The organism is Achromobacter sp. ACRQX, from assembly GCF_022346505.1.
In the GTDB taxonomy this organism is placed as follows: domain Bacteria; phylum Pseudomonadota; class Gammaproteobacteria; order Burkholderiales; family Burkholderiaceae_B; genus Achromobacter; species Achromobacter animicus.
This window is the reverse complement of record NZ_JAKRML010000012.1, coordinates 1-57,671: the sequence shown is the minus strand read 5'-3', so window position 1 is coordinate 57,671 and position 57,671 is coordinate 1. Positions and strand designations below refer to the sequence as shown.

General features: G+C 66.1%; 47 protein-coding genes. 19 read left to right on the top strand and 28 right to left on the bottom strand.

Annotated features, from left to right (window positions below; translation table 11 throughout):
- Positions 1-4 precede the first annotated feature (4 nt).
- Positions 5-556, top strand: coding sequence for a hypothetical protein (locus MHZ91_RS13225; RefSeq protein WP_239214014.1), 552 nt, complete (start codon positions 5-7; stop codon positions 554-556).
- A gap of 91 nt (positions 557-647) precedes the next feature.
- Positions 648-1,298, top strand: coding sequence for a dUTPase (locus tag MHZ91_RS13220; RefSeq protein WP_239214071.1), 651 nt, complete (start codon positions 648-650; stop codon positions 1,296-1,298).
- A gap of 117 nt (positions 1,299-1,415) precedes the next feature.
- Here the strand turns inward: MHZ91_RS13220 and MHZ91_RS13215 are convergent, their stop codons facing one another.
- From MHZ91_RS13215 to MHZ91_RS13190, 6 genes are all read right to left on the bottom strand, one after another.
- Positions 1,416-2,528, bottom strand: a complete 1,113-nt coding sequence (locus tag MHZ91_RS13215) for an NADH:flavin oxidoreductase/NADH oxidase (RefSeq protein WP_239214013.1) — start codon at positions 2,526-2,528, stop codon at positions 1,416-1,418.
- A 97-nt stretch (positions 2,529-2,625) separates the two neighbouring features.
- Positions 2,626-3,396: an ectoine/hydroxyectoine ABC transporter ATP-binding protein EhuA gene (ehuA, locus tag MHZ91_RS13210; RefSeq protein ID WP_105239461.1), complete on the bottom strand. Its 771-nt coding sequence runs from the start codon at positions 3,394-3,396 to the stop codon at positions 2,626-2,628.
- Positions 3,393-4,064 carry an ectoine/hydroxyectoine ABC transporter permease subunit EhuD gene (ehuD, locus tag MHZ91_RS13205; protein WP_175123452.1) on the bottom strand — a complete coding sequence of 224 codons (672 nt, stop codon included), beginning with the start codon at positions 4,062-4,064 and terminating at the stop codon, positions 3,393-3,395. Before ehuD ends, ehuA begins: the two co-directional genes overlap by 4 nt.
- On the bottom strand, positions 4,061-4,714 hold the full coding sequence (gene ehuC / locus MHZ91_RS13200) for an ectoine/hydroxyectoine ABC transporter permease subunit EhuC (RefSeq protein ID WP_105239463.1): 654 nt from the start codon (positions 4,712-4,714) through the stop codon (positions 4,061-4,063). The genes ehuD and ehuC overlap by 4 nt, the downstream gene beginning before the upstream one ends.
- Before the next feature lie 9 nt (positions 4,715-4,723).
- Positions 4,724-5,635: an ectoine/hydroxyectoine ABC transporter substrate-binding protein EhuB gene (ehuB, locus tag MHZ91_RS13195; protein WP_175123454.1), complete on the bottom strand. Its 912-nt coding sequence runs from the start codon at positions 5,633-5,635 to the stop codon at positions 4,724-4,726.
- Positions 5,636-5,813: 178 nt separating this feature from the next.
- The gene (locus MHZ91_RS13190) at positions 5,814-6,968 is read right to left on the bottom strand and encodes an ABC transporter substrate-binding protein (RefSeq protein WP_239214012.1); all 1,155 of its coding nucleotides are present in this window, start codon (positions 6,966-6,968) and stop codon (positions 5,814-5,816) included.
- Between the two features lie 295 nt (positions 6,969-7,263).
- Between MHZ91_RS13190 and MHZ91_RS13185 the strand changes: the two genes are divergently transcribed.
- Complete coding sequence (locus tag MHZ91_RS13185; RefSeq protein ID WP_056562575.1) at positions 7,264-7,689, top strand: OsmC family protein; 426 nt, start codon at positions 7,264-7,266, stop codon at positions 7,687-7,689.
- A 129-nt stretch (positions 7,690-7,818) separates the two neighbouring features.
- Complete coding sequence (locus MHZ91_RS13180) at positions 7,819-9,108, top strand: Nramp family divalent metal transporter (RefSeq protein WP_175123456.1); 1,290 nt, start codon at positions 7,819-7,821, stop codon at positions 9,106-9,108.
- 78 nt (positions 9,109-9,186) lie between these two features.
- On the opposite strand, the gene MHZ91_RS13175 is transcribed toward MHZ91_RS13180, so the two are convergent.
- On the bottom strand, positions 9,187-9,408 hold the full coding sequence (locus MHZ91_RS13175; RefSeq protein WP_105239468.1) for an XRE family transcriptional regulator: 222 nt from the start codon (positions 9,406-9,408) through the stop codon (positions 9,187-9,189).
- A gap of 171 nt (positions 9,409-9,579) precedes the next feature.
- On the bottom strand, positions 9,580-10,212 hold the full coding sequence (locus MHZ91_RS13170) for a TetR/AcrR family transcriptional regulator (RefSeq protein ID WP_239214011.1): 633 nt from the start codon (positions 10,210-10,212) through the stop codon (positions 9,580-9,582).
- 127 nt (positions 10,213-10,339) lie between these two features.
- Here MHZ91_RS13170 and MHZ91_RS13165 point away from each other — a divergent pair, with 127 nt between their 5' ends.
- Complete coding sequence (locus MHZ91_RS13165; protein WP_218344738.1) at positions 10,340-11,623, top strand: MFS transporter; 1,284 nt, start codon at positions 10,340-10,342, stop codon at positions 11,621-11,623.
- Between the two features lie 35 nt (positions 11,624-11,658).
- On the opposite strand, the gene MHZ91_RS13160 is transcribed toward MHZ91_RS13165, so the two are convergent.
- Positions 11,659-12,363 carry a GntR family transcriptional regulator gene (locus MHZ91_RS13160; RefSeq protein WP_239214008.1) on the bottom strand — a complete coding sequence of 235 codons (705 nt, stop codon included), beginning with the start codon at positions 12,361-12,363 and terminating at the stop codon, positions 11,659-11,661.
- 127 nt (positions 12,364-12,490) lie between these two features.
- Here MHZ91_RS13160 and MHZ91_RS13155 point away from each other — a divergent pair, with 127 nt between their 5' ends.
- The 3 genes from MHZ91_RS13155 to MHZ91_RS13145 all read left to right on the top strand — a co-directional run bounded on the left by MHZ91_RS13155 (position 12,491) and on the right by MHZ91_RS13145 (position 15,629).
- Complete coding sequence (locus MHZ91_RS13155) at positions 12,491-13,486, top strand: tripartite tricarboxylate transporter substrate binding protein (protein WP_239214006.1); 996 nt, start codon at positions 12,491-12,493, stop codon at positions 13,484-13,486.
- A 61-nt stretch (positions 13,487-13,547) separates the two neighbouring features.
- The gene (locus tag MHZ91_RS13150) at positions 13,548-14,336 is read left to right on the top strand and encodes an enoyl-CoA hydratase/isomerase family protein (protein WP_218344735.1); all 789 of its coding nucleotides are present in this window, start codon (positions 13,548-13,550) and stop codon (positions 14,334-14,336) included.
- 21 nt (positions 14,337-14,357) lie between these two features.
- On the top strand, positions 14,358-15,629 hold the full coding sequence (locus MHZ91_RS13145; protein WP_239214005.1) for a CaiB/BaiF CoA-transferase family protein: 1,272 nt from the start codon (positions 14,358-14,360) through the stop codon (positions 15,627-15,629).
- A 45-nt stretch (positions 15,630-15,674) separates the two neighbouring features.
- On the opposite strand, the gene MHZ91_RS13140 is transcribed toward MHZ91_RS13145, so the two are convergent.
- The 13 genes from MHZ91_RS13140 to clpS form a co-directional block, all read right to left on the bottom strand.
- Positions 15,675-16,403 carry an ABC transporter ATP-binding protein gene (locus MHZ91_RS13140; protein WP_218344733.1) on the bottom strand — a complete coding sequence of 243 codons (729 nt, stop codon included), beginning with the start codon at positions 16,401-16,403 and terminating at the stop codon, positions 15,675-15,677.
- Positions 16,400-17,203, bottom strand: coding sequence for an ABC transporter ATP-binding protein (locus MHZ91_RS13135; protein ID WP_239214004.1), 804 nt, complete (start codon positions 17,201-17,203; stop codon positions 16,400-16,402). Before MHZ91_RS13135 ends, MHZ91_RS13140 begins: the two co-directional genes overlap by 4 nt.
- Positions 17,200-18,288 carry an ABC transporter ATP-binding protein gene (locus MHZ91_RS13130; RefSeq protein ID WP_175123463.1) on the bottom strand — a complete coding sequence of 363 codons (1,089 nt, stop codon included), beginning with the start codon at positions 18,286-18,288 and terminating at the stop codon, positions 17,200-17,202. The genes MHZ91_RS13135 and MHZ91_RS13130 overlap by 4 nt, the downstream gene beginning before the upstream one ends.
- Positions 18,285-19,136, bottom strand: a complete 852-nt coding sequence (locus MHZ91_RS13125) for a branched-chain amino acid ABC transporter permease (protein WP_370633066.1) — start codon at positions 19,134-19,136, stop codon at positions 18,285-18,287. Before MHZ91_RS13125 ends, MHZ91_RS13130 begins: the two co-directional genes overlap by 4 nt.
- A 259-nt stretch (positions 19,137-19,395) precedes the next feature.
- A complete protein-coding gene (locus tag MHZ91_RS13120; protein ID WP_239214003.1) occupies positions 19,396-20,541 on the bottom strand; it encodes a branched-chain amino acid ABC transporter substrate-binding protein in 1,146 nt (381 codons plus the stop codon).
- 239 nt (positions 20,542-20,780) lie between these two features.
- On the bottom strand, positions 20,781-24,602 hold the full coding sequence (gene putA / locus MHZ91_RS13115; protein WP_218344732.1) for a trifunctional transcriptional regulator/proline dehydrogenase/L-glutamate gamma-semialdehyde dehydrogenase: 3,822 nt from the start codon (positions 24,600-24,602) through the stop codon (positions 20,781-20,783).
- A gap of 173 nt (positions 24,603-24,775) precedes the next feature.
- Complete coding sequence (locus tag MHZ91_RS13110) at positions 24,776-25,459, bottom strand: membrane integrity-associated transporter subunit PqiC (RefSeq protein ID WP_239214002.1); 684 nt, start codon at positions 25,457-25,459, stop codon at positions 24,776-24,778.
- A gap of 6 nt (positions 25,460-25,465) precedes the next feature.
- A complete protein-coding gene (locus tag MHZ91_RS13105) occupies positions 25,466-27,130 on the bottom strand; it encodes an intermembrane transport protein PqiB (RefSeq protein ID WP_191575612.1) in 1,665 nt (554 codons plus the stop codon).
- A gap of 46 nt (positions 27,131-27,176) precedes the next feature.
- The gene (locus MHZ91_RS13100) at positions 27,177-28,493 is read right to left on the bottom strand and encodes a paraquat-inducible protein A (RefSeq protein WP_175123469.1); all 1,317 of its coding nucleotides are present in this window, start codon (positions 28,491-28,493) and stop codon (positions 27,177-27,179) included.
- Complete coding sequence (clpA, locus tag MHZ91_RS13095; protein ID WP_175138389.1) at positions 28,493-30,805, bottom strand: ATP-dependent Clp protease ATP-binding subunit ClpA; 2,313 nt, start codon at positions 30,803-30,805, stop codon at positions 28,493-28,495. Before clpA ends, MHZ91_RS13100 begins: the two co-directional genes overlap by 1 nt.
- Before the next feature lie 55 nt (positions 30,806-30,860).
- Positions 30,861-33,071 (bottom strand): penicillin-binding protein 1C, encoded by a 2,211-nt coding sequence (pbpC, locus tag MHZ91_RS13090; protein WP_239214001.1) that lies wholly within the window; start codon positions 33,069-33,071, stop codon positions 30,861-30,863.
- The gene (locus MHZ91_RS13085) at positions 33,068-38,290 is read right to left on the bottom strand and encodes an alpha-2-macroglobulin (RefSeq protein WP_370647807.1); all 5,223 of its coding nucleotides are present in this window, start codon (positions 38,288-38,290) and stop codon (positions 33,068-33,070) included. The genes pbpC and MHZ91_RS13085 overlap by 4 nt, the downstream gene beginning before the upstream one ends.
- Before the next feature lie 170 nt (positions 38,291-38,460).
- Positions 38,461-38,775 carry an ATP-dependent Clp protease adapter ClpS gene (clpS, locus tag MHZ91_RS13080; RefSeq protein ID WP_056562630.1) on the bottom strand — a complete coding sequence of 105 codons (315 nt, stop codon included), beginning with the start codon at positions 38,773-38,775 and terminating at the stop codon, positions 38,461-38,463.
- A 226-nt stretch (positions 38,776-39,001) separates the two neighbouring features.
- On the opposite strand from clpS, the gene MHZ91_RS13075 reads away from it, so the two are divergent.
- Both MHZ91_RS13075 and MHZ91_RS13070 read left to right on the top strand, forming a co-directional pair.
- On the top strand, positions 39,002-39,247 hold the full coding sequence (locus MHZ91_RS13075) for a cold-shock protein (protein ID WP_006220277.1): 246 nt from the start codon (positions 39,002-39,004) through the stop codon (positions 39,245-39,247).
- Between the two features lie 94 nt (positions 39,248-39,341).
- Positions 39,342-39,884 (top strand): DUF192 domain-containing protein, encoded by a 543-nt coding sequence (locus MHZ91_RS13070; protein WP_239214000.1) that lies wholly within the window; start codon positions 39,342-39,344, stop codon positions 39,882-39,884.
- Between the two features lie 105 nt (positions 39,885-39,989).
- On the opposite strand, the gene pcaF is transcribed toward MHZ91_RS13070, so the two are convergent.
- The 6 genes from pcaF to xseA form a co-directional block, all read right to left on the bottom strand.
- Entirely contained in the window at positions 39,990-41,195 is a 1,206-nt protein-coding gene (gene pcaF / locus MHZ91_RS13065; RefSeq protein WP_175123475.1) for a 3-oxoadipyl-CoA thiolase, read from the bottom strand.
- Between the two features lie 167 nt (positions 41,196-41,362).
- Positions 41,363-42,757, bottom strand: coding sequence for a chloride channel protein (locus MHZ91_RS13060; RefSeq protein ID WP_175138394.1), 1,395 nt, complete (start codon positions 42,755-42,757; stop codon positions 41,363-41,365).
- A 142-nt stretch (positions 42,758-42,899) separates the two neighbouring features.
- On the bottom strand, positions 42,900-44,606 hold the full coding sequence (locus MHZ91_RS13055) for a methyl-accepting chemotaxis protein (RefSeq protein WP_239213999.1): 1,707 nt from the start codon (positions 44,604-44,606) through the stop codon (positions 42,900-42,902).
- 279 nt (positions 44,607-44,885) lie between these two features.
- Positions 44,886-45,464: a superoxide dismutase [Fe] gene (gene sodB / locus MHZ91_RS13050; protein WP_056324270.1), complete on the bottom strand. Its 579-nt coding sequence runs from the start codon at positions 45,462-45,464 to the stop codon at positions 44,886-44,888.
- Between the two features lie 192 nt (positions 45,465-45,656).
- Complete coding sequence (locus tag MHZ91_RS13045; RefSeq protein ID WP_239213997.1) at positions 45,657-48,917, bottom strand: ankyrin repeat domain-containing protein; 3,261 nt, start codon at positions 48,915-48,917, stop codon at positions 45,657-45,659.
- Positions 48,918-48,996: 79 nt separating this feature from the next.
- Positions 48,997-50,364 carry an exodeoxyribonuclease VII large subunit gene (gene xseA, locus MHZ91_RS13040; RefSeq protein ID WP_239213995.1) on the bottom strand — a complete coding sequence of 456 codons (1,368 nt, stop codon included), beginning with the start codon at positions 50,362-50,364 and terminating at the stop codon, positions 48,997-48,999.
- Positions 50,365-50,716: 352 nt separating this feature from the next.
- Here xseA and MHZ91_RS13035 point away from each other — a divergent pair, with 352 nt between their 5' ends.
- The 9 genes from MHZ91_RS13035 to MHZ91_RS12995 form a co-directional block, all read left to right on the top strand.
- Positions 50,717-51,340, top strand: a complete 624-nt coding sequence (locus MHZ91_RS13035) for a MotA/TolQ/ExbB proton channel family protein (RefSeq protein ID WP_239213992.1) — start codon at positions 50,717-50,719, stop codon at positions 51,338-51,340.
- On the top strand, positions 51,337-51,750 hold the full coding sequence (locus MHZ91_RS13030) for a biopolymer transporter ExbD (RefSeq protein WP_175123481.1): 414 nt from the start codon (positions 51,337-51,339) through the stop codon (positions 51,748-51,750). Before MHZ91_RS13035 ends, MHZ91_RS13030 begins: the two co-directional genes overlap by 4 nt.
- Positions 51,747-52,895 carry a tetraacyldisaccharide 4'-kinase gene (gene lpxK / locus MHZ91_RS13025; protein WP_239213989.1) on the top strand — a complete coding sequence of 383 codons (1,149 nt, stop codon included), beginning with the start codon at positions 51,747-51,749 and terminating at the stop codon, positions 52,893-52,895. The genes MHZ91_RS13030 and lpxK overlap by 4 nt, the downstream gene beginning before the upstream one ends.
- A gap of 69 nt (positions 52,896-52,964) precedes the next feature.
- Positions 52,965-53,147 carry a Trm112 family protein gene (locus MHZ91_RS13020; RefSeq protein WP_175123483.1) on the top strand — a complete coding sequence of 61 codons (183 nt, stop codon included), beginning with the start codon at positions 52,965-52,967 and terminating at the stop codon, positions 53,145-53,147.
- A 10-nt stretch (positions 53,148-53,157) separates the two neighbouring features.
- Complete coding sequence (kdsB, locus tag MHZ91_RS13015) at positions 53,158-53,922, top strand: 3-deoxy-manno-octulosonate cytidylyltransferase (protein WP_239213986.1); 765 nt, start codon at positions 53,158-53,160, stop codon at positions 53,920-53,922.
- 91 nt (positions 53,923-54,013) lie between these two features.
- A complete protein-coding gene (gene adk / locus MHZ91_RS13010) occupies positions 54,014-54,670 on the top strand; it encodes an adenylate kinase (protein WP_175123485.1) in 657 nt (218 codons plus the stop codon).
- 134 nt (positions 54,671-54,804) lie between these two features.
- Positions 54,805-55,563 (top strand): 3-hydroxyacyl-CoA dehydrogenase, encoded by a 759-nt coding sequence (locus MHZ91_RS13005; protein WP_175123486.1) that lies wholly within the window; start codon positions 54,805-54,807, stop codon positions 55,561-55,563.
- A gap of 132 nt (positions 55,564-55,695) precedes the next feature.
- On the top strand, positions 55,696-57,255 hold the full coding sequence (gene murJ, locus MHZ91_RS13000) for a murein biosynthesis integral membrane protein MurJ (RefSeq protein WP_239213984.1): 1,560 nt from the start codon (positions 55,696-55,698) through the stop codon (positions 57,253-57,255).
- Positions 57,256-57,451: 196 nt separating this feature from the next.
- Positions 57,452-57,671, top strand: a 220-nt coding sequence (locus tag MHZ91_RS12995) for a FecR/PupR family sigma factor regulator (protein WP_239213982.1), incomplete at its 3' end; no start/stop codon positions are given.

Here is a 57,671-nt window from a genome sequence, read left to right as displayed (position 1 = left end):
CGTCATGGCCATTGATGCCGAGCCCAAGAACGGCGATTTCGCGCGCTATATCGAAGAGTTGACCAACGCGAAGGGCGCCTCGCCGGGCCGCATCGCCAGCCGGCGCGAAACGCGCAGGCAGACGGCGCCGGTTGCCGTGCCGATGCCCGTGGCCGTCCCGCCCTCCCCGACGCCCGGTTCGCTGTCCGACGCGCCTTGGGGCAATACCGCGTCGCCAACCCCGCGTGCGCGTTCGGCATCCGAAGCGCCCCTGGCGACGTTCCCGGGCCAGCCCGACGAGGCCAACATCACGCTCGCCCGGCAGGCGCGGTCACGCAAGATCGGCGCCGTGCTGACGGTGGCCGGCATCATGGCAGGCTGGGCCGCGGCCAACATCGCTTTCCGCGCGTTTCACAGCGCCCGGTTTGAACTGGACGAACTGATGCCCGCCGTGTTCTTGGCCTTCTTTGCCTTCATGCTGTTCAAGGCGGCCAGCAGCGCACGCAACCCGCGCAAGTCGCCGCTGAACAAGCTGCCGCCCCTGACGCCGTCGTCATACCGCAAAGACGGCGCCTGACACGCTGCGGCTTGGCTGCTTGGCGTTGGTGCTAACATTTCCGGCCATTGAACCAGCCCCTCCCGGAGTGAAAGTGAACAACGTAGTCGGATTGAACCAGGCCCAGGCGGCCACGATGCTGAAGCTGCAAGGCCATCTGAACAGCATGATCAATCCGGACTGGGTCAACGGCGGCGCCCGCTTCCTGCGCGCCGCGTTCGTCGAATCGGCCGAAGCCCTGGAGCACTACGGCTGGAAGTGGTGGAAGAAGCAGACCATCGACCTGCCGCAGGTCCAGATGGAACTGGTCGACATCCTGCATTTCTATCTGTCGCACACGATCGTCCAGTCGGCTGGCGACGTCGAAGCCGCCGCCCGCGCGCTTGTGGCCGATCTGGCCACGCCGGCCTCCGTCATCCTGGACGGCAAGACCTACGCGCTGGACTCACTGAACGTGCCGGAACTGCTCGAATTGATCGGCGGACTGGCCGTGTGCGGACGCGCCAGCTTCAAGGTCCTGGAGCAGACGATGACCGCCTGCGAGATGACCTGGAACGACGCCTACACGCAATACGTGTCCAAGAACGTGTTGAACATCTTCCGCCAGCAGCACGGCTACAAGGAAGGCACCTACATCAAGATCTGGAACGGCGAGGAAGACAACGTCGTGCTGGCGCGCCTGCTGTCGCAGCAGGATCCCGCCAGCCCGGACTTTGCCGACGTGCTGCATCGCGAGCTGGAAGCCGCTTACGCCAAGCTGTAGACGGCGTGGCCGATGACGGCCGGCGCTGCTCGCAAACCGTCGACGCGAAAAGCTGCCCGCAGAATTCTGACGAAAAAAACGCCGCAATCGCGGCGTTTCTTCATTGAGCTTGCCAGCCTATCGCTGGCCGAAGCGCGTCTCGCCAAACAACGCCTTCAGCTCGCGCGGCTGCGACCGCCAGTATTGCTTCGGCGCGCTGACCTGGCCGTCCAGTTCGGCCGCCGCATGCCACGGCCAGCGCGGGTCGTAGAGCATGCCGCGCGCCAGCGCGACCATGTCTGCCTTGCCCTGCGCCAGGATGTCCTCGGCCTGTTGGGCCCCGGTGATCAATCCCACCGTGATGGTCGGCATGCCGATCCGGCGCTTGATCTCTTCGGCGAACGGGACCTGGTAATTCGGCCCCACCGGAATCTTCTGCTGCGGCGACACGCCGCCGCTGGACACGTCGATGAATTCACAGCCGCGCGCTTTCAGCGCCTCGGCGAACACCAGGGTCTGCTCAAGGTCCCAGCCGCCCTCCACCCAGTCCGTCGCCGATACGCGCACGCCCAGCGCCACGGAAGGCGGCGTGATGTCGCGCAGGGCCTGGAAGATTTCCAGCGGAAAGCGCATGCGGTTTTCCAGCGATCCCCCGTACGCGTCGTCGCGCCGATTCGACAGGGGCGACAGGAACTGATGCAGCAGATAACCGTGTGCGGCATGCACCTCGATCGCATCGAAACCCAGGCGCAGCGCGCGGCGGGCACTGTCGACAAACGCATTGCGGACGCGCTCAAGACCCGCTTCGTCCAGCGCTTGCGGCGCGGGCTCGTGCACGTTGTGCGGTACAGCCGACGGCGCCCAGCCCAGCCAGCCGCCGTCGCTTTCGGGCACCAGTTGCCCGCCGTTCCAGGGCGCATCGCTGGATGCCTTGCGGCCGGCGTGTCCCAATTGGATGCCCAGTTTGATCGGCGAATAGCGGCGCACGGCGGCGACCACCTTGCCCAGTGCGGCTTCGGTCTCGACGGACCATAGACCCAGGTCTCCCGGCGAGATGCGGCCATCGGCCTCGACCGCGGTGGCTTCGGTAAACAGGAGCGCCGCGCCCGATAGCGCCAGATGTCCCAGGTGAATCATGTGCCAGTCGGTGGCGCGCCCCTCTTCCGCCGAGTATTCGCACATGGGCGCGATGACGATGCGGTTGGGCAGTTCGACGTTGCCGATTGACGTGGGGCTGAACAGATGGCTCATGCTAGGGGGCTCCGGGAGCGTTGGACGACACAGCATAGCGCCCGGACATGCAAACGCCCCCAAATCCCAACGCCCCCGGCAGGGTTTAAGCGCGCGCCTACTGCCCTTCGATCACCGAATCCAGGAACTGGCGCGTGCGCGCCTCCTTGGGCTGGCTGAACAGCACCGACGATTCGGCGTCTTCGACGATGTTGCCCTGGTCAAAGAACAGCGTGCGGTCCGAGCTGCGTTCGGCGAACTTCATCTGGTGCGTGACGATGATCATCGTCATGCTGCGGCGGGCGGACAGGTCGCGCAGGATCTGCAGGATGCCGCCGACCAGCTCCGGATCCAGCGCGGATGTGACCTCATCGAAAAGCATGACCTGCGGACACATCGCCAGCGCGCGCGCGATGCCGACGCGCTGCTTCTGCCCGCCCGACAGTTGCGCCGGATAGACGTCCAGCTTGTCGCCCAGCCCCACCATCTCCAGATACTCGACGGCGCGATCGCGCGCCTGGTCGCGCGGCATGCCCAGCACGTGCAGCGGCGCCTCCATGGCGTTGCCCAGCGCCGTCATGTGCGGGAACAGGTTGAAATGCTGGAACACCATGCCGATCTTGCCGCGCACGTTGCGCAGGTGTTCGGAGTTGACGCCCGCGGGGCGGCCCTGCGCATCGGTCCACATGGGTTCGCCGTCGATCTCGATCTCGCCGCTCGTGGGCGGGTCCAGCGTCATCAGCACGCGCAGCAACGTGGATTTGCCCGAGCCCGACGGCCCGATGACGGCCACCGTCTGCCCCGCCGGAATCTCGAGATTGATGCCGCGCAGGACTTCCACGTCTCCAAAACGCTTGTGCAGATTCTTGATGCTTACGCTGGCGCTCATCGCTTTCCTCCAAATCGTTGCAGGCGGGCCTCCAGGCCGCGCACGCCCCAGGCCGCGACCAGGCTCAGCGCCAGGAACAGCAGGCCCACCAGGGTCAGGGGTTCGGTGTACCGGAACGTCGCCGATCCGATCATCTTGCTTTGCTGCAGCAGTTCGACCACCGTGATGGCCGACAGCAGCGGGGTGTCCTTGAACATGGCCACCAGGTAGTTGCCCAGCGCGGGCACCACGGGCGGAATCGCCTGCGGCAGCACCACGCCCACCGTCGTGCGCCAGCGCGACATGTTCAATGCCGTGGCGGCTTCCCATTGGCCGCGCGGCACGGCCTCGATGCCGGCGCGGTAGACCTCGGCGCAATAGGTGGCATAGTGCAACCCCAGCGCCACGATCCCCGTCATCAGCGGCGACATCTGCGCCCCCGTCAGCGGCAGGACATAGAACAGGAAGTACATCTGCACCAGCAGCGGCGTGCTGCGCACGAACTCGATGAAGAACGCCGTAGGCAGCGACACGATGCGCAGCTTCGATCGGCGAAGCATCGCAAGCACCAGGCCCAACGTGACCGCCACCAGCATGCCGAGCACGGTGGCCTGGATGGTGATGACGAGCGCCGAACCCAGCGTGGGCAGGATTTCCAGTGCGAAAGACCAGTCGAATATCGGTGTCATCGGACTCGGACCCTCCGCTCGAGCAGGCGCACGCCCGCAGTGATCAGCAGCGCCACGCCGAAGTACATCAGCAGCATCAGCGTGAAGATCTCGGTCGTGCGCAGCGTTTCGCTGCGCAGCAACTGGCCGCGGAAGGTCAGGTCCGTGATGGTGATCAGCGACACCAGCGCGGTGTTCTTCAACAGCTCGATGAGCAGGTTGCCCGCCGGCGGCAACATGGCGGGCACCGCTTGCGGCAGCACGATGCGCTGCATGATCTGGCGGCGCGTCAGGTTAAGCGCCACGCCCGCTTCACGCTGCCCGGGCGGAACGGCCCGGATGGCGCCGCGCACCACTTCCGCGCCGTACGCGCCCGCGTTCAGCGCCAGCACCACGATGCCGACCAGCATGGCCGGCAGTTGCACGCCAAACAGCGGCAGCACGAAGTAGAACCAGAAGAGCTGCACCAAGGCGGACGTGCCGCGAAAGACCTCGACGTACACCGACGCCGTCCACCGCACCGGCCGCAGGGAAGAGAGCCGCCCGATCCCGGACAGCAGTGCAAGCGGCACCGCCAGGACGACCGCGCCCGCCATGATCTGGAGCGTGACGGCCAACCCCTCGAGCAGGGGCGGCACCAGCTCCGCGATATGTTCAGACATCAGCTGCATCGGCGCCCCTTACTGTCCGCTGCAGAGCTTGTCCGCGGTCACCCCTTGGGGCAGTTCGTCGGCGGTAAAGCCGAAAGGCGCCACAAGCTGCTTGTGCTCGTCGGTGCCAATGAATTTGGCCAGTTCGGCGTTGAAGGCATCCGCGAAGGCCTTGTCGTCCGTGCGGAAGGCATAGGCGCCGTAGCCGCGCACGCCCTTGCCGTCAATGACCGGATCGGTGAACGGATCGGCCTTCTCCAGCCCGCTGCCCTCCTGCGTCTTGCCCATCAGGTCGTTGACGGTGAGCGCGGTGGCGGCATAGGCATCGGCGCGGCCCGCCTGCACGCCGGACAGCGCGCTGACGGCATCCGGGAACACGACCACCTGGCCGGCCGGAATCTTGACCTTTTCGGCGTACTCGCCCTCGATCGCGCCGACCACGACGCCCAGCTTGGCGTCCGGATTCTTGAGCACGTCTTCGTAGCTGTGGAGGTTCTTGGGATTGCCCTGCTTGACCAGGAACGCTTCGCCAACGCCATACGTCGGGTTGGAAAACGCGACCTGCTGGCAGCGGCTGGGCGTGACGTACATGCCGGCCGCGATGATGTCGAAGCGCTTGGCGGCCAGGCCGGGGATCAGCGATCCGAACTCGGTCAGGACGCCTTCGACTTCGTTGATGCCCATGCGCTTGAGCACCACGCGGGCAATCTCCACGGATTCCCCGGTGACCTTGGCCTCTTTGCTATCCATGTACGCGAACGGCGCCTCGTTGGCATAACCGATGCGGATCTTGCCCGCCGCCTTGGCCGCTTCCAGGGTGCTGGCGTTACTGGCGGTCTCGCCGCCGCCGGCCGCGGACTTGTCGCCACCCGAGTCCGAACATGCGGCAAGCACGCCCAGGCTCAGGGCCAGCAACAGTCGTCTGGATTGGATGAGGGTCATGAATTATTTCTCCCGAATTTATTTCTAGGTGCATGGCTTCACTAAAAATAATACGCTAAGAAATGATTCGGACACGAATGATATAGGCATGAAAAAGCAGGCCTAAGCCTGCTTTTGTCGTCCGTTGCCCTATGGAGCGTTAGAACACGTTACGAACGGTACAGAGATATGGCACCAATTATTGTGCGTACGAAAAACGCCCGCTTTTGACCGTGCCCATCACGCGGGCGCGCTCGTCGAAGCCCTGGTGATTGTCCTTGGTGATGTTCAGTACGCCATTGGGCACGACCAGATCGCGGGTGTTTTCCAGCGCGTCGCGCAGGGCCAGGCGGAATTCCGGCGTGCCGGGCTTTGCACCGGTTTTCAAGGCGCGCGACACGGCCGAGTCCAGCAGCATCCAGGCGCCGTAGGCATCACCGGCGAACTGCGTCAGCGTGTTCGGGCCATATTGCTGTTCATACTTGTCGGCAAATTCCACGGCCACCTTCTTGACCGGATTGGAATCGGGCAGCTCGCGCGCCACGACGCCCGGGCCCGTAGGGAACAACGTCCCTTCCACGTCCTTGCCGCCCACCTGCAGGAACTCGAGTGTGCCGATGCCGTGCGTCTGGTAGACAGCGCCGGTGAAACCGCGCTCCAGCAGCGTCTTTTGCGGCAGCGCCGCGGGCGTGCCGGAGCCGGCGATCAGCACCGCGTCGGGCTTGGCGGCAATGACCTTGAGCACCTGCCCGACGACCGAGGCGTCGGTGCGCTGGAAACGTTCCTGCGCCACGATCTTCAGGTCCGAGCCGGCGGCGGCCGAAAACTCTTTCCACCAGCTATCGCCGTAGGAATCCGCAAAGCCGATGAAGGCCACGTTCTTCAGGCCCTTTTTCTTCATGTCCTCGACCAGCACGGTCGCCATGAGCGAGTCGTTCTGCGGCATCTTGAAGGCCCAGGTGCGCTTGGGATCCGACTGCGGCTCGACGATGACGCTGGACGCCGCCAACGCAATCATCGGCGTCTTGGTCTCGGCCAGCACGTCCAGTCCGGCCAATGCAGACGCCGTAATGTTGGGGCCGACGATGGCGTCTACCTTGTCTTCGGACGTCAGCTTGCGCATGTTCTTGACCGCGCGGCTCACGTCCGTGCCGTCGTCCAGCACCACGTAACGAGCAGGCTCGCCGCCCAGCGTGTTGGGCCACAGCCGGATCGCGTTGTTGGTCTGGATGCCGATGGCGGCGGCGGGGCCCGTGGTGGACACGTCCACGCCGATCACGATTTCGGCTTGAGCGGACAGGACGGGAACAGCCAGCGCGACAGCGCAGGCGTAGCGGGCAAGGATGCGAGGCATGACTACGGCTCTTGGGTAGGAGTGAAGGAGATGCCGCTATTTTGCCTGATGCGCTCACGCGGCCTCTTGATGTGGCCGGCCCATCTCAATCGGCCGAGGCGCGCGACCGGCACCCGTGGCCGACCTGCCGTTACATCGGCTTGCCGTTGCGTACCGGCGTTTTCCGCGCCGGGCGGGGTGACGGGCCGTATCATCGACGGTGCCGCCTGAGGCAAGGCGCGCCGTCCGCGAGACGGCGCCTCTCACCCACCCCGGACGCGCCGCGCACGGCCGCGTTCCCACACAGGAGTCCTGTATGAAGAAAACCGCATCCGCCGCCTGGTCGGGCGATCTGAAGACTGGCAAAGGCACGATTTCCACGCAGAGCGGCGCGCTCAAGAGCCAACCCTACGGTTTCAATACCCGCTTCGGCGACACGCCGGGCACCAACCCCGAAGAACTGCTGGGCGCGGCGCACGCCGGCTGCTTCACCATGGCGCTGTCCAACATTCTTTCCGAAGCCGGCCTGGTCGCGGACAGCCTGGACACCAAGGCCGAAGTCACGCTGGACAAGCTCGACGATGGGTTTGCCATCACCGCCGTCCATCTGACCGTCGAGGCGGTCATTCCGGGCGCCTCCGCCGAGGCCTTCGAGGACGCCGCGCGCAAGGCCGAAAAGGGCTGCCCGGTTTCCAAGGTGCTGAACGCCAAGATCTCGATGGACGCCAAGCTCAAGTCCTGATCAACGCGGGCGATCCGGCCTCTGAACCGGGGCCGGATCATTGCCGCGCCCTATTCCGGGCGTGGTCAAAATCAATTGGACGATGCAAAGTCGCTTCCGGACAATGAGAACCATTCTCAGGAGCGACGCATGACCGGATTCATCTACGCGATTTCAGGCGGCAATGCCGCCCTGGCGCAGGACGCGCGGACTTCGGCCAACCTGCGCCGCATGGTCGGGTCCGGCATCCTCGTGGCCGTCGGCTACATCGACCCGGGCAACTGGGCCACCGACATCGCTGGCGGCAGCGGCTTCGGCTACGGGCTGTTGATGGTCGTCATCACATCGGCCTTTCTGGCCCTGGGCTTTCAAGTGCTGGTGTCGCGTCTGGCGCTGGCAACCGGCCAGGATCTGGCCACCCTCACCGCCCGCCATCTGTCGCCCCGTCTGGCCAAAGCCGCCTGGCTGGCCGGCGAGGCCGCCATCCTGGCCACCGCGCTGGCCGAACTGATTGGCGGCGCGATTGCACTGCGGCTGCTGTTCAATCTGCCGCTCATCGCAGGGGTTGCCGTCACGGGCATCGGCACCTTCGCCGTGCTGGCCATGACGCGTGGCAATGCCGATCGGCACGAACGCGTGATCGCCCTGCTCTTGTCCGTTGTGGCGCTGTCGTTCATATTTTTGCTGTTCAAGGCCAACCCGGCCTGGACGGAAGTGGCCCAAGGCGTGACCGAGACCGGCAAGGCACTGCGCGATCCGCAAGGTTTCCTGATTGCGCTGGGGATTCTTGGCGCGACCCTTATGCCGCACAACCTTTACCTGCATTCCGGCACGCTGGCGCAACGGGCGCAAGGCTTGCCCCAGCAGGCGCGCGGCATGGCGATGCGCGTGGCGCGCAACGACACCATCGTGTCCTTGGGTGTGGCGATGTTGATCAACGCGGCGATCATGATCGTCGCTGCGGCGTCGCTGTCCGGTTCCGGGATGGTGGTGTCCAGCCTGGACGACGCCCACGCGGTGATCGGCCACACGTTAGGGATCGGCGCAGCGGTGGTGTTCGCCGTGGCCTTGTATGCGGCCGGACAAAGCTCCACCATCACGGGTGTGCTGGCTGGCCGCATCCTGTCGCAGGGCTTCCAGGTGGGCAGCAACTGGTCGGACCGGCGCCGTGCGTTGATGACGCGCGTGGTGGCAGGCGCCGCCGCCGTGGGCCTGCTTGCGTTCACGGGTGGCAAGGATCCGGACGGATTGCTGGTGCTCAGCCAGGTCATCCTGAGCCTGGCGTTGCCCTTCGCCCTGGGACCGCTGGTGGTGCTGGCATGCCGCAAACGCCTGATGGGCGCCTATGTGCTGCGGGGCGCCTGGGCCTGGGCCGCGATCGGCGCAACAGTGGGCATCATCGTGCTGGACGGCTACCTGCTGCTTGATCTCGTCGCCTGAAAGGGCCAAACCGCCCTCTGCGGCGGACACAAAAAAAACGCCAGCGATCAAAGCTGGCGTTTTTTCTGGCGGGGTACTTCAGTGGTAGGCGGAGACTACCGGGTGCTGACGACGGCCGGCGTCCATATTGTGCAGGACCTCGCCGACGGCACCGCCCAGTGCGGCCATGCGCAGCTTCAGGCGCAACCAGCGCGAGCCTGCGTGGGGACCGGACAGGGTTTCCGCCTTGATGGCCTCGCGGATCAGGGACCGCTCCAGCGCATCCGACATACGGGCATTTTTCAACGCGGTATCGCTCATGATTCTCTCCTTGAGAAAAGCGATGTGGAACAACGTGAAGCCATCTTAGATCCACGTATGCTGCGTTGCAATAAAAATAACAAACATTTTTTTCGGCGTTGCGCAATGGGGACAAACACCACCAAAACGGTGCGCACCGCACAGGGTTACGCACCGCTTTTGTGCGATGACCTAGCCCGTCCGGCGGGGCAGATGCGCCTGGATCAGCTTGTCGGCCATCGCCGCCACCCTGCCCGCCGGTCCGCCTTCACCAAAAAGCTGGCTTGAGACGAACGCGCCCTCGATCAGCAGCAGCAATCCGTCTGCCAAGGCTTCCGGGTCCTCCGCCCCCATCCCGGCAGCCATGGCGTTCAGCCGGCGGCGCAGTTCGCGCTTGTGTTCCACGGCGACGGCGCGGGCGGGATGCTCCGATTCCGGGTACTCGACGGCCGCGTTCGTCAGCCCGCAACCCCGATAGCCGTTCTGCACCGCGCGGCCGGCCATGCCGGTCAGATAGTCGAGCAACTGGGCGCGCGGGTCGCCCGGATGCGCAGCGCAGGCGGCGTCAAAGCGTGCCCAGAATTCGGCGTCGTAGTCGCGCAGGTACGCAGCGGCCAGTTCGTCCTTCGAGGAAAAGCTGCGGTACAGGCTGGGCTTGGTCACGCCCGCCTGCGAGACGATGGCGTCCACACCCACCGCGCGGATGCCGTCGCGGTAGAACATCTCGCGAGCGGTCTTGCGGATGCGGTCGGCCGCCAGAAGCGGCTTGGACGCGGATTTGCCGGCCTTGCCGGTGGCGGCGGCGGAAGGGGTCTTGCTGGCCATACAGGGGCTCCTTTTTTGCGGAACGACACGCACGGCCGCTCCGGAAACAGGGTCGCCAAAAAACGCTTGACGATGTTACTGACCGGTACGTACTATGCGCGAACCCTAATACGTACCGGTCAGTAACATGAGTATAGCCCAGCCTCCCTTTCCCTTCCGCCGCGCCGGCCAAAAGTATGCGTTCGTGGTCGTCGGCGTGATCTTTCTTTCACTGCTGGTCGCGGCCGGCTTGCGGTCTTCGCCCAGTGTGCTGCTGGTGCCGCTGGAGGAGACGTTCGGATGGAGCCGAAGCTCCATTTCGTTTGCCGCGGCGCTGGGCATTTTTCTGTACGGATTGGTGGGCCCGTTCGCGGCCGCCGCGATGGAACGCTTTGGGCTGCGGCGCGTGCTGATCACCGCGCTGATCCTGATGTCGGCGTCCAGCGCCGTCAGTGCCTATATGACCGAGCCCTGGCATCTGATCATGACCTGGGGCGTGTTTTCGGGCCTGAGTTCGGGCGCCGTGGCGATCGTCATGGGCGCCACCGTGGTCAACCGCTGGTTCGTCAAGCACCGCGGACTGATGATGGGTCTGCTGACCGCCAGCGCCGCCACCGGCACGCTCGTATTTCTGCCAGTCCTGGCCGCGCTGGCCTCGTCCGGCGATTGGACGCGCGTGGTCTGGACGGTGGCGGGCGCCGCAGCCGCGCTGGTGCCATTGGCCTGGTGGCTGGTGCCCGACCGTCCGTCCAGCGTGGGCCTCGTGCCGTTCGGCAGCGATCCGCACGCACCGCCCGCGCCCGCCGCGCCGCGCACCGGCATGGTGGCCGCCACGTTCGGCACGCTGGCCCGGGCGGCCAAGACCCGCACGTTCTGGTATCTGTTCGCCACGTTTTTCGTGTGCGGCTTCACGACGAACGGCTTGGTCGGCACGCACCTGATCGCGCTTTGCGGCGACCACGGCATGCCCGAGGTGCAGGCGGCCGGACTGCTGGCCATGATGGGCATCTTTGACCTGCTCGGCACCACGGCATCCGGGTGGCTGACCGACCGCTACGACCCGCGCAAGCTGCTGTTCGTTTACTACGCCTTGCGCGGCCTGTCGCTGATGTACCTGCCCTACTCCGATTTCTCGTTCTACAGCCTGTCGATCTTCGCGATCTTCTTCGGCCTTGACTGGATCGCCACGGTGCCGCCGACGCTGCGCCTGACGACGGAAGCGTTCGGCGAACGCGACGCGTCGATCGTCTTCGGGTGGATAGTGGCGGGACACCAGATGGGCGCGGCCAGCGCCGCCTGGATGGCGGGCGCGCTGCGCGAGGCACAGGGCAACTACCTGATGGCTTTCGTGGTGTCAGGCGCTACGGGCATCATCGCCGCCGTGCTTGCCTTGATGATCGGCAGAAAGCGCGTGGTCGCGCAGCCCGCCTGATTCCCAACCGCATGGCGGCGCAGGCCGCCATGCCATCAGGCCACGCCGTTCCCGGAACGGCCGCGCAGGTTGTAGGCTTTCTTGCCGCCGACGTGCTTGCGAATCAGCGCTTCGGCGCGTTCGCCATCACGTGCCAACAGCGCCCGCACGAAGGCCTCGTGGTCGGCCACCGCCGTCGTCCATTCATCCAGGTCGAAATTGGACTTGTAGCGCAGCGCCTGCACCTGCAGGTTCAACCGGTCGTAGGAATGCGACAACGCCGGATTGTGCGCGGCGCGGTTGATTGCGATGTGCGTGCCCATGCTGGCCGCGAAGTACGCGCGGATATCGCGTTTCTCATAGTTTTCAAGCATCTGCGCATGCAGACGCGCGATCTGGGCGAGCTCCGCCTCGGACGCGCGCTCGGCGGCGCTACGCACCGCCAGCCCCTCCAGCACCGACAACACGTCGAAGATGTTTTCGATGTCTTCGGCTGACAGCTCGATCACCATCGCCCCGCGCTTGGGCTGCAAGGTCACCAGGCCATCCGAGGCCAGCATCCGGTACGCCTCGCGTAGCGGCGTACGGGAAATCTTCAGTTGATCGCACAGATCCCGTTCGTTCAGCCAGGTGCCCGGCTTCAGGGTGCCATCGATGATCAATTGCCGTAGCCGTTCCGCCACGACCGCCGGCAAGGTGGGATGGTGGATGGCCAAATCGGGGACGGACACGTCGGCAATCAGGGGTTCAGGGTTAGCCATGGGTTGTTCATGCTCGCGACTTCGACTATTTTTGTATCTGGTATACCAAACACCAACGGCATACCAACCTGACCCAAATCATAGAGCAAGCAGCCCTGGGCAGGATTCATCCACCAAAGGAGACCCTATGAAAAAGCATGCTCGCGCCTGGATCGGCGTATTGACGCTGTCCGCCGGACTGTCGGCCGCCAGCCCCGCCCTGGCGCAGGACTACTCGAAATGGCCGGAGCGCCCCATTCGTCTGGTCGTCGGTTTCGTTCCGGGCGGCGGCACCGACGTGTCGGCCCGGATTCTGTCGGCACGGCTCTCCACCCTGCTCGGCCAGCAGGTCGTGGTCGAGAACAAGCCGGGCGCCTCCGGCCTGATCGCGGCCGATTACGTGGTCAAGGCCGACCCGGACGGTTACACGCTGCTCCTGGCCAACATGCAATCCACTGTCGCCGCCCCGTATGTCGTGCAGTCCAACATCGACCCCAACAAGGATTTCACGGCGGTGCGGTACATCGGATCCGTGCCCAACGTGCTGGTCGTAAACCCCACCAAGCATGCCTACACCACCGTGCAGAATCTGGTGGACGACGCCCGGGCCAAGCCCAAGCAACTGCTGTACGCCTCATCCGGCATGGGAAGTCCGCAGCACCTGAGCGCCGCACGGTTCTCGCAGATTGCCGGCGTGTCCATGGAGCACGTGCCCTACAAAGGCAGCGGTCAGGCCATGACCGACCTGCTCGGCGGCAACGTCGACCTGAACTTCGACACGCTGCCCGGCGCAATCAACCAGATCCAGGCGGGCAAGCTGCGTCCCCTGGCCGTGACCAGCCCCGAACGCAGCAAGCGGCTGCCCGACGTGCCGACGCTGGCCGAATCCGGCATCAAGGGTCTGGACGTCGTGCAGTGGTACGCCGTCCTCGCGCCTGCCCAACTGCCCCGTCCGATCATGGACAAGCTGGATCGGGCACTCGCCCAGACGCTCGCGGACCCCGAGATCGCCGCCAAGTTGGCCGACCAGGGCATGGACCTGGGCGGCGGCCCGCAAACCCCCGCGGCCTTCGCGTCCTACGTGCGGGATGAATGGAGCAAGTACGGCAAGCTCACCGCGAGCCTGGGCCTGAAGAAGCAATAAGCCTCGACGCTGAACCCGATCCATCCGGCGGGGACCGCCCCGCGCAAGCAAAAGGAACCTCATGACTGCTACCGCTACCCCCATCCTGCTCGAGCGCAACGGCGACATCGCGACCGTGGTGCTGAACCGGCCCGAAAAGCTCAACGCCTTCACGATCGACAGTTGGCGGCTGCTGGGCGACACGTTTCTCGAACTGGACCGCGACGACGGCGTGCGCTGCGTGCTGCTGCGCGGCGCGGGCGAGAAGGCGTTTTCGCCCGGCAACGACATCGGCGAATTCGAGACCGCGCGCAGCAACAAGCGCCAGGCGGTGGAATACGGCGCCGTCATGCGCCGCACGATCGAGGCGATCGGCGGCTGCCGTCACCCCGTGGTCGCGCAGATCCACGGCATCTGCGTGGGCGGCGGGCTGGAGATCGCCAGCCTGGCCGACCTGCGCATCTGCGGCGAAAGCTCGCGGTTCGGCGTGCCCATCAAGAATCTGGGTCTCGTGATGTCGTACTCGGAGCTGGCCCCGCTGGTTCGGCTGGTCGGTCCGACCGTCGCGCTGCAGGTCTTGCTGGAAGGCAACATCTTCGACGCCGCCGAAGCCTTGCGCCTGGGCGTCGTCTCGCGCGTGGTCGCGGACGACAAGGTGGCCGACGAGGCGCAGGCGGCCGCACGCCGGATCGCCGATGGCGCGCCGCTGGTGGCCCGCTGGCACAAGAAGTTCGTGCGCAATCTGGTGCAGGGCAAGACGCTGACGGACGCCGACCGCGACGAGGCGTTCGACTGCTTCGACACCGAAGACTTCCGCGCGGGCTATCGCGCCTTCCTGGCCAAGGCCAAGCCGCAATTCACCGGCCGCTGAACGAGAGATCGAGGAATACGCATGCACAACGACACCCGCGGCTCCGGCCGCCCGCCCTTCCCTGGTTCTGATGCCCCCGCCGGCGCGCTGGCCGGCATGCGCGTCATCGAGCTGTCCCAGATCATGGCTGGCCCCACCTGCGGCATGATGCTGGCCGACCTGGGCGCCGACGTCATCAAGGTCGAAAAGATCGACGGCGGCGACGATTCGCGCCAGTATCGCGACCCGCAGATCAACGGCATCTCGGCGCCATACCTGATGCTCAACCGCAACAAGCGCGCCATCGCGCTGGACCTCAAGCATCCGGAAGGCAAGAAGGTCCTGTTGCGCATGATCCGCGACGCCGACGTGGTGACCGAGAACTTCCGCAAGGGCACGATGGAGAAGCTGGGCCTGGGCTACGAGACCCTGCGCAAGGAGAACCCGGGCCTGATCTATTGCGCCGTGTCCGGCTACGGCACGACCGGCCCCTTTGCGGATAAAGGCGGCTTCGATCTCGTGGCGCAGGGGTTTTCAGGCTTGATGGCCATCACCGGTGAGCCTGGCGGCCCGCCGCTGCGCACCGGCAATTCGGTGGCCGACATCAACGCGGGCCTGCTGGCGGCCTTCGGCGTGCTGGCCGCGTACCAGCACAAGCAACGCACCGGCGAAGGCCAGATCGTGGAAACTTCGTTGCTGGAAGCCAGCCTGCAGCAGCTCTACTGGCACGCCGCCATCTATTTCGGCAGCGGCGTCTCGCCCGGTCCCACGGGATCGGCGCATGTGCTGAGCGCGCCGTACCAGGCGTTTCCCACGCGCACGGACTGGATCATCATCGGCGGCGCCAACGAAAAAAACTGGCAGCGCATCGCGCAGGCGCTGGGGCGGCCCGAGTGGGCGGAAGATCCGCGCTTTGCCCGCAATCGCGACCGCATGCAGAACCGCGATGAATTGGTGGAGGAAATCTCCGCCATCCTGAAGACCCGTGATGCGCAGGAATGGCTGAACATCTTCGACGACGCGGGTGTTCCGGCGGGCCCCGTCCACTCGATCGCGCAGGCGTTATCGCACCCGCAGACGCTGGCGCGTGAAATGGTGGTGGAACAGGATCATCCCGTGGCCGGCAAGGTGCGCACCGTGGGCATGCCCGTGAAACTGTCGGCCACGCCCGCCCGCTACCATCGCGCCGCACCGCGGCTGGGCGAGGACTCCATCGCGATCCTGGGGGAATTCGGCTACGGCAAGGAAGAGATCGACGCGCTGATCGGCGCCGGGGTGGTCGCGGCCGTGGACCGCGAGCCGGTGCGGGCCTGAAGCAGCAAGAACGCAAGGCGGCAAGACCGCCTTGCGTCCGCCCGATTACTCCACTTCGCCCAGATACGCCGCGCGCACCTTGGGATCGTGCAGCATGTCGCGCGCGGGACCGGACAAGGTGATCTCGCCCGACTCCATCACGTAGCCGCGATGGCTGTTTTCCAGGGCCAGGCGCGCGTTCTGCTCGATGAGCAGAATGGTGACGCCTTCGCTGGCGATGGTGCGAACCACTTCGAACACCTTTTCCACCATCAAGGGCGCCAAGCCCATCGACGGTTCGTCCAGCAGCAGCAGCTTGGGACGCGCGATCATCGCGCGTCCCATCGCCACCATCTGCTGCTCGCCGCCCGACAGCGTGCCGGCTGCCTGCTTGCGGCGTTCGGCCAGACGCGGGAACAAGGTGAAGACGCGATCCGTGTCCTGGCGGATCTGGGCCGCGTCGCGGCGGATGTAGCCGCCCATCGCCAGGTTCTCTTCGATGGTCAGTTGCCCAAAGATGCCGCGGCCTTCGGGCACCATGACGAGACCCTTGCGGACCAGCTCATGCGACTTCTGGCCGCCGATGGATTGCCCGGCGTAGACGACTTCGCCGCCGGCCAGCGGCACCAGTCCGCAAATGGCGCGCAGCGTCGTGCTCTTGCCCGCGCCGTTGGCGCCGATCAGGCAGACCAGTTCGCCTTCGTCCACGCGCAGGTCGATGCCGCGCACTGCACGGATGCCGCCGTAGGACACTTGCAGGCCCCGCAGCTCGAGCAGGGGTTGGGATGCCGTCATGTTGCCTGGCCCTCGTTGTGGATGAGCGGATCCTGCGCGGCGCCCGCGCCCAGATACGCTTCAATGACCTTGGGATCGCGCTGCACCTGGGCGGGTTTGCCCATCGCCAGCACTTTCCCGTACTCCAGCACCAGCACGCGATCGCACAGGCCCATGACGAGCTTCATGTCGTGTTCGATCAGCAGCACGGTGACACCGTCCGCGCGGATCTTTTCGACCAGCTTGCGCAGCACTACCGTTTCCGAGGCATTCATGCCCGCGGCCGGTTCGTCCAGCGCCAGCAACTTGGGATCCGTCGCCAGCGCACGCGCGATCTCCAGGCGCCGCTGGTCGCCATACGGCAGCGACCGCGCGACGTCGTTGGCGCGATGGCCGATGCCGACGTAGTCCAGCAGTTCCTGAGCGCGCGCCTCGATGGCGGCCTCTTCGGCACGCGTTGCGCGCGTGCGCAGCACCGCGCCCAGCACGCCGGCGCGGGTGCGCATGTGGCGGCCGATCATCACGTTTTCGATCGCGCTCAGGTTGGCGAACAGGCGGATGTTCTGGAAGGTGCGCGCCAGGCCCGCGTAGGCGACCTCGTGCGGCTTCTTGCCCGCCATGGATTCGCCGTTGAACGTGCAGGTGCCTTCCTCTGGGATGTAGAGGCCGGTCAGCACGTTGAACAGCGTGGTTTTGCCCGCGCCGTTCGGGCCGATCAGGCCGTAGATCTCGCCCTGTTCGATATCGAAACTGACGCCCGACAAGGCCTGCAGGCCGCCAAAGCGCTTGCCCAGTCCCTGGGCTTGCAGCAGTTTGCTCATGCCGCGCCTCCTTGCGTCTTGGTCGCCAGTTCGCGCTTGCGCACCGCCGACGGCCAAAGGCCCGCCGGACGGAACAGCATCACGCACACCATGGCCAGGCCGAACAGCAGCATGCGGATGCCTTCCGGATCCAGCACCACGGCGCCGAACAGCATGTGCTGCACGGGCTCCACGACGGCGCGCAGAAACTCCGGCAACGCAGCCAGGATCAGCGCGCCCAGGATGACGCCCGGAATGTGGCCCATGCCGCCCAGCACCACCATGCACAGGATCGAAATGGACTCCATGAGTGAGAAGCTTTCGGGGCTGACGAAACCTTGCATCGACGCGAACAGCGCGCCGGCCACGCCACCGAACGATGCGCCCATCGCGAAGGCCAGCAGCTTGATGTTGCGGGTGTTGATGCCCATCGCCTTGGCGGCGATTTCATCTTCGCGAATGGCTTCCCACGCACGGCCGATGCGGGAATTCTGCAGGCGCACGCAGACCACGATGATGATGAGCGTCAGCGCGAGCAGCAGGTAGTAGTACTTTTCCGGCCCGGTGAAGCGGATGCCCAGCAGGTTCTGGGTACGCCCAAACGCAAACTCGCCAACCTTGAACGTGTCGATGCGGTTGATGCCCTGTGGCCCGTTGGTGATGTTGATGGGCGCGTTCAGGTTGTTCAGGAAGATGCGGATGATCTCGCCGAACCCTAACGTGACGATGGCCAGGTAGTCGCCTCGCAACTTCAATGTCGGCGCCCCCAACAGCACGCCGAACAGGCATGCCACCGCCAGCGCGATCGGCAGGATCGCCCAGAACGGCAGGTGCAGCCCGAAATGCGGCGACGCAAGCAATGCCCAGGTGTAGGCGCCCACCGCGTAGAACGCGATGTAGCCCAGGTCCAGCAGACCCGCAAAGCCCACCACGATGTTCAGGCCCAACGCCAGCATCACGTACAGCAGCGCAAAGTTCAGGATGCGAACCCAGCTTTGGCCGGCCATGCCGATCACGAACGGCAGTACCGCGAGCACGACGCCGATCAGCGCGATGCCGATCAGCGTGCGGGTGGAGAACCCGCTTTTCTTCAGATGCGTGCTCATGCGCGATCCCCCACCCGTTCACCCAGCAGACCCGAGGGACGGAAGATCAACACCAGCACCAGCACGAAGAACGCGAACACGTCCTGGTAATGGCTGCCCAGGAAGCCGCCCGTCAGGTCGCCGATGTAGCCCGCGCCCAGCGACTCGATGATGCCCAGCAGCAGACCGCCGGCCATCGCGCCCACCAGATTGCCGATGCCGCCCAGCACCGCGGCGGTGAAGGCCTTAAGGCCCAGCATGAAGCCCATCGTGTATTGCGACACGCCGTAATACGTGGCGACCATCATGCCGGCCACGGCTGCGAGCGCCGAGCCGATCAGGAAGGCGGCCGAGATCACGGTATTGATGTTCACGCCCATCAGGCCTGCAACCTCGCGGTTCTGCGCGGTGGCGCGCATCGCGGTGCCGAGGCGGGTCTTGTGCACGACCGCCAGCAGTCCGCCCATGATCAGCGCCGCAATCACCACGATGGCGATCTGCAGCGAACTCATGCGCGCGCCGCCAAACTCGAACACTTGCGGCGACAGCACCTGCGGGAAGTTCAAGTAGTTGCGGCCCCAGGCCATCATCGCGACGTTCTGCAGGATGATGGACACGCCGATCGCGGTGATCAGCGCTGCCAGACGCGGCGCGCGGCGCAACGGCCGGTAGGCCACGCGTTCGGCCGTCCAGCCCACCGCCATGCACAGCGGGACGGAGACCAGCAGGCCGACGCCCAGCACCACGAAGGCCGAGGCGCCGGGATCGCCGCCCACCAGCGTGATGGCGACCGTGGTGGCCGCCATTGCGCCAATCATGACGACGTCGCCATGCGCGAAGTTGATCAGCCCGATGATGCCGTACACCATGGTGTAGCCAAGGGCGACCAGGGCATACACGCTGCCTAGCGTGACGCCGTTAATCAGTTGTTGAATGAAGATATCCATAGGGGCCGCTGAATAAGCCTGGAAGAATCGCGCGGGGCGGCCAGGGCGCAAAGGCCTGGCCGCGCGTCGCGCGCCGCTGCGCCGGACGGCGCGTGCGGAAAAGAGCGGGCGGAACGTGGCGCGCGGCTACCGGCGCGCGGCTAGCGGCACGCGGCCAGCTCCGCCCTGGTTTCAAGCCGGCTTAGTTAGCCTGGCTGACCATCGTTTCAACCATCTCCCACTTGCCGTTCTTGACTTCGTAGATGGTGACCGAGATTTCCTTCAGATCGCCCTTGTCGTCGTAGGAAATGTGCTCGCTCGTCGCGCCCTTGCGGTTCAGCTTGGCCAGCTTGGGCAGGTACTTTTCGGGGTCGGCGGAACCGGCCTCTTCGATGGCCGTGATCATGTTCCAGGCGCCGTCGTAGGCGTAAGGCGCGTACACGCCGGGGGCCTTCTTGAAGCGGGCCTGGTATTTCTGATCGAAGTCCTTGCCCGCGGCCATCTTGTCCAGCGGCACGCCGGCCAGCGAGGCATAGGTGCCGTCGGCGGCGTCGCCCGCCAGCTTGATGAAGGTGTCGCTACGCGTCATTTCGCCGGACACCAGCGGGGCCTTCAGGCCCAGCGTGGCGAGCTGGCGCTTCATCGGGCCGGACTGGGCGTCCAGGCCGCCGTAGAAGATGGCGTCAGGCGCGGAACCCTTGATGTTGGTCAGGATGGCCGTGAAGTCGTTGGCCTTGTCGGTGGTGTATTCGCGGCGCACGACCTGGCCGCCGGCGGCCTTGACGGCCTTCTCGACTTCGTCCGCCAGACCCTGGCCGTAGGCGGTGCGGTCATCGATGATCGCGACCTTCTTGGCCTTCAGGTTCTGCACGATGAACTTGCCGACCGCGGCGCCCTGCTGGGTGTCGCTGGTCATCATGCGGAACGTGGTTTCGTAGCCCTGCTTGGTGTATTCGGGTGAGGTCGCCATGGCGATCTGCGGCAGGCCGGCTTCGTGGTAGACGCGCGACGCGGGAATCGTGGTGCCCGAGTTGAAGTGCCCCAGGATGCCCACAACGTCCTGGTCGACGAGTTGCTGGGCGACCTGCACGCCCACGCGCGGATCAGCCTGGTCGTCGCGCGAAACCAGCATGAACTTGGCCGTCTCGCCGTCGATCTTGATGCCCTTCTTGTTCGCTTCTTCGAGGGCCAGGTTCAGGCCATTCTGCATGTCCTCGCCGTAGTGCGATTGCGGACCGGTCAGCGGGGCTGCGAAGCCGAACTTGACGTCGGCGGCCTGCGCGGCGGCCGTCATGCCGGCGGCGGCGATGCTTGCAGCGAGAAGCTTCAAAGTGGTGCGGAACTTCATGGGGAATCCTCCGAAATATCGGACTAAGGCCTTGTTATACCTGAGCTTTTAGCCAGGCTTTTGGTTTTTTACTACCGCGGGCCCAGTGATATCCGGGTCCCGCGCATGCATTTTCTGCAGAGCCTGAATGCCGGATTGCGGCAGCCAGACCAGAGGTGCGACCGGATTTTCGTTCCAGTGCAACCTAGCCCGATATTGGAGATAACCCTCAGTTTCCTGAGGGTTACCCCTGGTCACGCTTAACCGATGGTCATGAGGCTGGCGTTGCCGCCCGCGGCCGCCGTGTTGACGCTGACGGAACGCTCGGTCAGGAGGCGTTCAGGCACGTAGCTGGCGCCCGCCGCCAAGGCGTCGGAGGTCAGGCCGTGCACCGCCAGGATGGGACCCGGACGCCGCGCGATGCGCTGGTTCAGCGCCTTGAGCGCGTCGCCGTCGCCTTCGAACAGCACGGCCTGGTAGTCGGCCTCGTCCACGTCAGCATCCGACAGGATGCCGGCCTGGCCCTGCTGATCGGCATCCAGCGTCGCCAGCAGCGCCTGCGCGGCCGGCGTGTCCGCAAACCACGCGTGGTTGCCGGTCAGACGGGCCACGGACCATTGCGCCCGCGCGCCGGCCTCGGTGGCGGCCACGCAGTACACGGCGCCTCGCGGCTCGACCATATAGGTGTTGGTCTCGCCCGTCGGGCCGGGCAGCGCGATGCGCTGCGGCAGCGGCGCCGCGGCGTCCAGCGCCGGCGGCAGGCCTGCGGGGCGCGTACCCAGCAGGCGGTACATGTACAACGGACCGCCCGCCTTCGGACCCGTGCCCGACAGCGCTTCGCCGCCGAACGGCTGCACGCCCACCACGGCGCCCACGATGTTGCGGTTGACGTAGACGTTGCCGGCGTGGACCTGGCCCGTCACGTGCGCGATGGTCTCGTCGATACGCGTGTGCACGCCAAACGTCAGTCCGTAACCCGTGCCGTTGACGGCGTCGAGCAGCGCGTCGAGTTCGTCGCGCTTGTAGCGCACCACGTGCAGCACCGGCCCGAAGACTTCCCGGGTCAGCTCGCTGACGTTGTCGATTTCGATGATGGTCGGCGGCACGAAGGTGCCGTGGCGGCATTCGCCGTTCAGTTCGACCTGGTCGACGCGATGACCGGCCGTGCGCATGGATTCGATGTGACGCTGGATGCCGTTGCGGGCCTCGGTATCGATCACGGGACCCACGTCAACCGACAGGCGATCCGGATTGCCGACGGCCAGCTCGCGCATCGCGCCGCGCAGCATCGTCAGCACGTGATCCGCGTTGTCTTCCTGCACGCACAGCACGCGCAGCGCCGAGCAGCGCTGGCCGGCCGAATCGAAGGCCGAACTGAGCACGTCGAACACAACCTGCTCGGACAAGGCCGACGAATCCACCACCATGGCGTTCTGGCCGCCGGTTTCCGCGATCAGCGGGATGGTGTGGCCGTTGTCGTCCAGGCGGTCGGCCAGGGTGCGCGCGATGATGCGGGCGACGTCGGTCGACCCCGTGAACATCACGCCGCGCACGCCCGGATTGGCGACCAGTTGCGCGCCGATGGTTTCGCCGCGGCCCGGCAGCAGCTGCACGGCGCCGGCGGGCACGCCGGCCGCGCGCAGGATGGCCACGGCTTGCGCCGCGATCAGCGGGGTCTGCTCGGCCGGCTTGGCCAGCACGGTGTTGCCCGCCGCCAGCGCAGCCGCCACTTGACCGGTGAAGATCGCCAGCGGGAAGTTCCACGGGCTGATGCACAGCACGGTGCCCAGCGGACGGTGCGTGTCGTTGCTGAATTCCTGCTCGGCCTGGTCGGCGTAGTAGCGCAGGAAGTCCACGGCCTCGCGCACTTCCGCGATGGCGTTCGGCAGCGATTTGCCGGCTTCGCGCACGATGAGGCCCAGCAGGGTCTGCATCTGCTCTTCCAGCAATTGCGCCGCGCGGCGCAAGCACTGGGCGCGCTCGGCGACCGGCGTGGACTGCCAGATCGGCGCGGCATTGGCAGCGGCGCGCAGGGCGACTTCGGCGTCGGCCGAATCGGCTTCGATGACATGGCCGACCACGTCGCGCAGATTGGCCGGGTTGCGCACTTCGATTGCCTTGGCGGCATCCCAGTGTTCACCGCCTTCGCCCAACATGGGACCGGCGCGCCACGGCGTGCCGGCGCTGGCCAGGAGCGCCGCCGACAGCGAGCCCAGGCGATGTTCGTTGCTGAGGTCCAGACCCGCCGAGTTGGCGCGGGCGCCGTCCTGCGGATTGCCGTAAAGCTCGCGCGGCAGCGGAATCTTCTCGTGCGGGGCGCCCAGCGGCGTGATGCGCGAGGCGGCTTCCACCGGGTCGGCAACCAGCGTTTCAACCGGGATGGTCTCATCGCCGATCAGGTTCACGAACGAGGTGTTGGCGCCGTTTTCCAGCAGGCGGCGCACCAGGTACGCCAGCAGCGTTTCGTGCGTGCCGACCGGCGCATAGATGCGGCACGGACGGTTGAGCTTGCCCTGGGTCAGCGGGCCGACCACTTCTTCGTACAGCGGCTCGCCCATGCCGTGCAGGCACTGGAACTCGTATTGACCGGGGTAGTAGTTCTGGCCGGCAAGCTGGTAGATCGCCGCCAGCGTGTAGGCGTTGTGCGTGGCGAACTGCGGATACACGGCTTCGGGCGCGGCCAGCAGCTTGCGGGCGCAGGCAATGTACGCCACGTCCGTGTACAGCTTGCGGGTGTAGACCGGGTAGCCTTCCAGACCGTCGACCTGGGCACGCTTGATTTCGCTGTCCCAATACGCGCCCTTCACCAGGCGGACCATCACGCGATGGCGGCTGCGGCGGGCCAGGTCGATCACGTAATCGATGACGAACGGCGCGCGCTTCTGGTAAGCCTGGATGACGAAGCCGATGCCGCTCCAGCCTTCGAGTTCAGGCGTGAAGCACAGCGCTTCCAGCAGGTCCAGCGAGATCTCCAGGCGGTCGGCTTCTTCGGCGTCGATGTTCAGGCCGATGTCGTAGCTGCGCGCCAGGATGGTCAGCGCCTTCACGCGCGGCAGCAGTTCCGCCATGACGCGCTCGCGCTGGGCACGCGAATAACGCGGATGCAGGGCGGACAGCTTGATCGAGATCCCGGGGCCTTCGTAGATACCGCGGCCCGCAGCGGCCTTGCCGATCGCGTGGATGGCCTGCTCATACGAGGCGTAGTAGCGCTCGGCGTCTTCCGCCGTGGTCGCCGCTTCGCCGAGCATGTCGTACGAATAGCGGAAACCGCGCGATTCCATCTTGCGGTTGTTGGCCAGGGCTTCGGAAATCGTCTGACCGGACACGAACTGTTCGCCCATCATGCGCATGGCCATGTTCACGCCCTTGCGCACCAGCGGCTCGCCGCCCTTGCCGATCAGGCGCGTCAGCGCCTTGGACAGCGACTGCTCGCTGCTCACGGCCACCAGCTTGCCCGTGATCATCAGACCCCAGGTGGCCGCGTTGACGAACAGCGACTGCGAACCGCCCATATGCGACTTCCAGTCGCCGCGGGCGACCTTGTCGCGGATCAGCGCGTCGCGCGTGGCGCGGTCGGGAATGCGCAGCAGCGCTTCGGCCAGGCACATCAGCGCCACGCCTTCCTGGCTGGACAGCGAGAATTCCTGGATCAGGCCTTCGACCCCGCCACCGGTGCGCTTGCCGCGCAGCTTCTTGACCAGGCCGGCCGCCATCGCGTGCACCTTTTCCAGGTTGGGCACGCGGGCCTGGCCCAACAGCAGCGGCACGCACTCGGGTTCGGGGCGGCGATAGGCCGCCGTGATGGCGGCGCGCAGCACGGATTGCGGCTGCACGTCCTGGCCGAATTCGTAGAACGGCGGCGTGGGTGCGGCATGGGATTCGGCCGCATCCTCTTCGCCCGCGGCATCCGCGCTCAGGTGGGACATCTCGGCGGGCAGATGGCCGCGCTCGATCTTGTCCAGATAGGACAGGATCGCCTGCTTATGCAGCCAGTGCGGCGTGCAGTTGAGCTTGGTGGCGGCGGCTTTCAGGCGGTCGCGGAGTGCGTCGTCGACTTTGACGCCGAGGGTCGTGCTGGCCATAAGAGATTGCTTCCTGTCGCATGGCAAAGGTGTAACTGGGCCCGGACAGGACCCAGTATGGGTAGGACCGTATGCTAGACAGGTTGCAACCGCGTTTGTATTAAGGTTAACCCTAGGTTGAACCCAGTTAACCGCCTGAGATCGCGAGGTTTATCCGGGAAACCCGGGGCGGATCATTCCTTCAGCGCGGAACATCCCATCATCTGGACCGAGCCGGAGCCCGCCGGATTCTGGCCGCGAATGGCAGCCGCCATGACGCCCGCCAGGCTCACCACCGCGCGCTGCTGCGCCGCGATCAGGCTGCCGACGGCCTCGTCCGGCACGTTTTCGGTGACGACGCTGCGGCACAAGAGGCCCCTGCCCTTGGTGTCGACGGGCCGTACCCGCCAGGTGGCGTCCAGTTGCGCCATGCTGCCGGACACCATCTCGAAGCGTTGCAAGTCGGTCTGGACGCGCCAGATCGGCGCCCCCGGACCCGGCTTGACCATCTGCACGTCGAGTGCGCCAAGGTCACGCTTGAGCGCATCGGACAAGGCATTGCGCAACTCGTCGCCCAGCGGCGAGCTCCAACGCTCGGAATACAAGGCGGAAATGCTGCCGTCGCCGGTGCGGACCATCAACTGCGGCTGGTCGGCTTGCGTGGACAGCGTGACGGACTGCACCTCGATCAGGAACGAGGCGGAACCCGGCGCCGCGGCGGGCGCACCCGACCGCTCGGGCGTCTGCAGCGTGTAGTAGTGGACGGGCGGCGACGACCCGCACGCGGCCAGCGCGCCGGACAGCGCCAGCACGGTCAGCGCGGCGCGGGCGCGTTTGCTGCGGGACGGGGTTGCGGAGCAAGAGAGTCGGCTTTTCATGAGCGTCTAGTTCCTGACTGGGCCGGCGCCCGGGATGGGGTCTTCGCCTCTGCCGCGCAGCAGGGCTTCGGGATTCGATTGCAGGAAGTCGGCCAGCGCGCGCAGCGAACGCGCCGCACGGCTCAGTTCCTGCATCGCCCGTTCGGTATTGACCGGCAGCGAGGCGTCAGAGGCCAGCAGCGAGTTGATGTTCGCCATCGAGTCCTTGGCTGCCTTGAGCGCCTTCTGGGCTTCGGGCGCCACCTGCTTGTCCAGACGATTCATCAGCTTGGACGTGCTGGCCAGCGTGGCGCGCAGGTCCTCGCCGATCTTGTCGAACGGAATCTTCTCGATCTTGGTGACGATGTTGGTGACCTGCTGCTGGAGCTGATCCAGGTTGCCCGGCACCGTCGGGATGATCGCCGGTTCCGACATCTCGAACTCAACCGGCTTGGCGTTCGGCACGTTGTCCAGCACCACGTAGAGCTGGCCGGTCAGCAGGTTGGCCGTGCGCAGTTGCGCGCGCAGGCCATGCTTGATCATCACGCCCAGCAAGCGGCCGCCTGCCACGTCGCCTTCCTTGATCGCTCGTTCGCGGACTTCTTCGTAGACGCGGCCCAGGCGTTCCGGATACAGGGTGGCGTCCACCAGCGAATAGAAGCGCTTGGTGGCGGGATCGAAGTCCAGCGTGATCTGCGTGACGTCGCCCAGCGTGATGCCGTTGAAGTCGATCGGTGCCCCCACGGTCAGCCCGCGGATCGACTGGTCAAAGCGCATGCGGATCGGGAAGGCTTCGCCGTCAGGGTTGGCCTTGGCTGCGGCCTCGGTGGCGTACAAGTCGAACTCGGTGTCGGCCTTGGCCGCCGCATCGCCATCGCGAGCGTTCTGCACGGTTGCGAACGCCACGCCGCCCACCGCCATGGAGACCAGCGACTGCGTGCGCACCTTCAGGCCATCGGCATTGACGCTGAAGTCCACGCCGCTGGCGTTCCAGAAGCGGGTGCCGTTGGTGACGAATTTGTCGTTGGGCGCATCGACGAACACCTCGACGTTCACGGCGCTGCCGTTCTCGTCCAGGGCGTAACCGATCACGCGGCCCACGTTGATGCGGCGGTAATAGACGGGCGAGCCGATATCCAGAGAGCCCAGGTCCGAGGCCTTGAGCATGAAGCGCTTGCCCGCGCGGTCGTGGGTCACGGCGGGCGGGGTTTCCAGACCTTCAAAAGACAGCTTCGTGGCGCGGTTGCTGTTGTCCTTGCCCTCTTCCGCGTCCACGCCGATATAGGCGCCCGACAGCAGAGTGCCCAGGCCCGACACGCCGCTTACGTCCAGCCGCGGCCGCACCACCCAGAAGTTGGTGCCTTCGCGCGCCAGGTCGGAGACCTGCTTGGAGAGCTCGGCTTTCACGACCACCTTGCTGCGGTCGGCATTGAAGCCGATGGACTTGACCGTGCCGATGTTCACGTCCTTGTAGCGAAGCTGGGTCTTGCCCACTTCCAGGCCTTCGGCAGTATTGAAAGAGATGGAAATGTCGGGTCCGGCCTGCATCCAGGTCCGCACGACCAGCGACAGGCCCATCAATGCGGCCACGACAGGGACCAGCCAGATCCAGGAGATCCGGCTCTTCTTCTTGCGCGAGATCGCGGGCGACGCGAATTTCTCTTCACCAGATCCGGGGGCTTGCTCGGACATCTACTTTTTCCTTTTCTGAGCGGAAAACAACGGCGGGAGGCCTTTCCTAGCCCACTTGCTTGCCGGAGACGGACGCCGGCGCATGCCGGCCCTCCACCGGCGCTGATTCGATTTCGGTCTGACCTTCAAGGTCCCAGCTACGACGCAGGTCGAAGCTCATGGCAGCCAGCATGGTCAGGATGACAACCACGCCGAACGCGGCGGCGCCGGCACCGGCGCTGATTTCCATCAAGCCCTGAAAGTCGGCCAGGGCCGCCAGCAATATAACGACAAATACATCCAGCATGGACCACTGGCCAATGAATTCAACCATCTGATACAACCGCGTACGCGCCCCCAGATTGGTTGTGCTACGCCATTGCTCAGTCAGCAGCAGCAAGATAAGTGCCAGCAGCTTGGTCAGCGGCACCGCCACGCTGGCGATGAACACGATCAGCGCAATGTCCCACGAGCCCATCTGCCAGAGTTCCACCACGCCACCCAGAATGGTGTGCGCGCTGTCGCCCAGCAGCGAACTGACGTTCATGACCGGCAGCACATTAGCAGGGATGTAGAAGACGACGGCCGCAAGCAGCAGCGCCCAGGTGCGCGCCACATGGTCGGGCTTGCGGTAATGCACCACCGCGTCGCAGCGCACGCAGTGATGATGCGCCTCGGGGTCGGCGTCCTTCGGCAGCGCCTGCACCTGGCCGCAGACGTGGCACCCGGTCAACACGACGTCGGGCCCGGCTTCGGGCACATGCACGGGCACCACGCCGACGGATTCGGCATACCGCCACAGCACATGGGGCGACAGTTTGCCGAGCATCGTCAGAAGCACAGTCAGGATGCCAAACGCTGCCAGACCGATGCCAGGCGCCACCGCGGCCATCCCGGCCAGTTTCACGACCGCAACCAGCACGCCAAGCAGGAAAACCGGCACCATGCACCACGGCCGCAGCACACCCAAAAGACGCATGGCGGCGTGGAAATCCGCAGGCTCGCGGCCCCGCGACAGCGGACCCAGCACCCACAGCAGCACGATCAGTTGCAACAGAGGCAGCGCGAAGCCCGCCAGGCCGGTCATGATGGAGACGACCCAATGGCCCTGACGCCAGGTAATGGAGATGGAATCCAGCAGGGAAGCTTCTTGGACCATGCCCTGCACGGACATCGAAGCGACCGGGTAGGCGTTGGCCACCCCGAAGACGATCAGGGCAGTGATGGCGAGCGCCAGCCAATTGGACAAAGTAAGCCCGCTGTAGCGCCAGAGCACGGCGCCGCAGCGGGCACAATTGGCGGTCTCGCCAGGTTCAAGCTGATGTCGGCGATAGATGCTTGCGCAATGTTCGCATTCGATCAGCGGCTGGCGGTCCGCGGTCATCAGTCGACGAGTTCGACTTCCTGCTTATCCGGCGCGTCCGACGAAGGCGGCTTGCCGCTATCGTCAAAGTCCAGCGTAACCTTGCCCGACTCGTCCAGATCCACCGTGACCGAACCGCCGTCGACCAGCTTGCCGAACAGCAGCTCGTCGGCCAGCGCGCGCCGGATGGTGTCCTGAATAAGACGTTGCATGGGACGCGCGCCCATGAGCGGATCGAACCCCTCCTTGGCAAGGTGTTCACGCAGGCGCGTGGTGAATACGGCCTCCACGCGGCGCTCGTGCAACTGGTCTTCAAGCTGCATGAGGAACTTGTCCACCACGCGCATGATGACCTCGTGGTCCAGCGCGGCAAAGGGAATGATCGCGTCCAGGCGGTTGCGGAATTCGGGCGTGAACATGCGGCGGATTTCCGCCATTTCGTCGCCGACCATCCGCGAGTTCGCAAAACCGATCGACGGACGGTTCAAGGTCTCGGCGCCCGCGTTGGTCGTCATGATGAGGATGACGTTGCGGAAGTCTGCCTTGCGGCCGTTGTTGTCGGTCAGCGTGCCGTGGTCCATGACCTGCAGCAGGATGTTGAACACATCCGGGTGCGCCTTTTCGATTTCGTCGAGCAGCAGCACGCAATGCGGCTGCTTGGTGATTGCCTCGGTAAGCAGGCCGCCCTGGTCGAAACCCACGTATCCGGGCGGCGCGCCGATCAGGCGCGATACCGCGTGGCGCTCCATGTATTCGGACATGTCGAAGCGCAGCAGTTCGACACCCAGCGTGAACGCCAGCTGGCGTGCAACTTCGGTCTTGCCGACGCCCGTGGGGCCCGACAGCAGGAAAGCGCCGATCGGCTTTTCCGGCTTGCCCAGGCCCGAGCGCGCCATCTTGATGGCGGCCGACAGCGCGTCGATGGCGCCGTCCTGGCCGAACACCACCGTCTTCAGGTCGCGGTCCAGCGTGGCGAGCTTGCTGCGGTCGTCGTTGGAGACGGACTGCGGCGGAATGCGCGCGATCTTGGAAACGATGTTTTCGATATCGACCTTGCCGATCACCTTCTTTTGGCGCGAACGCGGCAACAGACGCTGCGCCGCGCCGGCCTCGTCGATCACGTCGATGGCCTTGTCGGGCAGGTGGCGATCATTGATGAAGCGCGCCGACAGCTCGGCGGCAGCCGACAGCGCCGCGGCCGAATAGCGCACGCTGTGGTGCTCTTCGAAGCGGCTTTTCAGGCCGCGCAGGATCTGCACGGTCTGTTCGATGCTGGGCTCGGGCACGTCGATCTTCTGGAACCGGCGCGACAGCGCGTGATCTTTTTCGAAGACGCCGCGGTATTCGGTGTAGGTGGTGGCGCCGATGCACTTGAGCTGCCCCGACGACAACGCCGGCTTGAGCAGGTTGGAGGCATCCAGCGTGCCGCCCGACGCCGAACCGGCGCCGATCAGCGTGTGGATTTCGTCGATGAACAGGATCGCGTCGGGGTTGCCGCGGATCTGCTTGAGCACGCCTTTCAGACGCTGTTCGAAATCGCCGCGGTACTTGGTGCCGGCCAGCAGCGCGCCCATGTCCAGCGAATAGACCTGAGCGGCCTGCAGGACTTCGGGCACTTCGCCGCGCGTAATGCGCCAGGCCAGGCCTTCCGCGATGGCGGTCTTGCCAACGCCGGCCTCGCCCACCAGCAGCGGGTTGTTCTTGCGGCGGCGGCACAGCACCTGGATGACGCGCTCGACTTCGTGCTCGCGGCCGATTAGGGGATCGATGCGGCCGGCCAGCGCGGCGGCGTTCAGGTCGGTGGCGTACTGATCCAGCGGCGACTGACGCGAGTCGCCCTGCTCTTCACCATTGGGCTGTTGCTCTTTCTGCACGGCGGCGGACTCCACCTGCGGCTGTTTGGTAATGCCATGGGACAGGAAATTGACCACGTCCAGGCGTGTGACGCCCTGCTGTTGCAGGTAGTACACGGCGTGCGAGTCCTTTTCGCCAAAAATGGCCACCAGCACGTTCGCGCCCGTCACAGGCTTCTTGCCCGTGCCACCGGCGGAAACGTGCATGATCGCGCGCTGAATGACGCGCTGGAAACCCAACGTGGGTTGCGTGTCGACTTCGGCGCCGCTGGGGATCACCGGGGTGTTTTCCGATACGAACTGGCGCAGGTTGCGACGCAGGTCGTCCAGGTTGGCCGCGCAGGCGCGCAGGACCTCGACCGCCGAAGCGTTGTCGAGCAACGCCAACAGCAGGTGCTCGACGGTAATAAATTCGTGCCGGGCCGAACGGGCCTCGACGAAAGCCATATGCAGGCTGACTTCAAGCTCTTGAGAAATCACGCTTCCTCCGTAACGCATCGAAGCGGGCTAATACACGATTCATATTCTATGCCGATCATGGCGTAACGCCAGCGATTTCAAAAACCACGCTGTCGTGCCGGCCATGTGTATCCATGACGGTTAGCGTATACCGGCCGTCGTGCGCCAGCACCAAATTAAACGGATGACCCGCGGCGCCATGACTTGCGACACGACCATCGAGCATCCACCAGACTTCGCCTTCAGCGCCCTGGACGTCGACGTCCAGCGCAACTTGCCGCATGCCGGGCACGGGCCGCAGCACCGAGCCGTTGGCCACACCCCCGAGCCGAAGCGGTCCCTGGGTGGCATCGGCATAGCCGGCAAACGAGGGCGGCGCCGTTTCATTGAGCATCCAGGCCGCCCGCTGTTCGGGACACGCGCCCGAGGGCTCGCTACCCAGCCTGTAACCCAAGGGCCAGCATGTCACCACCGCCTGCACCGTTTCGGGCCTGACGCGGACCTGCTGGGCGCCTTCCGGCAATGCCGCCACGATATCCTGCAGTAGCGGCGCCGCCACATTCGCCCCAAAAAATCCTGGATTCGGCGTACCGTCGGGCCTGCCGACCCATACGCCGATCGTCCATCTGTCGGTCACGCCGACCGCCCAGGCATCCCGGAATCCGAAACTGGTCCCGGTTTTCCAGGCCAGTTGCCGGCCGGGGTTGCCCGACTGGTAAAACGGCCGGTCCGGGTGTCCACCGCCTTCGAGGATGTCCCGGACGATCCAGGCCGCGCCAGGACTCATCATACGGGACTCGACAACCGGCTGCTCCGCCGTCAAGCGGGGCCGCCCCGAGATGCCGTCCCGGGCCAGCGCACGATACGCGCCGACCAGTTCTTCCAATGTGGTGCCACCCCCGCCCAAAATCAAGCTCAGATTTGGCTCGGCGCCCACGGGCATTCGTAACTTCACGCCGCCCGTCAGCATAACCGAGGCAAAACTGGCCGGTCCGACCCGGTCCAGCAGGTCCACCGCAGGCACGTTGAGCGACCGCTGCAACGCCTGCGCCACGCTGATCGGCCCGGCGAAGGCCGCCTGGAAATTCCCGGGTGCGTAGCCGCCGAACGACATGGGCGCGTCGATCAGCAGGCTTTCAGAATGGATCAGCCCCTCGTCCAGGGCCTGGGCATACAGAAACGGCTTGAGCGTCGACCCCGGCGATCGCACGCCGCGCACCATGTCCACATGCGAGTACCGGGAATCGTCGGAAAAATCTGCCGACCCGGCGTAAGCCTTGACCTCCAGGGAATCGTTGTCCATCACCAGCACCGCCATCGACACCTTGGGCGGAAGGTTATCGACCCGGTCCAGCAACATTTGTTCCACCGACGCCTGCATGTCCGCATCCAGCGTGGAGGCGACCAGCGGTGGCCGGCCGCCCGCGCGGCGCGCGCCGCCCGTTTCCAGCAGCAGGCGCTGCGCCGCCAGGGGCGCCAGCCAGCGCGCCCGCAACGGCGGCGCGATGACGGTTTCTATCTTGGCGTCAGCCACCTCGGCCGGAGTCCAGCGGCCGAGTTCGGCCATGCGATCCAGCACCTTGTCGCGGGCGGCCTGCGCGGCCTCGGGGTGACGGTCGGGACGCAGCCGTGACGGGGCCTGCGGCAAGGCGGTCAGCATCGCCGCTTCTGCCGGGCCCAGGTCGCGGGCCGGCTTGCCCAGCCACAGCCGTGAGCCCATCTCGACGCCCTCGACGATGCCGCCCATCGGCGCGTGGGTCAGGTACAGGGAAAGGATCTCGTCCTTGCTGTAGTGCATTTCCAGCTGCACGGCGCGCCACGCCTGCCGCAGCTTGGCCGACATCGTGCGCGACGGCTTGCCCGCCAGTTGCGGATCGATCAGCCGTGCCACCTGCATGGTCAGCGTGGAGCCGCCAGACACGATGCGGCGGTTGGTGGCCCACTGCCAGCCCGCGCGCGCGAGCGCCACGGGATTCACCCCGGGATGCCAGTAGAACCAGCGGTCCTCGTAGGTGAGCAGCGTCTCCAGGTAGCGGGGCGAAACCTGACCGGGCTGGACCGGATAGCGCCAGATGCCGTCGCGGCTGGGATAGTTGCGCAGCGGCGTGCCATCGGCGGCGACGACAACCGCCGCCCCGCCCGAATCGATGGGAGGCAGCGGATACAGACGGTCGAGCGCGAATAACAACGCGGCCAGCGCTGATAACGCGCTGGCCGCGAAGATGCCGCGCCGCCGCCAGCGGCGGGCGCGCGATGCGCCCGCCTGGCAAGCGGCGGCGGCGTTCAAGGACGCTTGGCGCCGCGATCGCGGATTTCGACCGTGCTCCATTGCTCACCCACGCCGCGGATTTCGGGGCGGTACATGTCCTCGGCCACCGTCGACGGCACCGCGTAGCGGCCCGGCGTCACGACGCGCACCAGATAGAACACGTCCACCTTGCCACGGCCCAGCGACACCGCGGCGACGTAGCGGTCGTCGCGGAACTCGCGATGCTTGATGTTGGAATCCGACATGGCGTCGGCCACGCGGCGCCCGCCGATTTTCCAGTCCTGCATTTCCGGGCTCTGCGACAGGTTGAGGTTTTCGACCTCGAACCCCGCCGGAACGCGGTCAACCAGCAGACCATCGGGGATGTTCTGGTTGGCGCTGGCCTGGACCCACACCACCAGCATGTCGCCGGTCTGCAGGGTACCGCCGTCCCACGGGCGGCCGTCCGGACGGTACCAGCCACGCTTGAGCTGGATGATGTCGTTGCGCGGCGCGGGGGTCGCGGTCGGGCTGCCCTGGATGTCGTATTCGACGAACAGCGATTGGCTGCCCGTGTTCTGCAACTGCGTGCCCGCCAGATCCGCGGCCGACAGCGACACGGTCTGGTCGCTCTTGCCGCCCGTCAGCGGCTTGCGCTCGCCATTGACGGTCAGCACCGCTTCCCACGGCGTGTTCTTGTTGCCGCCCGCGGCGCGCGCGGCCAGCAGCAGGGCCATCTGTTCCTGCGTGGACAGGTACGAACGGTTGCCCAGGCGGCTGGAGAGCTGATTCAGCAGGTTCTCGCTGCGTTCGTGGCGCAGCTCGTATTGCGAGACCAGCGCGTAGGACAACGCGTAGTCGCGCACGCTGCTGCCGTAGTCGCCCATCCATTCGTCGTAGTAGGCGCTGCTGCGGTTGTTGATGTTGATGCCATAGGTGCGCGTCATGGCCAGGTCAAGCGCCTGCTTCATGCGCCCTTCGTCGCCCATCAGTTTGAACGCGGCGGCCAGTTGCACCAGCGGCAGCGGCGAGCGCGCGCGCTCCTGATAGTTGTCGAACAGCTGACGCACGGTCGACAACGGCGCCTTCTTGTCGCGCGCCAGCACCAGCGCGGCGGTGGCCAGGCCGGCAAAGCGGCGATGGTCTTCGCGCAGCACGTTGGCGTCGCTGCTGTCGATCCGGTTGGCCTCGACGTTGCGGCGCAGGTTGGCCGACCACGTGCCGAATGCGCCGGCGCTCTGCTGCACCTGCTCCAGCAGCCACGTCCGCGAACGATCCAGCGACGCCTCGGGCACATCGAAGCCACGATCGCGTGCGTCCTGCATGAAGCCCACGGCGTAGGCCGTCAGCCACACATCGCGCGAGGACGCGCCGCTCCAGAGGTTGTACGAACCGACCGAGTTGCGCATGCCCGACAAGCGGCTGATGGCGCCGGCGACCTTGGCGGCGCGTTCGGCCTCGGTGCGCGGCTTCAGGCCGAACTGCTTGGCGGCGTCTTCATCCAGCATCACCCACGGCATGGCGGCGCTGATGGTCTGCTCGGTGCATCCATACGGATAGTTGAGCAGGTCCTCGACCAGACGGTTGACGTTGAACGGCGGACGATTGGACACGGTCAGGCTGACGGTCGTCGAGTCCGGGTAATAGGAAGCGACCCACGACGCCTGCGCCGGTTGCGACTCGCCCGGATTCAGGCGCAGACGCCGCACTTGGCGCTCGGGCGCATGCGCGGGCTGCACCTGCAGCACGGACTCGCGCACGATGCGGATCGGCTTGGCGCCGCCCTGCCCGTCCACGGTCAGACGCATCAGGCCCAGGCCGTACGAGCCGGTGGTGGTCGCCGTGAACCGCAGCGTCGTGCGCTGCTTGTCTTTCAACGTGACAGTGCGCACGCCGTCGACGATGGCCAGCGGATCCAGGGCCTCGAGCTTGACCGAGATCTTTTGTTCGGCGCCGCTCATGTTGGTAACGTCCAGCGCAATGGCGGCCTGGTCGCCCGGCGTGATGAAACGCGGGGTGTTCAGTTCCGCCACGATGGGCGCTGCCACGACCATTTCGGCGTCGGTGCTGCCGTAGTTGTCGGGCGTGAACGCGACGGCCATCAGGCGCAGCGTGCCATTGAAGTCCGGCAAATCCAGCGGGATGTCCGCTTCGCCCTGCGCATTGAGCGCAACGGGACCCGAGAACAGATCCACCAGCTTGACCTTCTTGGGCAGGCTCTTGCTGTCGCCGCGCATTGCGGCGTCGCCGCCCCACTTCAGCTTGCCCTTCGTGCCGTCCATCTTCTCGATGAGCTTGCCGTACATGTCCAGCAACTCGGGCGCGTAGCGGTGCTTGCCGAAGAAGTAATCCAGCGGATCGGGCGTGGCGTACTGGTTGATGTTGAGAATCCCCACGTCGACCGCGGACAGCGTCACCATCGCCTGCTTGCCCTGCGCGCCGTCGACCTTGACGCGCACGGTCGTCTTGGTCTCCGGCACGGCCTTGGGCGCGGCGGTGAGCTTGACGTCCAGCTTGCGGTCGGCACTGGCGATCGGCAGGAACGCCAGGCCCAGCGCGCGGGCCGGCGTGACGCGGTCGCCTTCGCTGCCGGGGCGGAACACCGCCGCGGCCACGTACAGGTCGTGGCGCTTCCATTCCTTGTCGACTGGAATCTCGACCTCGGTGCCCGTGGCCTTCACGGCCACCCACTTGGACCACAGCATGCGGTCGCCTTCGACGGTGATGAGCGCCTGGCCATCATGCGGCGGCGTCAGCGTCAGCTTGACGGTGTCGCCCGGCTTGGCGGGCACGCCTTCCAGCTTCATCTGCACGCGGTCGGGGCGGTTGCCCATGGCGTCGGCGTCCTGCGCGTTCCAGCCGGCATAGAAGCGATAGCGCATCGTTTCGCCGGTTTCCGGATCCGTGATTTCCAGACGGTAGCGGCCCCACTTGACCGGCACGGTCAGCTGGGTGCGATCGTTCAGCGCAATTTCGCGTGAGTCGACCAGTTCTTCGGTTTCGGTATAGCCGCTGTTCCAGCCGCGCTGGTCGTCGAATCGCCAGTAGTACTGGCGCTCTTCGCGGAACAGACGCATCTGCGCCTGCGCGAGCGGTTCGATCTTGCCTTGCGCGTTGGCGCGAATGACTTCAAAACCGGCCGGCGCGTTCTCGCGGGCCACGTCGCTGTCGAACTGCGGACGGACGGCGATCAGCTTGTCGGCGGGCCAGACGGTGCGTTCGATGGAGCGGACCACCGGGCGGCCGCCGGATTCCAGCAGGCTGGCGGACACACGGACCTTCATCGGCGAATGCGTGCCGGCGGCGTTCGGATTCACGTCGAGCTGCGCACGGCCCTTGTCGTCCAGCGCGGATTCCGGCAGTTCACCGAAGCTGCGGCGCATATCGTCGGCCACGTCGCCAAAGATGAAGCCCGGCCATTGCTGGGCCAGCGCAAAACGATCACGTTTGACCTGGAAGGTGGCCAGCAGACGGTTGCCGGCAGCCGGCGCGCCATACAGGTAGTCGCCCTGCACATCGACGGTCAGCTCCTCGTCGGGGGACAACACGTCCTGGCCCGAGGTCAGCGCCATCTTCATGCGTTCGGGCAGGAATTCCTCGACCTGGAACTTCCACGAGGCATCCGGCGCGCGCGAGGACGGATCGACGCGCAGTTCCAGCAGCCACGTGCCGGTCTGGGCATCCAGCGGCAGATCGATCGCGCGTTCGACGTAACCGGGCAGATCCTTCTGCGGTTGCCACAGCGCGGTCTGCATCGTGCGGCCATCCGGACGCTTGATGGTGGCAGTCAGCGGCGACGGCGTCAGCACGCGGCCGTCGAGGTCGCGCGGCAGCACCGATACGTGGAAGGTCTCGCCGGGGCGATACAGGTTGCGGCCGGCGTAGACGAACAGATTGTTGGCGCGCGACGCATGGCCGCCCGTATCGAATTCGGACAGATCCAGGGCCGGTTCGCCCAGCGCCAGCACGGTCATTTCCTTGTCGCGCGAGGCGCGGATGACGCGGGCATTGGCAAAGCTGCCGTCAAAGCGGACATGGCCCTGCGCATCGGCGGCCGCCTTGGCCAGCGGCTTGCCGGCGCCGTCCACCAGTTCAAACACCGCGCCGGAAATGGCCTGGCCGGACTTCAGCGACACCGAATACGCTTCGATGCGGTCGCTGTAGCGGCGGGCGTGCAGCCCGATGTCGCTGACGTAGAAATAGGTGACCTGGTACTCATAGCGGAAACGGCCAGGTTGGCTCATGACCGCAACGTAGATGCCCGGCTCCTGCAGTTCCTTGATGCCCTCGACGGGCAGGAACGTGACGTGACGGCGGTTCGGCTTGTCGTCGGTGACGAAGCGGCCCTGATAGACGCTGGTCGTCAGCGAATTCAGCCGGTCCAGGTCCCAGTTGCTGACCGAGCCCTTCAGGCTGCGGTTACCGGCGTAGCGCCAGTCGTTCTCGTCATAGTTGCCGTCGTCCTCGTCTTCCGAGGCGGCCGGCGTGCGGCCCACGCCCAGCACGGTGTCGAAGAGTTCGGGCACGCGGTCGGGAGACACGCGCAGGAACTGCACGTCAACCTCGGGCACATTCACCGTGGCGACCGGCAGGCCGCCGTTCTGGCCGGCGGGCAGCACGACGCCGCGGCTGGCGAAGTAAAACGACGGCGGCATGGCCTGCGTGCTGACTTCGCAATGCGAAGCCTCGGTCAGCGCGACCTTTTCGCCCGCGCCGGGCAGGCCCGAGCGGACCGTGATCGCGTAGGAGCGCTGCGGCTGCACATACGGGAAGTACACCACGCGCGGGTTGTCTCCGACGACCCAGTTGCCCTTGAGGATCTTGCCCTTCGGCGCGGAATCGCCAGGTCGCACCGAGGCCGGCTGCTGGCCCGGCGCGGCGGCCGATTCGCTGTCCTCGTCGGCCTTGCCGGCCGTCGAACCCGTATCGGTCACCTGAAGGAAAGCGTCCAGATTGCTCTTGGCATCCACCGGCTGCGTGAAGGTCACGGCCAGCGACAAGGCATCGTTGTATTGGCGGGGTTGGCAATTCAAGGCCGCGAAGGGATCCGCGGCGCCCACGGTTGCGGTGGCAGGCAGTGCTGGCGCCGCGCTGTTCGCCGCCTGCGGAGCCGCGGCGGTCGCTGTCTGCGCCGCCGGAACCGCTGCCGGACTTGCCGGCTGCTGCCCCTTGCCCATCCACCAGCCCGCGCCAATCGCGCCGGCCACCACCGCGATCCCGGCTACAGCCAGCCAGGTCTTGTTGAACTTTCCACTCACGGCGAAACCTCCCCGCCCACTAGAACGCAACGCTCCTTAGCGGCGGAGCTGCCGACCCGCATGTGCCGCGCGCTTCCCGTTACGCGGCAAAACCGTTCATCCCTGTGCCCGGGATGCAACCGGCAGCACAACGCCGCCATTGCTGGCGGCGCCATTGTGTTTTGTCGAGATCAAACCGGTTCCATCACGCACTGCAGCGGGTGTTGACGCGCCCGCGCATACTGACCGACCTGCGCGATCCGTGTGGCGGCGAGGTCACGGGGGTAAACCCCGCAGACGCCTCGGCCTTCGTGATGCACTTGCAGCATGATGCGCGTCGCCTCTTCCTGGTTTTTATTGAAGAATTTCTGCAGCACTTTCACGACGAACTCCATCGGGGTGTAGTCGTCATTAAGCAGCAACACCTGGTACATCGGCGGCGGCGCAGTACGTGCCGGCGCCTTCTCGACGACCAAGTCATGCTGGGAATCCAAGGTAGAACTCATAGGGCGGGTATTCTATTTAAACTGGGGACGGCAACCACTCAACTTACTGAAAATTACACGCAGAAATACGTAGTATCCATACTTGACTAGGTCAAGAAAAGCGGCGCATTATCCACGCATTCTGGGGTTTTCAATTTACCGAAAATCTGCCAGGAAGCCGGAGGGGGGACAGGGGTCTAGACCACAATGCCCTTCTGTCAACATACGATTCAATGAGGCAGGCCGCATGTCTGATACGACCGCAACCGCCGTCCAAGGGGACAATCCCAAATCGACGGGCACCGTCAAATGGTTCAACGATGCAAAGGGGTTTGGCTTCATTACGCCCGACGATGGCGGTGAAGATCTGTTCGCCCACTTCTCGTCCATCCAGATGAATGGTTTTAAAACCCTGAAAGAAGGCCAGAAAGTGGCCTTCGAGATTATCCAGGGGCCTAAAGGAAAACAGGCGCTCAATATTACGGCTGCCTGAGTTACCCTTTAAAGCGCAACGGTAAGGTTGCGCCATTATCCAGGCGGGGCTTTCGGGCCCCGCCTTGTTATTTTTCTTAATACTCCGCCGGGCCATGCTGAAGATTGCCGTTTTGTTTCCCATTGTTCGTACGCTGTTCAAAACAACCTTCACCAAGGCAACGTCAGCGGCAAACGCGGGCGGCCGCAAGGCGCCGGTGATCGCCGCCGCCGCCATCGCGATCGCAGCCGCCCTGCCCCTGCCCGCCAGCGCCCAGCAACAGACCGGCCCGCAGCCGCGTCTGCCCACGACGCAATTGTCGGCCGGAATCCATATTATCCGCGCAGAAGTTGCAAACACGGACGCCACGCGGCGCGACGGCCTGATGTTCCGCAGGGAGCTGCCGGGCAACGACGGCATGCTGTTCGTCTTCGACCAGCCGGACGTGCAGTGCTTCTGGATGCGCAACACGCTGCTGCCCCTGTCGATTGCCTTTATCGCCGACGACGGCACGATCGTCAACATTGAAGACATGGCGCCGCAGACCGAAGACCCGCATTGCGCAAAGAAGCCGGTGCGCTACGCGCTGGAAATGGCGCAAGGGTGGTTCGGCACGCACGGCATCACTGCCGGGAAAAAGCTCGACGGCCTGCCCTGACGCCTTCCGGCAGACCGCCCCGGCAGGTAATGACAAAGGGAGCCCGAGGGCTCCCTTGTTGTTTGCCGGACAGCGCGACGCGCGCCGCCGGCCGTACCACGCGCCTTACACGCGTTCGATGATCAGCGCGATGCCTTGGCCGACGCCGATGCACATCGTGCACAGCGCATAGCGGCCGCCGGTGCGATGCAGCTGGTTGATGGCCGTGGTGGCCAGACGCGCGCCGCTGGCGCCCAGCGGGTGGCCCAGGGCGATCGCGCCGCCGTTGGGGTTCACGCGCGGGTCGTTGTCGGCGATGCCAAGCTGGCGCAGCACGGCCAGGCCTTGCGCGGCAAACGCTTCGTTCAGTTCGATCACGTCCATCTGATCCAGCGTCAGGCCGGTCTGAGCCAGCACCTTCTGCGTGGCGGGCGCCGGACCGATGCCCATGATGCGCGGCGCGACGCCGGCGGTCGCCATGCCGACGACGCGGGCGCGCGGGGTCAGGCCGTGGCGGGCGGCAGCCTTTTCATCGGCCAGCAGCAGCGCGGCGGCGCCGTCGTTCACGCCCGACGCGTTGCCGGCCGTGACGCTGCCGCCTTCGCGGACCACGCCCTTGAGCTTGGCCAGCGATTCCAGCGACGTTTCACGCGGGTGCTCGTCCTTGGAGACGATGATCGGGTCACCCTTCTTCTGGGCGATCGACACGGGCACGATCTCGGCGTCGAAGAACCCTTCCTTCTGGGCGCGCGCGGTCTTTTCCTGGCTGGCCAGCGCGAACAGATCCTGGTCGGCGCGGCTGATGTTGAAATCGTCGGCGACGTTTTCGGCGGTCTCGGGCATCGAGTCCACGCCGTACTGCGCCTTCATCAGCTTGTTGATGAAACGCCAGCCGATGGTGGTGTCATAAATGGCGGCGCTGCGCGAGAAGGCGCTGTCGGCCTTGCCCATGACGAACGGGGCGCGGCTCATGCTTTCCACGCCGCCGGCCAGCATCAGGCCGGCTTCTCCGGCGCGGATGGCGCGCGCGGCGGTGCCGATGGCGTCCAGACCCGAGCCGCACAAGCGGTTGACCGTGGCGCCGGGCACTTCGACCGGCAGGCCGGCCAACAGCGTGGCCATGCGGGCCACGTTGCGGTTGTCTTCGCCCGCCTGGTTGGCGCAACCCATGATGGCGTCGTCGAGTTCTTCCCAGCGCACGCCAGGATTGCGCGCCGCCAGCGCCTTGATGGCTACGGCAGCCAGATCGTCGGGCCGCACGGAAGCCAGCGCACCGCCGTAGCGGCCGAAGGGGGTACGAATCGCATCACAGATAAAGGCATTCACGGTCATGGGAAGCTCGAAGTGAAGTGAAAGAACTCGGGATCGGACGATGTTAACGCAGCGGTTTCGCGCCAAGTTGGTGCGTTACCCGGATGTCCGCAGAACGGACAGTGTCCAGTAGACGTTCACATTGGACCGGCGCGCGCGTGCACGGAACCGGGCCGCCATGCCCGGGATCAGTGCGCGCCGGCCTTGGCCGCGCGGCCCGCGTCGACGATGGCCTGACGGCGGAAACGGCCGGCCGCCAGATGGTAGAACGGTTGCGGGCAGAACTGGCGCGACACGCCCGACGCCAGCAACGACCCGACCAGCAGCCAGAACAGCATCGGCTGGCTGCCCGTCATTTCCATCACCACGACGCTCGCCGTCAAGGGCGCCTGGGTAGCGGCCGCCAGAAAGGCCGCCATGGACAGCAGCACCAGCACGCGCTGGTCGACGCCCTCGCCTGCCAACTCCCAGATGTGATGGCCGATGCCCGCGCCCGTGGTGAGCGCCGGCGTGAAGATGCCGCCGGGAATGCCCGCCCAATAGGACGCGACGGTGGCCGCCAGCTTGGCCAGGCCAAAGCCGTCCGGCACCGCGTCCTTGCCGTTGAGCAGGTCAGCCGCGACGGCGTAGCCGGTGCCGTACACGCTGCCCGCGGTGCACAGGCCGATCACCGCCAGCGCCAGACCCATGATGAACGCCGTCCAGATCGGATGCGTCCGGATCCACGCGCGCCACGACTGCGGCGCCGCGCCGATCGGCCCCTTGCCCAGCAGGCGGGCGAAGATGCCGCCCAGCGCGCCGTTGAGGGCGCCGCAGATGACGATCCACATCACCATGTTCTGCGACAGGGGCGCGCCGGCAAAGACGCCGAAATAAGGATTGTTGCCTTCCACCGCCACCACCAGGAAGCCGGCGGCCAGCACGCCGATCAGCACCAGCCGCTGCCAGCGCAGCACGGTGCCGCGCCCCAGTTCCTCGATTGCGAAGATGACGCCGGCCAGCGGCGCGTTGAAGGCCGCCGCCAGGCCGCCGGCGGCGCCCGCTGCGATCAGCTCGTTGGCGTGAAAGCCGCGCAGTTGCAAGCCGCGGCGTTTCCAGAAATCGCCCCACGCCAGCATCAGCGCCGCGCCGACCTGCACGGAAGGACCCTCGCGGCCGATCGACGCGCCGCACAGCATGCCGAAGAACGCCAGCGGTATCTTCCAAAGGCTTTGGGCCAGCGACACCAGGCTGTTCTGGCTGGGACCCGGCGGCAGCGACAAGGCGCCGATGACTTGCGGAATGCCGCTGCCGGAAGCGTTGGGCGCGAAACGCAGCGTGAGCCAGCGCAGCGCGGCCAGCCCAAACGGCATGACCAGCAACGCCAGCCAGCCGTTGTAGGCGACCCACTGGCGGTTCCAGGCCAGCGCCTTGTCGGCCAGATAGGTAAAGCCCAGCGACATGAGCGCCACCAACGCGGCGCCGCCGAGCAACAGCCCGAGCTGCACGCTCTTCCTGGACAGACGGTTGATCTGGCGCACCTTGCGGCGCGCCAGCCGGCGTGTTCGGGCGATGACGCGACGGACGGGGTCGGGCAGACTCATGGACGGGGACAGGGCGGCGTGGGGAGGTTGCCAACCTTACCATCCCATCCTGACCCGTAGCCGAAAGAATGCAGCGTTGCGCACGCGCAAGCGCGGACGGGAACGGCCGGTCAATGGCCGTCCATCACGACGCGGCAAGGCTTCAGAACGACGACCACTCGTCCTGCGAAGCGCCTGCCAGCGCGGGCCGGGCCTGCGCCGCACGGGCTGCCGGCGCGGCGGGCTTGCGCGCCGCCACGCGTTCGGCCGGCAGCAGCCGGGCTTGCGCCTGAACCGCAGATCCACTGCCTGCCTCCACCTTGAAGCGGCGCACTTCCTGCGCCAGACGCGTGGCCTGCTCCTGCATGCTGGCCGCGGCGGCCGCGGCTTCCTCGACCAGGGCGGCGTTCTGCTGAGTCACCGTGTCCATCTGCGAGACGGCCTGGTTCACCTGCCCGATGCCGGTCGATTGCTCTTCCGATGCGCCCGAGATCTCCCGCACCAGCGTCGCGACCTGGCGCACGCTGTCCACCACTTCGCGCATCGTGCGTCCGGCCTCGTCGACCTGACGCGAGCCGCCTTCGACGCGCGTCACGGATTCGTCGATCAGGGCCTTGATTTCCTTTGCAGCCACAGCGGAACGCTGGGCCAGCGTGCGCACCTCGCCCGCCACGACCGCGAAGCCGCGGCCTTGCTCGCCCGCGCGCGCCGCTTCCACGGCGGCATTGAGCGCGAGGATGTTGGTCTGGAACGCGATGCCGTCGATCACGCCCGTGATGTCGGCAATGCGGCGCGAACTGTCCGAGATCGCGCTCATGGTCTGCACGACGCCTTCGACCACCTCGCCGCCGCGCACGGCGACGTTCGACGCCTGGCTGACCAGGCGGTCGGCCTCGCTGGCGTTGTTGGCGTTCTGCTGCACCGTGCTGGTCAGCTCTTCCATCGAGGCCGCGGTTTCCTCGAGCGAAGATGCCTGCTCTTCCGTGCGTTGCGACAGATCCGCGTTGCCCTGCGCGATCTGCGACGACGCCGACGCAATGTTTTCACAGCCGTCGCGCACATCCTTGACGATACGGGCCAGGCTTTCGTTCATGGCCTTGAGCGCGCCCATCAGGTCGCCGGTCTCGTCGCGCGTGACCACGCGGATATCGGTGGTCAGGTCGCCTGCGGCCACCTGACGTGCGGCCGATACGGCTTCGCCCAGCGGACGCACGATGCCGCGCGTCACCAGCCATCCCAACAGCATGCCAACCGCCACGCCCGCGACCGCCAGGGCGATCATGATGGCGCGAACCGTGTTGTAGAGCGCCGTGCCTTCCGCCACCGAGCGCTCGGCGGCCTTTTCCTTGCTGATGGCCAGATTGGTCATCAGGTCATCGAGCTTCTGCGACGAGGCGATGACGCGCTTTTCGGCCTCGGCCACGCGCGGATCGGTCTGCGTCATGGGCTGCGACTTGGCCGCATCGAAGAACGCGGCCGCCTCGCGCTTCCACACCTGTTCGGTTTCGCCGAACTGCGCGAGCAGGTGTTTGGTCTGTTCTTCGTAGAAGTTGGCGGCTGCCTTCTCGCGCAGCACGTCCATGTTCTTGACCGCGTCGTCGAACTGCTTGCGCAGCGCCAGACGCTCCTGGTCGGTCGACGCCCCCATATACGCATTGCGCGCACGACCTGCGTAGATCAGATTGATGTTGGCTTCCTTCAGATCCGAAATGCCGCGCAATTCGGTGTCGTAAAGCCTGTCATTCATTTCATTGATACGCGACAGCCCCCATACCCCGAAGGCCCCGATCGCACCGCCTATCACCGCCACCAGCAAAAACGCCCCTGTCAGGCGAGCGCCGATGCGCATCCCCGAAAATAACCGCAACATGCTTCCCTTCCCTGTGTGTGCCCCGGCTTGTGGCGGCCTCGCCGCAGCCATGCGCTCCGGGGTGCAAGCGCTGACCGGGGAGGAACGATATCGCCGTTTGGTCTAGGGCTTACCCTGAGAAAAAGCCAGTTCAGGCGTCAGTTCCGTGTAATGAACGCGACAGTCGACAGGGTTTTCGAAACTGACTTTTTGCTGAACAAAAGAAAACCCCTCGCCGGGGCGAGGGGCCGTGTTTCCAGGCAGGCGGCGCTAAGACCGCATGCGCGCCGGAACCGCCAATCAGGCGAAGTTCTTGGCAGCGAAATCCCAGTTCGCCAGAGCCCAGAAGTTTTCCAGGTACTTGGGACGCGCGTTACGGTAGTCGATGTAGTACGCGTGTTCCCAGACATCACAGGTGAGCAGCGGCTTGTCGGCCGTCGTGAGCGGGGTGGCGGCGTTGCTGGTGTTGACGATGTCGACCGAACCGTCGGCCTTCTTGACCAGCCAGGTCCAGCCCGAACCGAAGTTGCCGGCAGCCGACTTGTTGAAGGCTTCCTTGAAGGCGTCGAAGCTGCCCCACTTGGCGTTGATGGCGTCAGCCAGCGCGCCCGTCGGTGCGCCGCCGGCCTTGGGAGCCAGGCTGTTCCAGTAGAACGTGTGGTTCCAGACCTGGGCTGCGTTGTTGAAGATGCCGCCCGAGGACTTCTTCACGATGTCTTCCAGCGACAGCGTTTCGAATTCCGTACCCGGGATCAGGTTGTTCAGATTCGTGACGTACGTCTGGTGATGCTTGCCGTAGTGGAACTCCAGCGTTTCCTTGGAGATGTGCGGCGCCAGAGCGTCGAGTTCGTAAGGCAGGGGGGGAAGAGTATGTGCCATGTGATGGTTCCTTCTGTTGAGAGCACGATCAAGCCGGTCAATTGTATCGGCAACTCCTGAGGATACCGTGTTAACCCCGCGCTGGCGCGGGGTTAACGGGCACATGCTTATGACCGCGCGTTGTTGCGACCGCGCGCGGCGGCGCGCACGGCGTCACCGCATGGCCTCACCGCATGGCGTCACCACATTGCGTCACTTCACGTAACGCAGCTCCTGCCCGTTGGCGGTTTCGACCAGTGCGCCGTCCTTATCCATGGCCAGGACCTTGTGCAGCGGCGCGCTGGCCGCGTCGTCGGGCACGTCGACGTCGATGCGCACGGCCCGGGTAGCGGCGTCGATGCGGGAGACGTCCACCTCGTGCCAACGCCCACCAGACGGCGCCGGCACGAAGACGGCCAGCGCCTTCAACGCGCCTGCCGCCATGGGCACGGAGACGCCGTCCGCGCCTTCCGATTGGCGCGGCCCGCCGCCGTAGTCCTGATCGGCCGATGACACCGCCACGTCGATATTGACCGGACGGCCGCGGTGATACACGCGCACCGTCAGCATGCCGGCCTCGGCCGGCCTGGTGTCCGCGCGCACGTTTGCGATGGCGGAATACGGCCGCAGCGGCGGCGTGTCCAAAAACACCTGCTTGCCGTCGCTTCGCCAGGCGCCCCGCGCGTTGATGTCGACGGCGCCATAGCTCAGGAAGTATTCGAAGCTGCCGTCTTCCAGAAGCAGCAATTCGCTGCCCACTTCCCGCACGCCGCGCAGGTAGTAATGGCCCGGAATGCGCATGGGTTCGGAGGACTTGCTGGCGGCTTTGGATCCCACGCGCCGGCCTTGCGCGGGCGGCGGCGCGCAGTCTGCGTGCAGCGTGACAATCGCATCCTGCAGGACGCGCGCGAAGGCCGGATCGGATTGGCAGGCAAGCGCCGTACGGAACGACTGGCCCGGCGGCGCCACCGCCGCGTCGAAGCGCGCGTGGTGCTGCGCCAATAAGGACAGCATGGCGGGCTGGCCGGTTTCAAGCGCGATCCACGCAGGACCGCGGCCCGAGCCGTCGCCGGCATCAGGGCTGGCGCCGGCGTCGAGCAACGCTTGGGCGAGGTCCCGGCGTCCCAACCGGATGGCGGCGTTCAGGGGCGTATCGCCGTCGGACAGCGGCGCATCCAGATCGGTGTCCGACGCCTTCAACAGACGCAATACCTGCACCACAGTGTCATGCCGCGCGGTGACCAGCTCCCGGCTATGCAGCAGCATCGACACGATGCGATCGGGCAAGGCACGTCCATCCCGCGCGCATGACGATGGCTGACCGGTGAAACCGGCCGCATGCAGTGCTGCAAAGTAGCCAGGCTTGTCGATCAGCACGAACTCCCCGTTGTCTGGCATGCACGCTCGCGCAACCGGCTGGCGGTTCGCCGCGCTCACGCGGCGCACCGTTTCCATGTCGCCGGACGCCACGGCGGCATTGAGCAGTGCGTACGGGTTGGGCGCGACCGGCAGCCGCGGGTCGTCCAACCGCGCGCCGGCGCGCAGCAGCCGATCCAGCATGGCGGCGTCCAGACGACCGATCAGCCAATACAGAGCGCTCTCGCCGTCCGGCGCGATGGCGGCGGGGTCCGCGCCCCTGGCCAGCAATGCATCGACGACCGCCACCTGGCCCGAGGTCGCCGCCAGGAGTAGCGGCGGCGTGCCACGCGGATCGTCCAGGATTGGCGGCCAGGCATCGCGGCCGGCCTTGTCCCCGGACGCTTTATCGGCCGCCTTTACCGCGGGGTCCACATACGGATTCACCGGCACGCCCGCCTCGATCAGCATCAAGGCCAGCGCCGTATCGCGGCTTTCGAGCGCCTGGCGAATGGCGCTTGCGTCCAGCGTCTTCATATCGAAACCGGCGTCCGCGAACATGCGCAGCACTGCCGCGCCCTGCCCGCCCGGCTGCCGCAGCAGTTGCGCGACGGGCGAGTCGGCGGGGTTCTGCAGCGCCGCGTGCAGCGCGTCGGGCTTCATCGCCGCCAACAGGGTGCGCAGCACCGCAGTGTCTCCGGCCCGCACCGCAACCTCCAGCGCCGACCGGCGGTCATAGCCTTCGCGCCGCAAGCCCGGATCGGCGCCCCCGGCCAGCAGCGCCTTCACGGCGCCGGACTTGCCGGCTTCGACGGCATCGGCCAGCGGCGTGTTGCCATGCGGTTCCGCGGGATCGCCGTCGACCGGCGCACCGAGGGCCAGGAGGCGCTGCACGGTCTGCGTGTCGCCGCGCTGGGCCGCCAGGTTCATGATCGGCCGATTGCCCATCTGGGGCTTGGCGAATATCAGGCCGCCCGAGCCCACTTGCGGGCCGCGTTGCGCGAAGGGCATGCCCGCGCGCAGCAATTGTTCGGCGATTGCGGGGTGTCCGCCTTCGACCGCTGCTTGCGCCGCATCCAGCCACACGTCACGGTCGCCGGTTTCTCCGTACGCCGTGGCCGGGATCGTGCGAGGGCCCTCCTCCATCAGGTACGACACGGCCTGCGCATCGCCTTCGTAGGCGGCGAACGCCAGGGCGGTCAGTTCCTCTTCATAGGCAGGCCGGCTGCCCGTGGCGGCCAGCGCTCGCAGCGCCTCTGCACCTTCCGTCAGTTCCACCAGGGGCAACCACGCAAGGAAGTCCGCCGCGGGCCGCGTCTTGCCCTGTCCGTCCTTCAAGACACTTGACGCGGCGGTATCGGCGTCGAGCGCCGCATACGGGCGGCTGGCACCGGCGCCGAACAAGGCCACCACCATGCGCGTCAGGCTCTTGCGGTCGACGAGGCGCGGCAGGTAGGTCTGGCGCACCGCGAATTCGAAATCGCGGTGCAGCAGGAATTCCAGCGGGGTGTTGTTCTGGTCACCCCGCTGGTCGGGGTTGGCGCCCGCGGCCAGCAACGCCTCCATGATGGCCGGCGTGCCGTACAACAGCGCCAGGTGGAGCGGCGGCCGGCGCGATTCGTACGTGATGTCGTTCAGGTCCGGCTTGGTGGCCAGCAGCGCGGCCAGCATGCGCGCGCGGGCCGGCAGGCCGGCCTCGTGCGCCTGGCGCAACCGCGCCGCGTCTTCCGGCGTCATGTCCCAATACACGTACTGCGACCGCAGATCACGTGGCGGCATCAGCAAGGCATGCAGCAAGGGGACGCCGTCACGGGCATAGTCGCCGGGCCGTTCGACCTGCGCCAGCGCGGCCAGGAATGCCGCCTCGTCGTTGCGCCCGGCTGCTGCGAACAGGTCCTCCGTTTCCGGCGTGTCGGCGCTTTTGTATTCGCGATACGGCGACGTGCAATTGCAATCGGCGGCTGCGGCTGAGGGTGGTGTGACTGAGGGTGCGGTGGCTGCGGGCGCTGCCGGGGAAGCGGCTACGTTTTCCGCGTAGGCCACGGAGCCAACCCCGGTCGCCCATATCGCCGCGGCCAGTCCGGTGGCCGCCCATTTCAGATTTCTGTCGTGGAACATCCTGCCGCCATGATTCGGGTGGAGAGGATTTGCGTGCGTTCACGCCGCGCGCCGTCCCCTTTCGGGGCTCGCGGAAAAACTAGCTTGGGTCGCGCGTGGAACGCGTGGATTGCACCTGGACCTGCGCCCCGCCCTGCGCGAAGCTCAGGTCGAGCGGCTGGCCCGCCGACAGCGCGGCCGCGTCACGAACAATGCGGCCCTCCGCGTCGCGGGCGATCGCGTAACCGCGCGCCAGCGTATTGCCCGGATCCAGGGCGCGCAGTTGCGCCGAGGCGGCGGCAAGGCGATTGCGCCGCTGCACCAGCAGGCGGGCATGGGCCTGCCCCAGTTGACGCACGGCGCCCGCCAGACGTTCGGCGGCCCTGCCCGTATCCGGCACGCGATGGCCAAGGCGCTGCGCCAGCAGATTGACGCGCGCGGCGCGCCGGCCTTGCGGCGCGGACCAGGCCGAGGCCAGTCGGTATTGCAGGCTGTTCAAGCGCTCGCGCTGGTGTTGCAGGCGTTGTGCCGGGGACACCAACTGCGCGGTGGCGCGGTCCAGGCGCTGCGCTGCCCGCTCCAGCCGGCGCTGCTGGCCGCGCACCAGGGTTTGCAGCGTCTGCATGACGCGGCCCAGCAATTCGGCGCGCGGCGCGCAGGCCAGTTCGGCCGCGGCGGTGGGCGTGGGCGCCCGCAGGTCGGACACGAAGTCCACGATGGTGAAGTCGGTTTCGTGACCCACGCCGCTGATGACGGGAATTTCACTGACCGCCACCTGGCGCGCCAGGTCTTCGTCATTGAAGCTCCAGAGGTCTTCGATGCTGCCGCCGCCCCGCACCAGCAGGAGCGTATCGACCTCGGCCCGCTCGTTGGCCAGACGCAACTGCGCGGCCAGCTTGTTGGCGGCATCCGCCCCCTGAACCGGGGCCGGATAGATGATGACCGGCACCTGCGGCGCCCGCCGGGCCAGGGCCGACAGCACGTCGCGCAGCGCTGCCGCATGCAGCGAGGTGATCACCCCGATCGCACGGGGCAGACGGACGGGCTCGCGCTTGCGGGCCGGATCGAACAGCCCCTCGGAGGCCAGTTGCTCTTTGAGGCGCAAAAAAGCCTCGTACAGATTCCCTAATCCTGCCCGCCGCATGGCGTCAGCCTGGAGCTGATAGTCGCCCCGCGGTTCGTACAGGGAAACGCGCGCCCGGATCTCGACCTGGTCGCCCGCCCGGGGCACGAAGCCCACGGCGCTGGCGCGGTTGCGGAACATGACGGCCCGCACGGAGGCCCGGCTGTCCTTGAGCGTGAAGTACCAATGCCCGGACGCCGCCTGCGTGAAGTTGGAAATCTCGCCGCGAACCCACAGCGCCGGGATGCTGCGTTCCAGCAACTGCCCCACTGCTTGGTTTAGCTGGGCAACTGTAAGGATTTCCCGCGCAAATGCGTTGTTTGTGACTGGGAGCTCAATTGTCATGGGGCTTTCCGATGCGAACCTGTCCACAGGGCAGGCGGAGCGGGGCGCAATGATACCGCGTTCGCAGAAATTTGCACGAACTGCCCAGAAAGCCAGCAAATTCGGTGCAAATCATTGATTTATAAGGACTTATATAGGACACGGCAGTGCGCGCATTTGAAGCAAACAAGCGCAAGCCCCGTGCCCATAAGCCTTCCGGCTGAGTTCTACACAGAATTATCCACAGATTCTGTGGATAATTCGGGTCTTCCCCTGCCTTGCCACATACGCGCCGCACCGTTACAGTTTCGGCTTGTTCAGATGCCACTGTGCGCCGCTTGCGGCGCCTTCGGCTCCTCAGGAGTTGACCGCTTTGCTTTCCATTCTGCGCGAGGCCGGCTGGCCCATCTGGCCCCTGCTGGCGACATCCGTGCTGGGCCTGGCGCTGATCTTCGAGCGCTTTTTGACCCTGCGCCGAAACCTGGTGATGCCGCGCGGCCTGAACGAGCAGGTCGCCGAAATGCTGCGCAATCACCAGGACACGCCAGACTCGATCCACCGGCTGGAACGCAATTCGCCGCTGGGCCGCGTGCTGGCCGAAGTGATGCGCCACCGCCACTTGCCGCGCGAAGAACTGCGCAACGTGGTCGAAGACACTGGCCGCGCCGTCGCGCATGATCTCAGCCGCTACATTTCCGCCATCGGCACCATCGCCGTCGTCGCCCCGCTGATGGGCCTGTTCGGCACGGTCGTCGGCATGATCGAAATCTTCGGCTCCTACACGCCTGGCGGTGGCGACCCCGCCCAACTGGCGCGCGGCATTTCGATCGCGCTCTACAACACCGGTTTCGGCATTCTGATCGCCATTCCCGCCATGATTGCGCACCGCTATCTGCGCGGCCGCGTGGATGGCTACCTCAACGCCATGGAACAGGCTGCATCGCGCTTGATCCGTGCCCTTGCGCCGGCGCGCGCCTCCCGCGAGGCCCGCCCATGAATTTCCGCGGTTCCCGGGGCGACCGCGATGAGCTGGACATCAACCTGATTCCGCTCATCGACGTCCTGCTGGTCATCCTCATCTTCCTGGCGGCCACCACGTCGTTCACCCGGTTCACGCAGTTGAAGGTGACGTTGCCCCAGGCATCGTCCGAACAGGACACGCCGCCCGCGCTGGAAGTCGCGGTCAGCCAGGATGGCCGCTACGCCCTGAACGGAACCCTGATCGACGTCTCCACGCCGCCCGAAATCGCCGACGCCCTGCGCCAGGCCGCGGCCGGCAAGACCGAGCCGCTCGTCATCATCAATGCCGACGCCCAGGCCACCCACCAGTCCGTGATCAACATCATGGAAGCCGCGCGCCTTGCCGGCATCGGCCGCGTCAATTTCGCCGCCCAGACCAACCGTTGAAAACCCGACGCGCATCACTGCTGGCCCGCCAATGGCAGCGCGGCGGCTGGCTGTCCACCGCCCTGCGCCCGCTGTCCGCGCTGACCGCCTGGGCGGTCGAGCACAAGCGCGCGCGCTACGCCAGCGGCGCCAAGGTGTCCTACCGGCCGCCCGTGCCCGTGGTCGTGATCGGCAATATCTTCGTGGGCGGCACGGGCAAGACGCCCTTGGTGATCGCCACCGTCGAAAACCTGCGGGCCCGCGGCTACACGCCCGGCGTGGTCAGCCGGGGTTATGGCGTCAAGGTCGGTCCCCATCCGCGGGTGGGGCTGGGCGACCTGGAAGCCGCTCGATTCGGCGACGAACCCGCGCTGATCGCGCGCGCCACCGGCGCCCCCGTGTGCATCCACCCCAAGCGCGCCCTCGCCGCCCAGGTGTTGCTGCAGGCACATCCGAAGGTCGATGTCATCGTCTCGGACGACGGCCTGCAACATCTGGCGTTAGCACGGGACATCGAAATCGTGGTGCAGGACCAGCGCGGCGTGGGCAACCGGCGCCTGCTGCCCGCCGGCCCGCTGCGCGAACCCGCCAGCCGTCTGGCCGACGTGGACGCCGTGGTCACGAATATCGGTACGCCGGGCAATTCGCTTGCGGTGTCTGACACCCTTGATGCACCGTCGCAGCATGACGGCCGTCTCCCCAGGGTGTCAGACACCGCAAGCAGCCGTCCCCGCCAGGTCCAGATGTGGCTTGAACCCGGCCTGGCGCGCCATATCGGGGGACACGCCACGCAGCCGCTATCGGCCTTTGCCGGGCAGCCGCGCATCGCGGCCGCGGCCGGCATCGGCAATCCGGAGCGCTTTTTTGCCACGCTGCGGGCAGCCGGCATCACGCTATCCGCGACGCTTCCCCTGCCCGATCACCACGACTACGCCACGTCCCCCTTCCAGGCGCTGGATGCCGACGTCATCCTGGTGACGGCCAAGGACGCCATCAAATGCGGCGCCTTGAACGACCCCCGCTTGTGGGAAGTGCCGGTGCAAGCCGCGTTCTCCGACCCGAGGCTCTTTGACTGGCTGGCCGACGCACTGCGCGCTCGCAAAGAGCGCCCGGGTCGGGGGCAGAACGGTGGCGGCGTAAACCGGGGCCGCAACCCAACGGCGTAACAAGCCGCTTGACGCAACCCCGACGCGCCGCGCGCTGTCCGGCGGCAAAACTGTTTTAGAATCGCGGTCATGGAATCCCGCCTTCTCGACATCCTCGTTTGCCCCTTGTGCAAGGGCCGCCTCGAACACGACCGGCAGCAGGCCGAACTGGTCTGCCGTGCGGACCGGCTGGCCTTCCCGCTGCGCGACGGCATTCCGGTCATGCTGGAATCCGAGGCCCGCGCGCTGGACGACACCGCCGCCCCTCGCTGAACGCCGCATCGTGAGCTTCATCGCCATCATCCCGGCACGCACTGCGTCGACCCGGTTGCCCGACAAGCCGCTGGCCGACATCGCCGGCAAGCCCATGGTCGTGCGCACCGCCGACCGTGCTGCCCTGTCCCGCGCCTCGCAGATCTTCATCGCCACCGATGACGGGCGTGTTCAGCAGGCGGCGCAGGCGCACGGCTTGCGCGCCCTGATGACCCGTGGCGATCACCCCACCGGCACCGACCGGTTGGCCGAAGCGGTCGAGCAGCTTGGCCTGCCCGACGACGCCATCGTGGTGAACGTGCAGGGCGACGAGCCCCTGATCGAACCCGAACTCATCGACGCGGTGGCGGCCAAGCTGCAAGCGTATCCGCAGGCCGACATCGCCACCTGTGCCTGCCCCCTGGCTGATGCCGAGGCGCTGTTCAATCCCAACGTCGTCAAGCTGGTCTGCGCCGCCGACGACCGCGCGCTGTATTTTTCGCGCGCCCCCATTCCCTGGGCGCGGGACGCGCTGGCCGGCGGCGAACGTGTGCTGGCGCAGGGACTGCCTGCCTGGCATCACATCGGCCTGTACGCCTACCGCGCGTCGTTCCTGCGCCGCTTCCCGACCCTGCCGCAAGGCGTGCTGGAACGCTTCGAATCGCTGGAGCAATTGCGGGCCATGGAACACGGCCACGTCATCGTCGTCCATCGGGCGTCGACGCCTCCTGCGGGTGGGGTAGATACCCCGGCCGATCTCGAGCGCGTCCGCTTGATCTACAGCAATCAGATATAAGGGTTATTTCCCATGGCGCAGCCCCGCATTGGCTGCTGCGTTGCGGCATAATCCCCCGGATCACAAAAAATAAACCCCTTCAGGAGCACTCATGCGTCTCATCTTGCTCGGACCCCCCGGCGCCGGCAAAGGCACCCAGGCCGCGTTTCTAACGCAGCACTTCGGCATTCCCCAGATCTCCACCGGCGACATGCTGCGCGCCGCGGTGAAAGCGGGCACCCCGCTGGGTATTGAAGCCAAGAAGGTCATGGACGCCGGCGGCCTGGTTTCCGACGAGATCATCATCGGCCTGGTGCAAGACCGCCTGACGCAGCCCGACTGCGCCAACGGTTACCTGTTCGACGGCTTTCCCCGCACCATCCCGCAGGCCGACGCGCTCAAGAGCGCCGGCGTCAAGCTGGACTACGTCGTGGAAATCGCCGTGCCCGAAGAAGACATCATCGAACGCATGAGCGGACGCCGCGTGCACCAGCCCAGCGGCCGCAGCTACCACGTACGCTTCAACCCGCCCAAGATCGAAGGCAAGGACGACGTCACCGGCGAGGACCTGGTCCAGCGCGACGACGACCGCGAGGAAACCGTGCGTCACCGCCTGTCGGTGTACCGCGAGCAGACGCGCCCGCTGGTCGACTACTACTCGGCCTGGGCGCAGCAAGATTCCGCCGCTGCCCCGAAGTACCGCAAGATCTCGGGCGTGGGCGCCGTCGACGAAATCAAGTCGCGCCTGTTCGAAGCCGTTCAAAGCTGATCGGCGTCTCGATGGCCCACAGGCCTTCGGCGCCGGCCGGACGCAGCGCGTTCCGGCCCAGGCCCGAAGGCCTTGTTGCATCCGGCGCCAGGCGCGCCGCCTTCCTTCCCTTGAACTGATCTGGTGGTACACACATGGAAATCGCGAACAAGGTATTCATCGTTACCGGCGGCGCATCCGGCCTGGGCGCCGGCACCGCCCGCATGCTGGTCGAACATGGCGCCAAGGTCGTCATTGCCGACCTGCAGGACGAGCCGGGCGAAGCCCTCGCCAAGGAACTCGGCCAGCGCTACGTGCACTGCGACGTGACGCAGGAAGCCGACGGCAAGAAGGTCGTGGCCGCCGCGCTGGAACTGGGCTCGCTGTTCGGTCTGGTCAACTGCGCGGGTGTGGCTCCCGCCGCCAAGATCGTCGGCAAGAATGGCGCGCACCCGCTGGAACTCTTTCAGAAAGTCGTGTCGATCAACCTGATCGGCAGCTTCAACATGATGCGTCTGGCCGCCGAGGCCATGAGCGCCAATACGCCCGAACCCACCGGCGAACGCGGCGTGATGATCAACACGGCATCCGTCGCTGCCTTTGACGGCCAGATCGGCCAGGCGGCCTATGCAGCTTCCAAGGCCGGCGTTGCGGGCATGACGCTGCCGATCGCGCGCGACCTGTCCAAGACCGGTATCCGCTGCATGACCATCGCCCCGGGCATCTTCGGCACCCCGATGATCTTCGGCATGCCGCAGGAAGTGCAGGACTCGCTGGCCGCCAGCATCCCCTTCCCCGCGCGCCTGGGCCGCCCGGAAGACTACGCCAAGCTGGTCCACAGCATCATCACCAACGACATGCTGAACGGCGAAACCATCCGTCTCGACGGCGCCATCCGCATGCCGCCGAAGTAATTCAGCTTGATGGCCGGTTCGTACGGGCCGGTCCAAAGGGGCCGGCCTTGCAATGCCGGCCCTGCAGATGGCCGGCATTCCGTCCCCATCAACGCGGCGATCCGGCCCGCTTTTCACTTCAGTAGTCCACCCATGAGCCTGTTCCGTTCGGCGGCCACGGTCAGCAGTTTCACCTTGCTGTCCCGCATTTCCGGCCTGATCCGCGACATCCTGGTGGCCCGAGCGTTTGGCGCCGGCCCCATTACCGACGCCTTCTGGGTCGCTTTCCGCATTCCCAATCTGCTGCGCCGCCTGTTCGCCGAGGGCGCCTTCGCCCAGGCCTTCGTCCCCATCCTGGGCGCCGCGCGCAACAACCGCTCCGAAGAAGAAGTCCGCACACTGCTGGACCGCGTGGCCCTGCTGTTGACCGCCGCCTTGATGCTGGTCACGCTGATCGGCATCGTCGCGGCGCCCTGGGTGGTGTCCGCCATGGCCAGCGGCCTGCGAGGTGCGGCGCGCGACACCGAATTCGGCGCGGCGGTCTGGATGACGCGGATGATGTTCCCGTACATCCTCTGCATGTCGCTGATCGCCTTCGCGTCCGGCGTGCTCAATACGTGGCGGCGCTTTGCAGTGCCCGCCTTCACGCCCGTGCTGCTGAACCTGTCCATGATCGGCGCCTGCATCTGGCTTGCGCCGCGCATGGACGTCCCGGTCTACGCGCTGGCCGTCGGCGTCATGATCGGCGGGGTGCTGCAATTGGCCGTGCAATGGGTGGCCCTGGCGCGCCTGGGCCTGACGCCACGTTTTTCGCTGCGCTTTGGGCAGGCCTGGGCCGATCCGACCGTGCAGCGCATCCTCAAGCAGATGGCGCCCGCCACGCTGGGCGTGTCGGTGGCGCAGATCTCGCTCTTGATCAACACCAATATCGCGACGTGGCTCACGCCGGGCAGCGTGACGTGGCTGTCGTTCGCCGACCGCCTCATGGAATTTCCCACGGCGCTGCTGGGCGTGGCGCTGGGCACCGTCCTGCTGCCCAGCCTGTCCGCGGCGCATGCCCGCGACGACCACGGCGGCTACAGCGCGCTGCTCGACTGGGGCCTGCGCCTGGTACTGCTGCTGGGGCTGCCCGCGGCGGTGGGCATGGCAATGCTGTCGGACGGCCTTGTCGCCACGCTGTTTCATTACGGCGCCTTCAGCGCGCAGGACGTGTTGCAGACGCGCCTGGCCGTCATCTCCTACTCTGCCGGGCTGATTGGCCTGCTGGCGGTCAAGATCCTGGCCCCCGGCTTCTATGCCAAGCAGGACATCCGCACACCCGTGAAGATTGCCATCGCCGTGCTGGTGGTGACGCAGCTGCTGAACGTGATGCTGGTGCCGACGCTGGCCCACGCGGGGCTCGCCTTGGCCATTGGCCTGGGCGCCTGCCTGAACGCGCTGGCGCTCCTGATCGGGCTGCGGCGGCGGGGCGTGTACATGCCGGGCGCCGGCTGGACTGCGTTTGCCCTGCGCCTGATGCCCGCGCTGGCCGGGCTGGCGGCGCTGCTCTGGTATGCGGACACACGGATCGACTGGATCGCGCTGCAAACGCACTCCGGCCAGCGTGTCCTCTTGCTGGCCGGCGTGCTGGCGGCAAGCGGCGTGGTGTACTTCGGAATGTTGTTACTGTTTGGATTTCGCCCCAGGGACTTCGGACGACGCCCGAAGCAGTAATTCCGCCTGTTCGGGCTACATTGCCTTCAAAAAGCCGGCCAAACGCCGGCTTTTCGCATTAATTTCGTCAAGAATTGACAACCACACCGTAATCTTTGGTAAAAAACCTTTATGATTTAAAAATTGCCACTAAGAGGACCCCCTGTAGGCCCCTGCCTGCGGGAAGCATGAATTGAAGTACGCCCAAGGACAACCCATGGCGGACCAGGTGATCAATTGGCTGCTGCTGCTGCGCTCCGGCAAGGCAACGGCCCAAGACTACAACGACTTCCTGGCTTGGCGAGCGGCTGACCCTGTCCATGAAAACGCCTGGCAGCAACTGACGGGCACCCTGGCAGGATCGTCGTTTGGCCGGCTTGGCGACGCCTATGCCACCGGCAGTGGCGACGCCGCGGCCGCTGCCCAGTCGCTGATCC

Bases quoted from the DNA above. Each gene is read 5' to 3' on its own strand.
- MHZ91_RS13120 (WP_239214003.1), bottom strand. From the start codon at position 20,541: ATGAAGTTCCGCACCACTTTGAAGCTTCTCGCTGCAAGCATCGCCGCC.
- MHZ91_RS13160 (WP_239214008.1), bottom strand. From the start codon at position 12,363: ATGGCTAACCCTGAACCCCTGATTGCCGACGTGTCCGTCCCCGATTTG.
- MHZ91_RS13005 (WP_175123486.1), top strand. From the start codon at position 54,805: ATGGAAATCGCGAACAAGGTATTCATCGTTACCGGCGGCGCATCCGGC.
- MHZ91_RS13130 (WP_175123463.1), bottom strand. From the start codon at position 18,288: ATGAGCACGCATCTGAAGAAAAGCGGGTTCTCCACCCGCACGCTGATC.
- murJ (WP_239213984.1), top strand. From the start codon at position 55,696: ATGAGCCTGTTCCGTTCGGCGGCCACGGTCAGCAGTTTCACCTTGCTG.
- putA (WP_218344732.1), bottom strand. From the start codon at position 24,602: ATGGCCAGCACGACCCTCGGCGTCAAAGTCGACGACGCACTCCGCGAC.
- adk (WP_175123485.1), top strand. From the start codon at position 54,014: ATGCGTCTCATCTTGCTCGGACCCCCCGGCGCCGGCAAAGGCACCCAG.
- MHZ91_RS13150 (WP_218344735.1), top strand. From the start codon at position 13,548: ATGACTGCTACCGCTACCCCCATCCTGCTCGAGCGCAACGGCGACATC.
- MHZ91_RS13030 (WP_175123481.1), top strand. From the start codon at position 51,337: ATGAATTTCCGCGGTTCCCGGGGCGACCGCGATGAGCTGGACATCAAC.
- MHZ91_RS13055 (WP_239213999.1), bottom strand. From the start codon at position 44,606: ATGTTGCGGTTATTTTCGGGGATGCGCATCGGCGCTCGCCTGACAGGG.
- MHZ91_RS13020 (WP_175123483.1), top strand. From the start codon at position 52,965: ATGGAATCCCGCCTTCTCGACATCCTCGTTTGCCCCTTGTGCAAGGGC.
- MHZ91_RS13175 (WP_105239468.1), bottom strand. From the start codon at position 9,408: ATGAGCGATACCGCGTTGAAAAATGCCCGTATGTCGGATGCGCTGGAG.
- MHZ91_RS13185 (WP_056562575.1), top strand. From the start codon at position 7,264: ATGAAGAAAACCGCATCCGCCGCCTGGTCGGGCGATCTGAAGACTGGC.
- sodB (WP_056324270.1), bottom strand. From the start codon at position 45,464: ATGGCACATACTCTTCCCCCCCTGCCTTACGAACTCGACGCTCTGGCG.
- ehuC (WP_105239463.1), bottom strand. From the start codon at position 4,714: ATGCAGCTGATGTCTGAACATATCGCGGAGCTGGTGCCGCCCCTGCTC.
- MHZ91_RS13225 (WP_239214014.1), top strand. From the start codon at position 5: ATGGCCATTGATGCCGAGCCCAAGAACGGCGATTTCGCGCGCTATATC.
- clpS (WP_056562630.1), bottom strand. From the start codon at position 38,775: ATGAGTTCTACCTTGGATTCCCAGCATGACTTGGTCGTCGAGAAGGCG.
- MHZ91_RS13135 (WP_239214004.1), bottom strand. From the start codon at position 17,203: ATGAGCAAACTGCTGCAAGCCCAGGGACTGGGCAAGCGCTTTGGCGGC.
- MHZ91_RS13075 (WP_006220277.1), top strand. From the start codon at position 39,002: ATGTCTGATACGACCGCAACCGCCGTCCAAGGGGACAATCCCAAATCG.
- MHZ91_RS13170 (WP_239214011.1), bottom strand. From the start codon at position 10,212: ATGGCCAGCAAGACCCCTTCCGCCGCCGCCACCGGCAAGGCCGGCAAA.
- pcaF (WP_175123475.1), bottom strand. From the start codon at position 41,195: ATGACCGTGAATGCCTTTATCTGTGATGCGATTCGTACCCCCTTCGGC.
- MHZ91_RS13215 (WP_239214013.1), bottom strand. From the start codon at position 2,528: ATGAGCCATCTGTTCAGCCCCACGTCAATCGGCAACGTCGAACTGCCC.
- MHZ91_RS13060 (WP_175138394.1), bottom strand. From the start codon at position 42,757: ATGAGTCTGCCCGACCCCGTCCGTCGCGTCATCGCCCGAACACGCCGG.
- MHZ91_RS13190 (WP_239214012.1), bottom strand. From the start codon at position 6,968: ATGCCTCGCATCCTTGCCCGCTACGCCTGCGCTGTCGCGCTGGCTGTT.
- MHZ91_RS13110 (WP_239214002.1), bottom strand. From the start codon at position 25,459: ATGAAAAGCCGACTCTCTTGCTCCGCAACCCCGTCCCGCAGCAAACGC.
- MHZ91_RS13070 (WP_239214000.1), top strand. From the start codon at position 39,342: ATGCTGAAGATTGCCGTTTTGTTTCCCATTGTTCGTACGCTGTTCAAA.
- ehuA (WP_105239461.1), bottom strand. From the start codon at position 3,396: ATGAGCGCCAGCGTAAGCATCAAGAATCTGCACAAGCGTTTTGGAGAC.
- MHZ91_RS13140 (WP_218344733.1), bottom strand. From the start codon at position 16,403: ATGACGGCATCCCAACCCCTGCTCGAGCTGCGGGGCCTGCAAGTGTCC.
- MHZ91_RS13100 (WP_175123469.1), bottom strand. From the start codon at position 28,493: ATGACCGCGGACCGCCAGCCGCTGATCGAATGCGAACATTGCGCAAGC.
- MHZ91_RS13105 (WP_191575612.1), bottom strand. From the start codon at position 27,130: ATGTCCGAGCAAGCCCCCGGATCTGGTGAAGAGAAATTCGCGTCGCCC.
- MHZ91_RS13180 (WP_175123456.1), top strand. From the start codon at position 7,819: ATGACCGGATTCATCTACGCGATTTCAGGCGGCAATGCCGCCCTGGCG.
- ehuB (WP_175123454.1), bottom strand. From the start codon at position 5,635: ATGACCCTCATCCAATCCAGACGACTGTTGCTGGCCCTGAGCCTGGGC.
- ehuD (WP_175123452.1), bottom strand. From the start codon at position 4,064: ATGACACCGATATTCGACTGGTCTTTCGCACTGGAAATCCTGCCCACG.
- xseA (WP_239213995.1), bottom strand. From the start codon at position 50,364: ATGACAATTGAGCTCCCAGTCACAAACAACGCATTTGCGCGGGAAATC.
- MHZ91_RS13145 (WP_239214005.1), top strand. From the start codon at position 14,358: ATGCACAACGACACCCGCGGCTCCGGCCGCCCGCCCTTCCCTGGTTCT.
- MHZ91_RS13155 (WP_239214006.1), top strand. From the start codon at position 12,491: ATGAAAAAGCATGCTCGCGCCTGGATCGGCGTATTGACGCTGTCCGCC.
- MHZ91_RS13045 (WP_239213997.1), bottom strand. From the start codon at position 48,917: ATGTTCCACGACAGAAATCTGAAATGGGCGGCCACCGGACTGGCCGCG.
- MHZ91_RS13165 (WP_218344738.1), top strand. From the start codon at position 10,340: ATGAGTATAGCCCAGCCTCCCTTTCCCTTCCGCCGCGCCGGCCAAAAG.
- MHZ91_RS13125 (WP_370633066.1), bottom strand. From the start codon at position 19,136: ATGGTGTACGGCATCATCGGGCTGATCAACTTCGCGCATGGCGACGTC.